This window comes from Primorskyibacter flagellatus (genome assembly GCF_048268605.1).
GTDB lineage: Bacteria > Pseudomonadota > Alphaproteobacteria > Rhodobacterales > Rhodobacteraceae > Primorskyibacter > Primorskyibacter flagellatus.
The window spans coordinates 1-54,690 of sequence record NZ_JBLWVF010000021.1; the positions used below are offsets into that span (position 1 = coordinate 1).

55 protein-coding genes, 1 tRNA gene and 1 pseudogene are annotated in these 54,690 nt (G+C 59.9%); 35 read left to right on the top strand and 22 right to left on the bottom strand.

From position 1 onward, the window contains the following. Positions 1-84 precede the first annotated feature (84 nt). Genes ACN0WV_RS16640 through ACN0WV_RS16660 form a run of 5 tightly spaced genes read left to right on the top strand, consistent with a single transcriptional unit; the run spans position 85 to position 4,337 of the window. Positions 85-1,146 carry a phage portal protein gene (locus tag ACN0WV_RS16640; protein ID WP_417607242.1) on the top strand — a complete coding sequence of 354 codons (1,062 nt, stop codon included), beginning with the start codon at positions 85-87 and terminating at the stop codon, positions 1,144-1,146. Beyond that, positions 1,143-2,909: a prohead protease/major capsid protein fusion protein gene (locus tag ACN0WV_RS16645; protein WP_417607243.1), complete on the top strand. Its 1,767-nt coding sequence runs from the start codon at positions 1,143-1,145 to the stop codon at positions 2,907-2,909. The genes ACN0WV_RS16640 and ACN0WV_RS16645 overlap by 4 nt, the downstream gene beginning before the upstream one ends. Continuing rightward, complete coding sequence (locus tag ACN0WV_RS16650) at positions 2,909-3,124, top strand: phage head-tail joining protein (protein WP_417607245.1); 216 nt, start codon at positions 2,909-2,911, stop codon at positions 3,122-3,124. Before ACN0WV_RS16645 ends, ACN0WV_RS16650 begins: the two co-directional genes overlap by 1 nt. Before the next feature lie 2 nt (positions 3,125-3,126). Continuing rightward, entirely contained in the window at positions 3,127-3,312 is a 186-nt protein-coding gene (locus ACN0WV_RS16655; RefSeq protein ID WP_417607247.1) for a hypothetical protein, read from the top strand. Beyond that, positions 3,309-4,337 (top strand): site-specific integrase, encoded by a 1,029-nt coding sequence (locus ACN0WV_RS16660; protein WP_417607249.1) that lies wholly within the window; start codon positions 3,309-3,311, stop codon positions 4,335-4,337. The genes ACN0WV_RS16655 and ACN0WV_RS16660 overlap by 4 nt, the downstream gene beginning before the upstream one ends. Positions 4,338-4,405: 68 nt before the next feature. Here ACN0WV_RS16660 and ACN0WV_RS16665 read toward each other — a convergent pair. Then, positions 4,406-4,479, bottom strand: a tRNA-Cys gene (locus tag ACN0WV_RS16665). A gap of 182 nt (positions 4,480-4,661) precedes the next feature. Further along, the gene (locus ACN0WV_RS16670) at positions 4,662-5,699 is read right to left on the bottom strand and encodes a LacI family DNA-binding transcriptional regulator (protein WP_084352922.1); all 1,038 of its coding nucleotides are present in this window, start codon (positions 5,697-5,699) and stop codon (positions 4,662-4,664) included. A 203-nt stretch (positions 5,700-5,902) separates the two neighbouring features. Between ACN0WV_RS16670 and ACN0WV_RS16675 the strand changes: the two genes are divergently transcribed. The 14 genes from ACN0WV_RS16675 (at position 5,903) to ACN0WV_RS16740 (ending at position 23,516) form a co-directional block, all read left to right on the top strand. After that, positions 5,903-7,138: an ABC transporter substrate-binding protein gene (locus ACN0WV_RS16675; protein WP_084352923.1), complete on the top strand. Its 1,236-nt coding sequence runs from the start codon at positions 5,903-5,905 to the stop codon at positions 7,136-7,138. Positions 7,139-7,220: 82 nt separating this feature from the next. Next, positions 7,221-8,111, top strand: a complete 891-nt coding sequence (locus ACN0WV_RS16680) for a carbohydrate ABC transporter permease (protein ID WP_417607251.1) — start codon at positions 7,221-7,223, stop codon at positions 8,109-8,111. Positions 8,112-8,121: 10 nt separating this feature from the next. Then, a complete protein-coding gene (locus tag ACN0WV_RS16685) occupies positions 8,122-9,045 on the top strand; it encodes a carbohydrate ABC transporter permease (RefSeq protein WP_084352925.1) in 924 nt (307 codons plus the stop codon). A gap of 9 nt (positions 9,046-9,054) precedes the next feature. Further along, entirely contained in the window at positions 9,055-10,143 is a 1,089-nt protein-coding gene (locus tag ACN0WV_RS16690) for an ABC transporter ATP-binding protein (protein WP_417607253.1), read from the top strand. Positions 10,144-10,179: 36 nt separating this feature from the next. Further along, positions 10,180-10,929, top strand: coding sequence for a sugar phosphate isomerase/epimerase family protein (locus ACN0WV_RS16695; protein ID WP_417607255.1), 750 nt, complete (start codon positions 10,180-10,182; stop codon positions 10,927-10,929). Positions 10,930-10,943: 14 nt separating this feature from the next. Beyond that, positions 10,944-12,065 carry a Gfo/Idh/MocA family protein gene (locus tag ACN0WV_RS16700; protein ID WP_417607256.1) on the top strand — a complete coding sequence of 374 codons (1,122 nt, stop codon included), beginning with the start codon at positions 10,944-10,946 and terminating at the stop codon, positions 12,063-12,065. An 11-nt stretch (positions 12,066-12,076) separates the two neighbouring features. Continuing rightward, positions 12,077-13,123 (top strand): L-glyceraldehyde 3-phosphate reductase, encoded by a 1,047-nt coding sequence (gene mgrA, locus ACN0WV_RS16705; protein ID WP_417607258.1) that lies wholly within the window; start codon positions 12,077-12,079, stop codon positions 13,121-13,123. Next, the gene (locus ACN0WV_RS16710) at positions 13,120-14,715 is read left to right on the top strand and encodes a glycoside hydrolase family 43 protein (protein WP_417607259.1); all 1,596 of its coding nucleotides are present in this window, start codon (positions 13,120-13,122) and stop codon (positions 14,713-14,715) included. The genes mgrA and ACN0WV_RS16710 overlap by 4 nt, the downstream gene beginning before the upstream one ends. After that, the gene (locus ACN0WV_RS16715) at positions 14,715-15,539 is read left to right on the top strand and encodes a TolB family protein (RefSeq protein ID WP_417607261.1); all 825 of its coding nucleotides are present in this window, start codon (positions 14,715-14,717) and stop codon (positions 15,537-15,539) included. The genes ACN0WV_RS16710 and ACN0WV_RS16715 overlap by 1 nt, the downstream gene beginning before the upstream one ends. Positions 15,540-15,559: 20 nt before the next feature. Continuing rightward, positions 15,560-16,618: a sugar phosphate isomerase/epimerase family protein gene (locus tag ACN0WV_RS16720; RefSeq protein ID WP_417607263.1), complete on the top strand. Its 1,059-nt coding sequence runs from the start codon at positions 15,560-15,562 to the stop codon at positions 16,616-16,618. Then, complete coding sequence (locus tag ACN0WV_RS16725; RefSeq protein WP_417607265.1) at positions 16,618-17,751, top strand: Gfo/Idh/MocA family protein; 1,134 nt, start codon at positions 16,618-16,620, stop codon at positions 17,749-17,751. The genes ACN0WV_RS16720 and ACN0WV_RS16725 overlap by 1 nt, the downstream gene beginning before the upstream one ends. Positions 17,752-17,830: 79 nt before the next feature. After that, positions 17,831-19,069 carry a metallophosphoesterase family protein gene (locus tag ACN0WV_RS16730; RefSeq protein ID WP_417607267.1) on the top strand — a complete coding sequence of 413 codons (1,239 nt, stop codon included), beginning with the start codon at positions 17,831-17,833 and terminating at the stop codon, positions 19,067-19,069. Beyond that, a complete protein-coding gene (locus ACN0WV_RS16735; protein WP_417607269.1) occupies positions 19,066-22,491 on the top strand; it encodes an ATP-binding protein in 3,426 nt (1,141 codons plus the stop codon). Before ACN0WV_RS16730 ends, ACN0WV_RS16735 begins: the two co-directional genes overlap by 4 nt. A 179-nt stretch (positions 22,492-22,670) precedes the next feature. Next, positions 22,671-23,516 carry a bifunctional allantoicase/(S)-ureidoglycine aminohydrolase gene (locus ACN0WV_RS16740; RefSeq protein WP_417607271.1) on the top strand — a complete coding sequence of 282 codons (846 nt, stop codon included), beginning with the start codon at positions 22,671-22,673 and terminating at the stop codon, positions 23,514-23,516. 259 nt (positions 23,517-23,775) lie between these two features. Here ACN0WV_RS16740 and rpsU read toward each other — a convergent pair whose 3' ends face one another. Beyond that, positions 23,776-23,976, bottom strand: coding sequence for a 30S ribosomal protein S21 (rpsU, locus tag ACN0WV_RS16745; RefSeq protein ID WP_040700433.1), 201 nt, complete (start codon positions 23,974-23,976; stop codon positions 23,776-23,778). Between the two features lie 692 nt (positions 23,977-24,668). Here rpsU and ACN0WV_RS16750 point away from each other — a divergent pair. Genes ACN0WV_RS16750 through ACN0WV_RS16770 form a run of 5 tightly spaced genes read left to right on the top strand, consistent with a single transcriptional unit; the run spans position 24,669 to position 26,851 of the window. Beyond that, positions 24,669-24,992: an ArsR/SmtB family transcription factor gene (locus ACN0WV_RS16750; RefSeq protein ID WP_417607273.1), complete on the top strand. Its 324-nt coding sequence runs from the start codon at positions 24,669-24,671 to the stop codon at positions 24,990-24,992. Further along, positions 24,989-25,399: an SRPBCC family protein gene (locus tag ACN0WV_RS16755; RefSeq protein ID WP_417607275.1), complete on the top strand. Its 411-nt coding sequence runs from the start codon at positions 24,989-24,991 to the stop codon at positions 25,397-25,399. The genes ACN0WV_RS16750 and ACN0WV_RS16755 overlap by 4 nt, the downstream gene beginning before the upstream one ends. A gap of 24 nt (positions 25,400-25,423) precedes the next feature. Continuing rightward, entirely contained in the window at positions 25,424-25,789 is a 366-nt protein-coding gene (locus ACN0WV_RS16760) for a hypothetical protein (protein WP_417607277.1), read from the top strand. Between the two features lie 15 nt (positions 25,790-25,804). Next, positions 25,805-26,389, top strand: a complete 585-nt coding sequence (locus ACN0WV_RS16765) for a YdeI/OmpD-associated family protein (protein ID WP_417607279.1) — start codon at positions 25,805-25,807, stop codon at positions 26,387-26,389. 45 nt (positions 26,390-26,434) lie between these two features. Then, positions 26,435-26,851 carry a DUF1801 domain-containing protein gene (locus ACN0WV_RS16770; RefSeq protein WP_084352940.1) on the top strand — a complete coding sequence of 139 codons (417 nt, stop codon included), beginning with the start codon at positions 26,435-26,437 and terminating at the stop codon, positions 26,849-26,851. 276 nt (positions 26,852-27,127) lie between these two features. On the opposite strand, the gene ACN0WV_RS16775 is transcribed toward ACN0WV_RS16770, so the two are convergent. From ACN0WV_RS16775 to ACN0WV_RS16830, 12 genes are all read right to left on the bottom strand, one after another. After that, on the bottom strand, positions 27,128-27,475 hold the full coding sequence (locus ACN0WV_RS16775) for a VOC family protein (RefSeq protein WP_417607281.1): 348 nt from the start codon (positions 27,473-27,475) through the stop codon (positions 27,128-27,130). Beyond that, a complete protein-coding gene (locus tag ACN0WV_RS16780; protein WP_417607283.1) occupies positions 27,472-27,783 on the bottom strand; it encodes a DUF6958 family protein in 312 nt (103 codons plus the stop codon). Before ACN0WV_RS16780 ends, ACN0WV_RS16775 begins: the two co-directional genes overlap by 4 nt. Next, positions 27,770-27,931, bottom strand: a complete 162-nt coding sequence (locus ACN0WV_RS16785) for a hypothetical protein (RefSeq protein WP_417607285.1) — start codon at positions 27,929-27,931, stop codon at positions 27,770-27,772. The genes ACN0WV_RS16780 and ACN0WV_RS16785 overlap by 14 nt, the downstream gene beginning before the upstream one ends. A 79-nt stretch (positions 27,932-28,010) precedes the next feature. After that, the gene (locus ACN0WV_RS16790; protein WP_417607287.1) at positions 28,011-28,313 is read right to left on the bottom strand and encodes a hypothetical protein; all 303 of its coding nucleotides are present in this window, start codon (positions 28,311-28,313) and stop codon (positions 28,011-28,013) included. Next, complete coding sequence (locus ACN0WV_RS16795; protein WP_417607289.1) at positions 28,306-28,785, bottom strand: VOC family protein; 480 nt, start codon at positions 28,783-28,785, stop codon at positions 28,306-28,308. Before ACN0WV_RS16795 ends, ACN0WV_RS16790 begins: the two co-directional genes overlap by 8 nt. 3 nt (positions 28,786-28,788) lie before the next feature. Continuing rightward, positions 28,789-29,442 (bottom strand): TetR/AcrR family transcriptional regulator, encoded by a 654-nt coding sequence (locus tag ACN0WV_RS16800; protein WP_084353035.1) that lies wholly within the window; start codon positions 29,440-29,442, stop codon positions 28,789-28,791. A gap of 149 nt (positions 29,443-29,591) precedes the next feature. Then, entirely contained in the window at positions 29,592-29,846 is a 255-nt protein-coding gene (locus tag ACN0WV_RS16805; protein ID WP_417607291.1) for a glutathione S-transferase family protein, read from the bottom strand. 324 nt (positions 29,847-30,170) lie between these two features. After that, complete coding sequence (locus ACN0WV_RS16810) at positions 30,171-31,976, bottom strand: TniQ family protein (protein WP_417607293.1); 1,806 nt, start codon at positions 31,974-31,976, stop codon at positions 30,171-30,173. Then, positions 31,976-32,923 (bottom strand): TniB family NTP-binding protein, encoded by a 948-nt coding sequence (locus tag ACN0WV_RS16815; protein ID WP_417607295.1) that lies wholly within the window; start codon positions 32,921-32,923, stop codon positions 31,976-31,978. The genes ACN0WV_RS16810 and ACN0WV_RS16815 overlap by 1 nt, the downstream gene beginning before the upstream one ends. Beyond that, positions 32,916-35,042 (bottom strand): Mu transposase C-terminal domain-containing protein, encoded by a 2,127-nt coding sequence (locus ACN0WV_RS16820; RefSeq protein WP_417607297.1) that lies wholly within the window; start codon positions 35,040-35,042, stop codon positions 32,916-32,918. Before ACN0WV_RS16820 ends, ACN0WV_RS16815 begins: the two co-directional genes overlap by 8 nt. Next, complete coding sequence (locus tag ACN0WV_RS16825) at positions 35,039-35,539, bottom strand: TnsA endonuclease N-terminal domain-containing protein (RefSeq protein ID WP_417607299.1); 501 nt, start codon at positions 35,537-35,539, stop codon at positions 35,039-35,041. Before ACN0WV_RS16825 ends, ACN0WV_RS16820 begins: the two co-directional genes overlap by 4 nt. Positions 35,540-35,759: 220 nt before the next feature. Next, on the bottom strand, positions 35,760-35,996 hold the full coding sequence (locus ACN0WV_RS16830) for a helix-turn-helix domain-containing protein (protein ID WP_417607301.1): 237 nt from the start codon (positions 35,994-35,996) through the stop codon (positions 35,760-35,762). Positions 35,997-36,126: 130 nt separating this feature from the next. Here ACN0WV_RS16830 and ACN0WV_RS16835 point away from each other — a divergent pair, with 130 nt between their 5' ends. The 3 genes and pseudogenes from ACN0WV_RS16835 to ACN0WV_RS16845 form a co-directional block, all read left to right on the top strand. Beyond that, positions 36,127-36,612 carry a hypothetical protein gene (locus tag ACN0WV_RS16835; protein ID WP_417607303.1) on the top strand — a complete coding sequence of 162 codons (486 nt, stop codon included), beginning with the start codon at positions 36,127-36,129 and terminating at the stop codon, positions 36,610-36,612. 95 nt (positions 36,613-36,707) lie between these two features. After that, on the top strand, positions 36,708-38,186 hold the full coding sequence (locus tag ACN0WV_RS16840; protein WP_417607305.1) for a DUF6880 family protein: 1,479 nt from the start codon (positions 36,708-36,710) through the stop codon (positions 38,184-38,186). Between the two features lie 159 nt (positions 38,187-38,345). Then, positions 38,346-38,564 (top strand): annotated as a pseudogene (locus ACN0WV_RS16845) (hypothetical protein); the annotation flags it as partial. Positions 38,565-38,624: 60 nt separating this feature from the next. Here ACN0WV_RS16845 and ACN0WV_RS16850 read toward each other — a convergent pair. The 3 genes from ACN0WV_RS16850 to ACN0WV_RS16860 are packed head-to-tail and all read right to left on the bottom strand — an operon-like array spanning position 38,625 to position 40,775. Further along, positions 38,625-39,635 (bottom strand): saccharopine dehydrogenase family protein, encoded by a 1,011-nt coding sequence (locus tag ACN0WV_RS16850; protein ID WP_417607307.1) that lies wholly within the window; start codon positions 39,633-39,635, stop codon positions 38,625-38,627. Next, complete coding sequence (locus ACN0WV_RS16855) at positions 39,635-40,021, bottom strand: VOC family protein (RefSeq protein ID WP_417607309.1); 387 nt, start codon at positions 40,019-40,021, stop codon at positions 39,635-39,637. The genes ACN0WV_RS16850 and ACN0WV_RS16855 overlap by 1 nt, the downstream gene beginning before the upstream one ends. Before the next feature lie 10 nt (positions 40,022-40,031). Continuing rightward, the gene (locus tag ACN0WV_RS16860; protein WP_417607311.1) at positions 40,032-40,775 is read right to left on the bottom strand and encodes an SDR family NAD(P)-dependent oxidoreductase; all 744 of its coding nucleotides are present in this window, start codon (positions 40,773-40,775) and stop codon (positions 40,032-40,034) included. A gap of 163 nt (positions 40,776-40,938) precedes the next feature. On the opposite strand from ACN0WV_RS16860, the gene ACN0WV_RS16865 reads away from it, so the two are divergent. The 4 genes from ACN0WV_RS16865 (at position 40,939) to ACN0WV_RS16880 (ending at position 44,543) form a co-directional block, all read left to right on the top strand. Next, positions 40,939-41,850: an AraC family transcriptional regulator gene (locus ACN0WV_RS16865; RefSeq protein ID WP_417607313.1), complete on the top strand. Its 912-nt coding sequence runs from the start codon at positions 40,939-40,941 to the stop codon at positions 41,848-41,850. Positions 41,851-41,860: 10 nt separating this feature from the next. Continuing rightward, positions 41,861-42,244 (top strand): VOC family protein, encoded by a 384-nt coding sequence (locus ACN0WV_RS16870; RefSeq protein ID WP_417607315.1) that lies wholly within the window; start codon positions 41,861-41,863, stop codon positions 42,242-42,244. A 620-nt stretch (positions 42,245-42,864) separates the two neighbouring features. Next, positions 42,865-43,503, top strand: coding sequence for a hypothetical protein (locus ACN0WV_RS16875; protein ID WP_417607317.1), 639 nt, complete (start codon positions 42,865-42,867; stop codon positions 43,501-43,503). Continuing rightward, positions 43,500-44,543, top strand: coding sequence for a hypothetical protein (locus ACN0WV_RS16880; protein WP_417607319.1), 1,044 nt, complete (start codon positions 43,500-43,502; stop codon positions 44,541-44,543). The genes ACN0WV_RS16875 and ACN0WV_RS16880 overlap by 4 nt, the downstream gene beginning before the upstream one ends. Positions 44,544-44,928: 385 nt before the next feature. Here ACN0WV_RS16880 and ACN0WV_RS16885 read toward each other — a convergent pair whose 3' ends face one another. Together ACN0WV_RS16885 and ACN0WV_RS16890 are read right to left on the bottom strand one after the other, a co-directional pair. Then, positions 44,929-46,173: a PAN domain-containing protein gene (locus ACN0WV_RS16885; RefSeq protein ID WP_417607321.1), complete on the bottom strand. Its 1,245-nt coding sequence runs from the start codon at positions 46,171-46,173 to the stop codon at positions 44,929-44,931. Between the two features lie 305 nt (positions 46,174-46,478). Further along, positions 46,479-48,035, bottom strand: coding sequence for a winged helix-turn-helix domain-containing protein (locus ACN0WV_RS16890; RefSeq protein WP_417607323.1), 1,557 nt, complete (start codon positions 48,033-48,035; stop codon positions 46,479-46,481). 78 nt (positions 48,036-48,113) lie between these two features. Between ACN0WV_RS16890 and ACN0WV_RS16895 the strand changes: the two genes are divergently transcribed. After that, positions 48,114-48,974: an alpha/beta fold hydrolase gene (locus tag ACN0WV_RS16895; protein WP_417607324.1), complete on the top strand. Its 861-nt coding sequence runs from the start codon at positions 48,114-48,116 to the stop codon at positions 48,972-48,974. A 242-nt stretch (positions 48,975-49,216) separates the two neighbouring features. On the opposite strand, the gene ACN0WV_RS16900 is transcribed toward ACN0WV_RS16895, so the two are convergent. Further along, positions 49,217-50,410, bottom strand: coding sequence for an alpha/beta hydrolase (locus ACN0WV_RS16900; RefSeq protein ID WP_417607326.1), 1,194 nt, complete (start codon positions 50,408-50,410; stop codon positions 49,217-49,219). A 134-nt stretch (positions 50,411-50,544) separates the two neighbouring features. On the opposite strand from ACN0WV_RS16900, the gene ACN0WV_RS16905 reads away from it, so the two are divergent. Further along, entirely contained in the window at positions 50,545-51,432 is an 888-nt protein-coding gene (locus ACN0WV_RS16905) for an alpha/beta fold hydrolase (protein ID WP_417607327.1), read from the top strand. A 286-nt stretch (positions 51,433-51,718) separates the two neighbouring features. On the opposite strand, the gene ACN0WV_RS16910 is transcribed toward ACN0WV_RS16905, so the two are convergent. After that, positions 51,719-52,651, bottom strand: a complete 933-nt coding sequence (locus tag ACN0WV_RS16910; protein WP_417607329.1) for an alpha/beta fold hydrolase — start codon at positions 52,649-52,651, stop codon at positions 51,719-51,721. Positions 52,652-52,820: 169 nt separating this feature from the next. Between ACN0WV_RS16910 and ACN0WV_RS16915 the strand changes: the two genes are divergently transcribed. Together ACN0WV_RS16915 and ACN0WV_RS16920 are read left to right on the top strand one after the other, a co-directional pair. Further along, on the top strand, positions 52,821-53,894 hold the full coding sequence (locus ACN0WV_RS16915) for an AfsR/SARP family transcriptional regulator (RefSeq protein ID WP_417607331.1): 1,074 nt from the start codon (positions 52,821-52,823) through the stop codon (positions 53,892-53,894). A 43-nt stretch (positions 53,895-53,937) separates the two neighbouring features. Beyond that, a complete protein-coding gene (locus ACN0WV_RS16920; protein WP_417607333.1) occupies positions 53,938-54,423 on the top strand; it encodes a hypothetical protein in 486 nt (161 codons plus the stop codon). Positions 54,424-54,690: the final 267 nt, after the last annotated feature.

Consider the following 54,690-nt stretch of genomic DNA (forward strand, 5'->3'; position numbering starts at 1 on the left):
CCTGGGGGCTTTGCGCCACATAGGGTGGGTCAAATTTAATCGCTGAAACCGGGTCAGTTTTGAACGCTCATTGACAACCAAGACATGGCCCGCGCCCTGAATGACGATTTCGAGGCGCTGTTTTTGCCGGTCCTGACGCTCGCTATCCGGGCGTTGGTCCGCGACGGTGAAGCCTTCCTTCGCATTCACGTCACCGCAGGCCGCGAGATCCGGCTAAAGGCGCTGCCTGCCGAACAGGTTGACCCGACAATTCACCGGGACCTGGGGGACGGTGGGCGGATCGTGGCCGGGATAGAGTTTGACGCAGAGGACGAAGTTGTTGCCTATCACATCCTGCCCGAAGCCCCCGGAACGCCTTTCGTCACCTATGGCGAAGCGGTTCGGGTTCCCGCGCATGACGTGCTGCACCTTTTTGACCCGCTCTTTCCCGGCCAAGTGCGCGGCCTGTCGTGGATGGCCCCGGTCCTGCTGAAACTTCGCGACCGCGACGAAGCGTCCGACGCGCTGCTGATGCAGCTCAAGACTGCGAGCCTTATCACCGGTTACGTCCGCGACCCGGACGGCACTTTTGCAGGTTTCGAGGGCCAAGCCTCTTCCCGCGCCTTGAACGTTGCGCTTGAACCCGGCGCGATGCGAATCCTGCCCCCTGGGGCTGATGTGACCTTTTCGAACCCCGGCCAAGGGCTTTCGCAAGCCGTCGACTTCCTGCGCGCCCAGGACCGTGAGATTGCCGCAGGAACCGGCCTGACCTTCGAAGCCCTGACCGGTGATCTGACACAGACCAATTACAGCTCTGCCCGTGTCGGGCTGCTGGAGTTCCGCCGCCGTGCGGAAATGCTGCAAAAGACGTTGATCGAGGGTCAGCTCTTACGCCCGCTCTGGCTGCGCTGGATCACCCGCCGCAGCCTTGCCGATGAGATCGACACGGGCGGCGATGCGCTTTCTGATTTCCTGTCCGTGCGCTTCGTCGCGCCCGGCTGGCAATGGGTGGATCCACGCAACGAGGTCGAGGCGGATGTTGCCGCGATCGAGGCCGGATTGAAAAGCCGCGAAGAGGTCGTTGCAGGCCGTGGCCGCGATATTGACGAGCTTAACGAAGAAATTGCCCGCGATGCAGGGCGCGATCAGAAGGACGCCGCAGCATGACGATTCATGTCCGGAACCTGCGCCCCAGCCCGTCTACGGTGGATGCTACCGCCCGCACGGTCGAGGCTATCGTTTCCACGGGGGCAGATGCCGCCCGCGCTGGTTTTATCGAACGGCTAGACTTGTCCGGCGCCGACCTGTCCAGGCTGATCGGTGCCCCGGTTCTGGATGGGCACCGATCCGAAACCACCCGCGACCAGTTGGGCGTGATCGAAGCTGCCGAGCTGCGCGCAGAGGGTATCTGGGTGCGCATGAAGTTCCGCAGCAATGCCGCCGCCGCATCCGTTCTGTCTGATGTATCAGACGGCACCCTGCGCGGCCTGTCTATCGGCTATCAAGTGGCCGAATGGAAAGAGACGCGGGACGGCAATCGCCGGGTCCGCATCGCCAAACGGTGGACACCAATCGAGGTGTCCGTTGTCCCGGTCCCGGCCGATCCGGGCGCACATTTCCGAAACGGAGAATCGAGCATGGAAAACCAAGAACTGACGGTCGAGACGACCACACCCCCGCCGGTGGAAACCCGCGCGCAGGTCAATGCAGAGATCCGCACAATCGCGGATACGGCTGGATTGACTCGTGCCTGGGCAGATGGCCAGATCGACGCAGACGCCACGGCAGAAGATGCCCGCCGTGCCGCATTCGAGGCGATGCAGCATCGCAGTGCCAGTACCGCGACCCGCAGCACTCGCGCGACGATCAACTACGACCACACAGACCCTGCCGTTATCGCCACGCGCGCCGGTGAAGCCCTTTGGGCGCGTTCACACCCCGGCCATGAGCTTTCCGAGGCTGCGCGGCCTTACGCGGCCATGTCGACCATTGACCTCGCCCGCGACTGCTTGCGCCGCTCTGGCGTGGCCACGACCGGCTTCACGGCCGATACTGTTGTGACGCGGGCTTTGCACACGACTTCCGATTTCCCGTTGATCCTGGGCGATGCAGTCGGGCGCGAGCTGCGCCGCACCTATCAGGCCCCGCCTTCTGGCGTCCGAATGCTGGCGCGTCAGACCACAGCGCGCGACTTTCGCGCCAAGCACGCCTTGCAGTTTGGTGAAGCTGACGACCTGCAAAAGGTCCCCGAAGGCGGCGAGTTCAAAAGCAGCACAATCGCGGAGACGGCTGAAAGCTACAGCGTCGAAACCTTCGGGCGTATCTTTGGCATTTCCCGGCAAGCACTTATCAATGACGACTTGGGCGCTTTCGTACAAATCCCCGCACGTTTGGGCAACGCAGCCCGCGCCTTTGAAGCCGCACAGTTGGTCGCCAAGTTGGTCGAAAACCCGGCCATGAGTGACGGCGTTGCAGTGTTCCACGCTGACCACGGCAACCTTGCCGGATCGTCTTCGGCTTTGAGCATTGCGTCACTTAGCGCGGCCAGAAACGCGATGCGCCGTCAAACAGGCTTGGGTGGCCAGCCAATCGACGCCACGCCCAAGGCGGTTGTTGTTCCGCCTGAACTGGAAACCTTGGCCGAACAATTGCTTTCGCAGATCAACGCCACGACAACCGACGATGTGAACCCATTTGCAAAACTGACATTGGCGGTTGAACCCAGACTGACTGACGCAACGACATGGTATGTCGCGGCGGATTCGGCACAGATCGACGGTTTGGAATACGCTTATCTTGAAGGTGCCCCAGGTCCGCAGATTGAAACGCGCCAAGGGTTCGAGGTTGACGGCGTTCAAATGAAAGTCCGCCTGGACTTCGGTTGCGGCTGGATCGACCACCGCGGCTGGTATCGGAATGACGGTGCATAATGGCACTGGACGCCACAGAGCTTGAGACCCTGCGCGACGCCCTTGTGAGGGCGCGCGCAAAGGGTGCGCGAGAACTCCAAATGGGCAATGAACGCGTCCGCTATGGCTCTGATGCCGAAATGGCGTCCGCAATAGCCGATCTGGACGCCCGCCTGCGCCAAACCACCAGTGCCCGCCCCAGCACGATCCGATTTAGCAGCTCCAAAGGAATGTGATGATGGCCAGCCCGCAAAGCAACGCAAAACAGACTGTTGCCGCGCTTATCCGCGAGGCGCGAGAGGCGGGATGGCTGCGAGCGAAGTTCGAAATCAAGCCGGATAGTAGCGTCACGGTGGATGTTGCTATGTCCGAAACCGAAGAAATGGAAGGCTTCTTGGACAGCGATTTGAGGATGGGAAAGTGACCAAGAAGAGCCTGCCGAAATTTGTCTATGCAGATCGTGGATATGTGCGTTTCATCCGCAGGTCGCGCGGGCTTTCGGTTATGATGAAAGAAGAGCCGGGAACACCTGAATTTTGGGAGCACTACAATCGGTTGCTCAAGGGGCGAGATCCGGCCCCGTCCAAGCGAAACTTTGAGGCCCTGATTCTAAGCTACTTTGAAAGCGATGCGTTCAAGAAGTTGAAGCCGCGTACCAAAGCCGATTATCGGAAATACATCGGCCATATTCGCACGATTTGGGGCGCGAAAGACCCTCAGCGGATCGAGACCCATCATGTCTATGAACTGCACCGCGCCAATGCGGATAGGTGGAGACAGGCGAACTATCTCGTACAGGTGATGGTGGTCTTGATGAACCACGCGCGCCTGATCGGCTTTCTCAAGAAAGAGCATGGAAACCCGGCCAAGGGCATTCCGCTGTTTAAGCAGGAAAGCGAAGGCTGGGAGCCGTGGCCGGATGATGTGCGGGCGGAGTTTGAGGCGGTCGCAACGGCGCGCGCCCGCTTGGTCTATGAGTTGTGTCTTGGCACGGGCCAGCGGATCGGTGATGTGGTGCAAATCCGCTGGGGCCATATCAAAGACGGGGCGTATGACTTTACCCAGGGCAAGACCGACAAGCCCTTGTGGATACCTCTGACCGACCGGCTCAAGGCATATCTGGCAACGGTCGAAAAGAAGGGGCTGACGGTCATTACCGACAAGGCGGGCCGTCCCGTTCGCTATCGCACGGTCGCTGAAGAGATGCGCAAGGTCAAAGCCAAGATGCAGCACCCCGACGCGGCCAGCTATGTGACCCACGGGCTGCGCAAGAACGCGACAATCGAACTCTACCAGTCAGGATGCGACGACGAGATGGTGAAGGCCGTCACGGGCCACTCTGGCGTTGAGATGCTGAAAAAATACGGCGGCATGATCCGTCAGCGGGAACTGGCAACGCGGGCGCAAGACGCGCGAAACCGCTTTGAACAGAACAGGAAGGAAACATGAATGTTTCAACACCTGTTTCAAAAATCGAGCATAAGGAGTGCTGACATGACGCAAGTCATTGAAAACATTGGAGGCGAGTACCGGAATCGAACCGGTGTACACGGATTTGCAATCCGCTGCGTAACCACTCCGCCAACTCGCCGAAGCCGTCGTTTCTTTAGACGGGTTGACGGATGGCTGCAAGGGGGATCAGGATTTCGTTTTGCAACTCGTTCGTCATCTGCATTGGCAGACAGGGCCGGTCAGGGGGGCGCACAGGCTTTGGTATCTGGAGCACCAATTATTGCTTTAGGATATCCCAACAAGCTTATCGCGCTACGCGTTTCAATCAGCGCGGCTCGATAGCGGCGCGGTGCTCTCGCGCGCGATCAGCGTCACGTCGAGAAGTTCCACCTCTGCCGCGGGAGCATTGTGCGCGTTGGTCATTTGTTCAAGCAGCAGCCGTGCGGCAGAGCGGCCAAGGCCGATCCGGTCCTGGCGGATCGTGGTAAGCGCCGGAACGTAGTGTTCGGCCTGATCAATGTCATCGAAGCCGACCACCGAGATGTCTTCGGGAACCCGCAAGCCGGCCGCGTTCAGCCCGGCGATCAAGCCAAATGCGACCTCGTCCGAGGCGCAGAATACTGCACTGGGCCGGTCCTGCATCGCGACGATTCGCTGCGCCGCCTCGCGGCCCGAACGCAAAGAGAAGTCACCGCGAATAATCCAGTCAGGGCGTTGCGGCAAGCCAAGGCGTTGCCTTTCGGCCAGCATGCCTTCGCGGCGCACATGAGTCAGGCGGTTGTCCGCAGGCCCGGTCACATGCGCTATGCGCCGGTGGCCCAACTCGTACAGGTGCTGGATCGCGATCTGCGCGCCCTTGTAATTGTCGCTGCGGACCGATGGCATCGGGGCATCCTGCACCCATTCGCAGGCAAAGACGATCCTGTCGCCGACATTCTCGCGGGCGAATTCTGTCATGTCGGTCGTGGTGAGATTCCCGTCCAGCGAGATCATCCCGTCGATGCGGCCATCCAGAAAATAATCCGTTAGCCGCCGGTCATGTTCCGGCAGATGATTGGCATCGGTGATGAGCACCGAAAAATCACTGTCAGAAAATCCCTCGCTGATCCCCTCCAGGATCTTTGAAAAGAACGGATTTCCCAAGTTGGGAACCAGCACAAGAATCGCATTGGCGCTTTTCTTGCGCAGGTTTCGCGCCGCGCGATTGACCCGGTATCCGGTGCTGCGAACTGCCTCGAAAACGGCCTCTCGGGTGGGTTTGGTCAACAGATCCGGGTTGCTGAGCGCCCGGCTGACGGTTGCCGTCGATACCCCTGCCGCGCGGGCAACATCTTGAATCCGGGGGGGCTTTTCACTCATGGATTGACGGGTCACTTTTGGACAAACACGATTTTTGACATGGACGGCTTGACACGAATCCGCCTCAGCCCGATTATAGGTGTAATCGTTTACATGGCAAGTAGAGTTGGTCTGACGTCGAATGTAAACGATTACGCGGCGACCTAAGATCGCTTCAGATAATGCCGGTCCGGATCCATCCGCGCCGGAAGGGAGGAACAAACATGACTGCATTCCGCACTTTCTTCGCGGCCACCACGGCGCTTTGCGCGGGCACGGCAGCTTTTGCTGCTGACCTTGAGGTGACCCATTGGTGGACGTCCGGTGGCGAGGCCGCCGCCGTGGCCGAATTCGCCCGTGAGTTCGAGGCCCAGACAGATCACACATGGGTGGATGGTGCCATCGCCGGCGGCGGCGGCACGGCCCGTCCGGTGATGGTCAGCCGGATCATCGGTGGTGACCCGATGGGCGCGTTTCAGTTCAACCATGGCCGCCAGGCGGAAGAGCTGATCGAAGCGGGCCTTCTGCGCGACATGACGGACGTGGCCGAGGCCGAGGGCTGGAAGGACATCGTGAACCCGCCATCGCTGCTGGATGCCTGCACGGTGGACGGTCGGATCTATTGTGCGCCGGTCAACATCCACTCCTGGCAGTGGTTGTGGCTGTCCAATGCCGCGTTTGAAAAAGCCGGTCTGGATGTGCCAAGCAATTGGGATGAATTCGTCGCCGCTGGCCCCGCGCTGCGTGAAGCGGGCATCACGCCGATGGCGCTTGGCGGGCAACCCTGGCAAAGTTCTGGCGCGTTCAACGTGTTGATGGCAACGCTTGGCGGGCCGGATGTTCTTCAGAAGATCTATGGCGACGGCGATGCCGAAATGGCCGCGGGCGATGCGATGAAACGCGTCTTCAAGGCGGCCGCCGACATGCGCGAAATGGTGCAGGGGTCCAATGTGCAGGACTGGAACCAGGCGACCAACCTTGTCATCACCGATCAGGCCGGGGGTCAGATCATGGGCGATTGGGCGCAGGGTGAATTTGCCGTGGCCGGCGAGGTTGCAGGCGAAGATTACACCTGCCTGCCGGGCCTTGGTGTCAACGAGGTCATCTCGACCGGTGGGGATGCTTTCTATTTCCCCGTTGTGGATGACGAAGAGATCTCGGCCGCGCAGGATGCACTTGCCGCGACGCTGCTGAACCCGGAGACGCAAGTGGCGTTCAACCTCAAGAAAGGCTCGCTGCCGGTGCGCGCGGATGTTGACCTTGAGGCCGCAAATGACTGCATGAAAAAGGGACTGGAGATCCTCGCCTCCGGGGCGATCATGCCCGATGTGAACATGCTGAATACCGAGGACACGAATAACCAGCTCAACGATCTGTTTGTTCAGTTCTTTCAGGATACTTCAATCAGTGCCGATGATGCGCAGGCGCGCTTTGTCGATATCGTGGCAAACAAGGACTGACCGCCACTCACGTCCGATGGGCCGGGCCGCGCCACGCGGTCCGGCCACTTTCACCTGACAATGCCACCACAGGGGGAGCGATATGGCCGCCACCCGACCGAACCGGCTGTTCCGGAATCTGACCGCCAAAATCGCCGCGATACCGATGATCCTGACCGCGCTGGTCGTGTTTGTCGGGGGAACGGTCTGGACCGTGACCTATTCCTTCACCTCGTCGAAACTGCTGCCGAAAACCAAGTTCGTTGGTCTGGACCAGTATGAACGTCTCTGGAACACGCCGCGCTGGCTTGTGTCGATCGAGAACCTGCTGATCTACGGCATCTGCATGATGGTGCTGAGCCTCGTGATCGGCTTTGTGCTGGCGGCTTTGCTGGATCAGAAGATCCGATACGAGAATACGTTTCGCACGATCCTGCTTTATCCGTTCGCGTTGTCCTTCATCGTGACGGGGCTGGTGTGGCAATGGCTGCTCAACCCCGATTTCGGCATCCAGAGCGTGATCCAGCGACTGGGCTGGCAAAGCTTTGATTTCGACCCGCTTTATAATGCCGATATCGTCATCTACGGCGTGCTGATTGCCGGGTTGTGGCAAGGATCGGGGCTGGTGATGTGTCTGATGCTGGCGGGGCTGCGCGGCATCGACCAGGAGATCTGGAAGGCCAGCCGGGTTGACGGAATAGCGGCGTGGAAAACCTATATCTTCATCGTCATTCCGATGATGCGGCCGGTGTTCATCACCACGCTTGTCATCATCGCCAGCGGCATCGTGCGGCTTTACGACCTGATCGTGGCGCAGACCGGGGGCGGCCCCGGCATCGCATCCGACGTGCCCGCGAAATACGTCTATGACTACATGTTTCAGGGCCAGAATCTGGGGCAGGGCTTTGCCGCCTCGACGATGATGCTGCTCGCGGTTCTGGTGATCGTCGTGCCCTGGGCCTATCTGGAATTCGGAGGGAAAAAGCGTGTCTGATCCTGCCACCATGTCTGCCGCCGTTGTCGGGTCGGACGCTGCATCCGGCGCGCTCTCCGGTCCGCGCGGACCCAAGCCGCGCCGCCGGTTTTCGCGCCGCAACGTGTTTATCTACGGCACGCTGATCGTCGTCGCGCTATATTACCTGTTGCCGCTTTATGTGATGATCGTGACGTCGCTGAAGGGCATGCCGGAAATCCGGCTGGGCAATATCTTTGCCCCGCCGGTCGAGGTCACGTTTCAGCCGTGGGTCAAGGCTTGGTCCGAGGCATGCACTGGCCTTAATTGCGACGGGCTGAGCCGCGGTTTCTGGAATTCCGTGCGCATCACCGTGCCGTCGGTCCTGCTGTCCATCGCGATTGCGTCGGTGAACGGCTACGCGCTGGCCAACTGGCGGTTCAAGGGTGCGGATGCGTTCTTTACCATCCTGATCTTCGGTGCCTTCATCCCCTATCAGGTCATGCTGTATCCGATCGTCATCCTGCTGCGCGAGATGGGGATTTACGGCACGCTGGGCGGGCTTGTGATGGTGCATTCGATCTTTGGCATGCCCATTCTGACGCTGCTGTTCCGCAACTATTTCACCTCGCTGCCGGAAGAACTGTTCAAGGCCGCAAGGGTGGACGGCGCCGGGTTCTGGCAGATCTATCTTCAGATCATGCTGCCCATGTCCCTGCCGATCTTCGTGGTGGCAATGATCCTGCAAGTCACTGGAATCTGGAACGATTTCCTGTTCGGCGTGGTCTACACCAAGCCCGATCTCTATCCGATGACGGTGCAGCTGAACAATATCGTCAACTCGGTGCAGGGCGTGAAGGAATACAACGTCAATATGGCGGCGACGCTGCTGACCGGCCTTGTGCCCCTCGTCATCTATTTCGTCTCCGGAAAACTCTTCGTGCGTGGCATTGCGGCCGGCGCGGTGAAAGGCTGAGCAATGCATATGGACCCAAGCATCTCGATCAAGAACCTCAAGCTGAGCTTTGGCGCGGTTGAGGTGCTGCATGATCTGAACCTCGATATCGGCAAGGGCGAATTCCTTGTCCTGTTGGGATCGTCCGGCTGTGGTAAATCCACGCTTCTGAACTGCATCGCGGGGCTGCTGGATGTCACGGACGGGCAGATCCATATCGGCGGGCAGAATGTGACGTGGGAGGAACCGTCCAAACGCGGCATCGGCATGGTGTTTCAAAGCTATGCTCTTTATCCGCAGATGACGGTCGAGGGCAATCTCGCTTTCGGGCTGAAGAACGCCAAGATCCCCAAGGCGGAGATCAAGGAGCGTATCGCCCGCGCCGCCAAGACCTTGCAGATGGAACCGCTGTTAAAGCGCAAACCGGCTGCCTTGTCAGGCGGTCAGCGTCAGCGGGTTGCCATTGGGCGGGCGCTGGTGCGCGATGTTGACGTGTTTCTATTTGACGAACCGCTGTCCAACCTTGATGCCAAGCTGCGCGCGGATCTGCGGGTGGAGATCAAGCAGTTGCACCAGACACTGGGCAACACGATGATCTACGTCACCCATGACCAGATCGAGGCGATGACGCTGGCCGACCGTATCGCCATCATGCGCGGCGGCAGCATCCTTCAGCTTGATACACCCAAGGAGATCTACAACCGACCAGCCACAAAATATGTCGCCGAGTTTATCGGCTCGCCGACGATGAACTTTCTGGACGGACGGATCGAGGGCGGCACCGCGCCGCGTTTCATCTCTGACGTCGCCAGCTTTGACCTTGCGGGCTACGAATTCACGCCGCAGGGGCCGCAGGCCGGCGACGCCTGGTTCGGGATCAGGCCGGAACATATCATCGTCGGTCCCAAGGCAGCGCAGGCGCCGTTCCAGCTTGAGGGGCAGGTCGATCTGGTCGAGCCGCTGGGATCTGACACGCTGGCGCGCGTCACGTCGGGTGGACAACGGCTTTGGGTGCGGATGGATGGGCAGGCCGACATCACCCCCGGACAGACCCTGCCGCTGGGCCTGACCCCGGCGCTTGCCAATATCTTCGACAAAACCACAGAGGCCCGCCTGTAGCGCGCCTTTCGACACCAGAAAACAGGATATTCCCAAATGGATCTTTCGTTTCAACTCTACTCCGCGCGCGATTTCACACCGTGGCAGGAGGTCATCAAGACAATCGCCGGGCTGGGTTATACTCAGGTCGAGGGGTTTGGCGGCGTCTATGAGGACCCGGCTGCCTTTCGGGCGCTGCTGGATGCCAACGGGCTGACAATGCCGTCGGGCCATTTTTTCCCGGTGGGCAATTTTGAATCCGAGATCGACAAGACACTCGCCACGGCAAAAACGCTGGGCATGCAGCGGTTGTTCTGCCCCGCGCCGGAGGATGCCTATCGCAACGGCGTCGATGCAGCGGCATGGAACCAGCTGGCAAAACGGCTGGAGGGTGCCGCCAAGCGCGTGCAGGATGCGGGCCTGCGATTTGGCTGGCACAACCACCACTGGGAATTCATGCCGCTGGCAGATGGCACCATCCCGATGCAGCTGATCCTCGACAACGCGCCGTCCATCGAATGGGAAATGGACGTGGCCTGGGTGGTGCGCGGGGGGGGCGATCCGCTGGACTGGATCACGGCCAACGCCGACAGCATCACCACCGCGCATGTCAAGGACATCGCGCCTGCCGGGACGTGCGAGGACGAGGACGGCTGGGCCGATGTCGGCCATGGCACGATGGACTGGCCCGCGCTGGTGGCCGCGCTGCGCCAAGCGGGATGCGATCTGTTCGTCGCCGAGCATGACAAACCCAACGATGCGCACCGTTTTGCGAAACGCTCCATCGCCAGCTTCAAGACATACTGAAAGAGACAGAATTTATGAGCAAGACACTTGGAATCGGCGTCATCGGCTGCGGCAACATCTCTGCCGCCTATATGCGCCTCGCCCCGCTATTCACGGGCATCGAAATGCGCGCCTGCGCCGACCTTGACACCGACGCAGCCAAGGCCCGTGCCGAAGAATTCGGCCTGCGGGCCGAGACTATCGACGGGCTTCTGGCGGCGGATGACATCGACATTGTCGTCAACCTGACCGTCCCCAACGCGCATTTCGCAGTATCCAAACAGGTGCTGGAAGCGGGCAAACACGTCTATTCGGAAAAGCCCTTCGTTCTGTCGCTGCAAGAGGGCCTGGACCTCAAGGCGATTGCCGATGCCAAGGGACTGCGCGTCGGATCCGCGCCCGACACGTTCATGGGCGGGGCGCATCAGCTTGCCCGGCATCTGGTGGATGCGGGCGCGGTGGGGCGCATCGCCTCGGGCACATGCTTTGTGCAAAGCCCCGGTATGGAGATGTGGCACCCCAACCCGGATTTCTTCTTTCAACCCGGCGGCGGCCCGATCCTCGACCTCGGACCCTATTACATCTCCAATCTCGTGCAATTGCTTGGCCCGGTGGCGCGCGTTACGGCCCTGTCGTCCAGCGCCAGTGAATACCGCACCATCACGTCAGAGCCGCGCAACGGCGAGAAGATCAAGGTCGAAACGCCCACCACGATCCATGCCGTCATGCAGTTTGTCAGCGGCGCTCAGATCACCTACTGCGCCAGTTGGGACGTGTGGGAACACGGCCATTCCAACATGGAGCTTTACGGCACGACCGGCACCCTGCACGTTCCTGACCCCAATTTCTTTGGCGGCGAGGTGCGGATGACCGAAAAAGCCGGTTTCGTGAACCCGTGCGTTGACTGGAACCACCCGTTCAGCAAGGCCAATGACAACGGTCGCGCAAACTATCGCTGTGCCGGTCTGGCGGATATGGCGCAGGCCATCTTGAACGACCGCCCGCATCGGTGCTCGGATGATTTCGCCCTGCATGTGGTGGACGTGATGACCGCAATCCTGCACTCAGGAGAGACGAAAACACTCGTTGAACTGAGCAGCACCTGCGAACGCCCCGAGGCCCTGACCCCGGACGCCGCCGCGGCGCTGCTCGCATAGGAGAAACCTATATGGTCTGGACCGCGTCCGACACAAGATACGACACGATGCAATACCGCCGCTGCGGGCGTTCGGGGCTGAAGCTTCCGGCGATCTCGCTGGGGCTGTGGCACAATTTTGGCGATGACACGCCGCATGAAACCAAGCAGGCGATCACCCGTGCAGCCTTTGATAACGGCATCACGCATTTCGATCTGGCCAACAATTACGGGCCAGAACCAGGCGCGGCAGAGTCAGCCTTTGGCGAAATCCTCAAGACCGATTTTGCCCCCTACCGCGACGAGCTGATCATTTCGTCCAAGGCTGGATACGGGATGTGGCCGGGGCCATATGGTGAATGGGGCAGCCGCAAATATCTTATCGCCTCTTGCGACCAGTCGCTGAAACGCATGGGGCTGGATTACGTCGACATCTTCTATTCGCACCGCTTTGACCCCGACACGCCGCTGGAAGAGACGATGACGGCGCTCGATCACATCGTCCGCTCGGGCCGCGCGCTATATGCGGGAATCTCAAGCTATAACGCCCAACGCACGCGCGAAGCGGCGGCGATACTGAAAGAACTGGGCACACCCTGCCTGATCCACCAGCCCAGCTATTCGATGCTCAACCGCTGGGTCGAGGATGACGGGTTGCTGGATGCGTTGGACGATTTGGGCATCGGATCCATCGTGTTCAGCCCGCTGGCCCAAGGCATGCTGACGAAGAAGTATCTGGGCGGTATCCCCGAAGGCAGCCGGGCGTCCCAAGGCAAGTCCCTGCGCGAGAATTTCCTGACCGATGAGGCGCTGGAGAATGTCCGCGCGCTGAACGCCATTGCTGAAACCCGTGGCCAGACGCTGGCTCAGATGGCGCTGGCCTGGGTGCTGCGTGGGGGCCGTGTGACCACCGCCCTGATCGGCGCGTCAAAGCCCAGTCAGGTGGTCGATTGTGTGGGCGCGGTTGGCAATCTCGACTTCACCGAGGACGAGTTGGCGCGCATCGACCAGCATGCCAAGGACGCGAATATCAACCTGTGGGCAGCCTCCTCCGAAACCGAGGGACCTTCGCGCAAATGATCCGCAATCCGATCCTGCCCGGTTTCAATCCCGACCCGTCGATTTGCCGGGTGGGAGAGGAATATTTCATCGCGACATCGACCTTCGAATGGTATCCCGGCGTGCAGATTCACAGGTCCACCGATCTGGTGAACTGGGATCTGGCATGCCGACCGCTGTCGCGCGCCTCGCAACTGGATATGCGCGGCGATCCCGACAGTGGTGGCGTCTGGGCACCGTGCCTCAGCTATGCTGACGGGCTGTTCTGGTTGCTCTATACGGATGTCAAACGGCTCGATGGCAACTTCAAGGACGCGCATAACTACATCGTCACCGCGCCCGCGATTGACGGGCCGTGGAGCGATCCGATCTATGTCAGCTCTCACGGGTTCGACCCGTCGCTGTTCCATGATGATGACGGGCGGAAATGGTTTCTCGTCCTGCAATGGAACCACATTTCCAACTCGGTCGGCGGCAGTCCGAAACATCCCGCCTTCGACGGCATCCTGTTGCAGGAATGGACCCCCGAAGGCGGGTTACAGGGCGAGATCCGCAAGATCTATTCCGGCAGCCCGCACGGCCTGACCGAAGGTCCGCATCTCTACAAGCGCGATGGCTGGTACTATCTGACCGTGGCCGAGGGCGGCACGGGCTATGGACATGCGGTGACGATGGCCCGGTCGCGGCAGATCGAAGGACCATATGAAACTCACCCTGACACGCACCTGATTACATCGAAAGATCACCCGGACTGGCCGATACAGCGCGCCGGCCACGGCCAGATCGTGGAGACGCCGGATGGACAGGTTTATCACACGCATTTGTGTTCGCGCCCCTTGCCGGGCAGGTTTTCTCCGCTTGGTCGGGAAACCGGCATTCAGAAATGCGAATGGCGCGATGATGGCTGGCTGTATCTGGCGGACGGCGGCCCGCTGCCGCAGGTCGAGGTCACGCCGCCAGCACCCGCCACGCGCCGCGCTTCAGTATCTGTGGAACGGCGCTTTGAGGGCACAGAACTGCCGCCTGAATTCCAGTGGCTTCGCACACCGGAAGCTGAACGTATCTTCGCACTCACCGGTACCGCGTTGCGCCTGATCGGGCGCGAGAGCATTGGAAGCTGGTACGAACAGGCCTTGGTCGCGCGGCGGCAGGAGCATCTGCACTACCGGGCGGAAACCACGCTGACAGAGTTCACACCGACCACCTATCAACAGGCCGCAGGGCTGACGACGTATTACAACCGGCACAAGTTTCACTTTGCCTGCGTTACGCATGTCGCAAACGAAGGCCGCTGCCTGACGCTGATGTCCTGTCCGGGGGACTGGCCTGACGGACGTCTCAGCTTTCCGACTGATCCGGTCCCGCTGAAGGATGGCCCGGTGGAACTGGCGGTCGATGTTACCGGTGCCACACAGCAATTTGCGTATCGGCAGGGCGGCGACTGGCAAGCCTTCGGGCCGGAACTGGACGCCAGTGTCATCTCTGACGAGGGCGGTCGCGGTGAGCATGGGTCTTTCACCGGCGCATTTGTCGGCATGGCGGCGTTTGACATAACCGGGCAGGGCAAGACTGCCGATTTTGCCCGCTTCAGCTATGTTCCGGGGGATACGTGATGGTGTCCTATCTGGAGATATTCGATCTGGCGACGGGCGACAGCAGCACACTGTTCAAGACCGCTCGCCACATCGAGGCACCGAACTGGACACCCAGCGGCGCGGACCTGATCGTAAACGGCGATGGGAAACTGTTTCGCGTGCCCATTCATACGCCCGACCTTCTGATGATCGACACAGGTTTGCACGCGTCGCTGAACAACGATCATGGCATTTCACCCGACGGCCAGACGCTGGTGATCTGCGACAAGACCCTGACGCCGCATTCCTGCATCTATACCATGCCCGCTGGCGGTGGTTTGCCCACGCGCATTACCGACAAGACGCCATCGTGGTGGCACGGCTGGTCGCCGGACGGAGAGCGGCTTGCCTATACGGTCGTGCGCGACGGACAGTTCGGGATCGCGACGATTCCCGTCAGTGGTGGCAGCGAAGCGTTGCTCATCCACAGTCCGCACCACTATGACGGGCCGGACTATACGCCCGACGGACAGTGGATCTGGTTCAACTCCGATCGCGGTGGCAGCATGGATTTGTGGCGGATGCGGATTGACGGGACGGAGCCGGAGCAAATGACCGTTGACGCGGCGGTCAACTGGTTCCCGCATCCCTCGCCGGACGGCGGCCATGTCCTCTACCTTGCCTATCCCGAAGGGACCGAAGGTCATCCGCCGGACCGCGAGGTCTCGTTGCGGTTGATCGATCTCGACAGCGGGAAAACCCGCATTCTTACAACGCTTTGGGGCGGCCAAGGCACGCTGAACGTGCCCTGCTGGTCGCCCGACAGCCAGCGTTTTGCCTATATGCGCTACTCGCGCCCGTGACCAAATCCGGAGGATCCGATATGCCCACGACCATGAAAGGCCCCGCGCTGTTTCTTGCCCAGTTCGCAGGGGATGCGGCCCCGAATAACAGCCTTGAAGCGATCACCAAATGGGCCGCCGGTCTGGGCTACAAAGGTGTCCAGATCCCCACTTTCGACGCGCGGCTCTTTGATCTGGACAAAGCCGCCGACAGCCAGACCTATTGCGACGAGGTCAAGGGCATCTGCACCGATGCGGGCGTCGAGATCACCGAACTTTCGACCCATTTGCAGGGCCAGCTTGTCGCGGTGAACCCGGCCTATGACACTGCCTTTGACGCCTTCGCGCCTGCGTCGGTGCATGGCAATCCGAAGGCCCGGCAGGAATGGGCGGTGGATCAGGTGACCAAGGCGGCACGGGTCAGCCGGATGCTTGGCCTTGATGTGTCGGTCAGTTTCACCGGATCGCTGGCGTTTCCGTTTCTGTATCCGTGGCCGCAGCGCCCCGAAGGCTTGATCGACGAGGCCTTTGCAGAGCTTGCCCGCCGCTGGAAGCCGATCCTCGATGTCTACGATGAAAACGGCGTTGATATCGGCTATGAAATCCATCCCGGCGAGGATGTGTTTGACGGTGCCACATACGAGATGTTTCTGGATGCCCTGAACGGTCATACCCGCGCGCGGATCAACTACGACCCCTCGCATTTCCTGCTGCAACAGATGGATTACCTTGCGTTCATCGACATCTACCACGAACGCATCTGCGCCTATCACGTCAAGGATGCGGAGTTTAATCCCGATGGCCGTCAGGGCGTCTATTCCGGTTATCAGCCCTGGCTGAACCGCGCCGGACGGTTCCGCAGCCTTGGGGACGGGCAGGTGGATTTTGCAGGGATTTTCTCAAAACTCGCGCAACACGGCTATGACAGCTGGGCGGTGCTGGAATGGGAATGTTGCCTGAAAAGCCCGGAACAGGGGGCTGCCGAAGGCGCGCCCTTTATCGCGCACCACATAATCGAGACCACGGACAAGGCGTTCGACGATTTCGCAGGCGGCGAAACCGACATGGGCGCCCTCCGCAAGATGCTGGGGATTCAATGATGGAACGGTTGCGATTGGGCATGGTCGGCGGCGGGCAGGGGGCCTTTATCGGAGGCGTGCACCGCATCGCCGCACGGATCGACGGACAGTGGGAATTGGTCGCAGGCGCGCTAAGCTCTGACGCGGAACGCGCCGCGGCCTCTGCGGCGGAACTGGGCATTGCGGCAGATCGCAGCTATGCCGATTTTGCCGAGATGGCCAAGGCCGAGGCGGCGCGCGACGAAGGCATTGACGCCGTTGCCATCGTCACCCCCAACCACATGCATGCCGCGCCCGCCGTGGCCTTCCTGCGGGCGGGCATCCATGTGATTTGCGACAAGCCACTGGCCGCGACGCCCGAACAGGCGGCAGAGATCGCCAGGGTCGTCCGCGAGACCGGTCGGCAGTTCATCCTGACGCATAACTACACCGCCTATCCGCTGATCCGGCAGGCGCAAGCCATGGTAGCGGCAGGAGATCTGGGCGAGATTCGCGTTGTTCAGGTGGAATATGCGCAGGACTGGTTGACCGAACCCGCCAGCAACAAGCAAGGCGACTGGCGCACCGATCCGGCACGCTCTGGCGCGGGGGGCTGTGTGGGCGATATCGGCACCCATGCGTTCAACCTTGCCAGTTTTGTCACCGGGCTGAAAGCCACGTCGCTGGCGGCGGATCTGGACGCTTTCGTGCCGGACCGGCAGGTTGATGACAACGTGCATGTCATGCTGCGGTTCGACGGCGGCGCCAAAGGCATGCTTTGGGCCAGTCAGGTGGCGGTAGGCAATGAAAATGCCCTGCGTCTGCGCGTGCATGGCACAAAGGGCGGGCTGGAATGGGCGCAGGAAAACCCCAACCGGATGACGTTTACCCGGTTCGGACGGCCCAAGCAGATCCTGACCCGTGGCGGCGCTGGCGCGAACGAGGCCGGGCTGCGCACTACCCGCATCCCACCGGGCCATCCAGAGGGCTATCTCGAAGGCTTTGCCACGCTGTATTCCGAGGCCGCGCACCTGATCCGCCACGCCGATTCCGGCACGCCCTTGCCCGAGGGCGTACATGCCCCCACGATCAAGGACGGGCTGGACGGCATGCGCTTTATCTCGGCCTGTATTGCCTCGTCCAAGGCCGATGCGGCGTGGACGGCGCTGGACTGAACGTACGGACTGGTCAGGCAAATCATCCGATTGCAAATCCTCGCGGCGTGGACAAGACTGCGCCGCGAAAGAGGCCAGCGTGATCAAGCTTTTACATACCGCCGACATACATCTCGACTCGCCGTTGAAATCGCTTGCGCTGCGCGATCCTGATTTGCGTGATCGGGTACAGGCCGCCACGCGTGGCGCGTTCACCCGTATCGTCGACACGGCGTTGGACGAGGATGTGGCGGGATTGCTGATCGCCGGAGACCTGTATGATGGCGCCGCCCGCAGTGCCCGAACGGCGGCGTTTCTGACGACGCAGTTTGACCGGCTGCGGGATGCGGGCATCCCTGTCTTCCTGATAAAAGGCAATCACGACGCCGAAAATCCCATCACCGGTGAAGTGGCGCTGCCCGATAACGTCCATGTCTTCAGCGGCCGCGGTGGTGCCGTGCAACTGGGCGCACATGACATCTGGATCCACGGTGTCAGCTTCAGCGGCCGTCACGCGCCTGACAGTTTGCTGCCAAAATTCGCGCCCCCCATCGCGGGCGCGGTCAATATTGCTTTGCTTCACAGCTCGCTGGCCGGTGCGGCGGGGCATGACACCTACGCGCCCTGTACCGTGGCAGAGCTTGGCGCGATGGGGTTTGATTACTGGGCGCTTGGCCATATCCACAAACGGCAGGTCCATGCACAAGCGCCGTGGATCGTCATGCCCGGCACGCCTCAGGGTCGCGATATCGGGGAACCCGGCCCCCACAGCGCCACGCTGCTGTCTGTCGAGGGCGGCCAGATCAGCGTTTCCGAATGTCATACCAGTCAGGTCGAGTTTTTGCCCGTGGAGGTGGACGTCACGGATTCCGAGGACGAGGATGCGCTGCGTGACCATCTGCGCAAGGCCATCCAGGACAGCGCGGCGTCGCTGAAGTCAGATGCCGCGATCCTGCGTCTTCGCCTTACCGGAGGATTCGCCCGGCGTTGGCAGGTAGAACGTGACCGCGACACCTGGGCAGAGACCGTCAACGGCATGGCGCGCGAAACCGGATGCCTCTGGGTCGAAAAGCTGGAAATTGCGCTTTCCGATCCGGACGGGCCGCGCGTGGATAGCAGCGCCACTGCTGAATTGTCCGCGCTTATGCAGGCCATCCGAACCGAGCCCGGTTATGCCGCACAGATAGAGACGCAACTGGCAGAGATACTGTCCGAACTGCCCGCCCATATCCGCGCGGCCCTGATCCCCGATGAGGCCGCCGCAACCGCGCTTGCGCAGCGCTTGGCCGAGACGGGCGCGCATCATGTGACAGCGCTGATGAAAGGGGCGTCGGAATGATCCGGCTACGACGGCTTGATCTGGATCTGTTCGGCCAGTTTTCCGGCAAGTCCTACGATTTTGGTCCGCGCCGCGAGGGGGCTTCGGACTTTCACCTGATCCACGGCCCCAACGAGGCCGGCAAGACCACCACGATGGAAGGCTTTCTGCGGCTGCTCTACGGCTTTCCGTTACGCGAGCCTTATGCCTTTCAGCACGACCGCAAGACACTGCGCATCTCGGGCGTGCTGGATCTGGGCGATACCGAAACCGAACTGACCCGGCTGCCGACGCGCAACGCCAATCTGGTGGACGCGCAAGGCAAGGCGCTGCCCGAACAGGTCTTGGCAGCGCATCTGGGCGGGCTGGGGTTGGACGATTATCGCAACCTGCTGTGTCTTGACGATGAAACCATCGAGCGCGGCGGTGAAGGAATTGCCAGCGCCAAGGGCGATATCGGGCGGCTGTTGTTTTCGGCGGCGGCAGGGATCAGTGATCTGACCGAGGTACTGGGTTCGGTGCGCGGCCGCGCCGATGCGCTTTACAAAAAGCGCAGCAGCAAGACCCGCATGGCAGAACTCAAGGCGGAACTGAAAGACATTGACCACCGGATTCGCGAGGAGGATGTCACCGCCGGTGCCTATCGGGCGCTGCGGCAGGCCCGCGACCGCGCCGCGCAGGAAGAGGCCGAGATCGGCGAAGTGCGCGCGGCGCATGCAAGCGACCATGCCGCCACCCTGGCCATGCGAGATGCGCTGCCGATGTTGGCCGAGATCGACGGTTTGGACGCGGTCATCAATGCGCATCCGGGATATCCTGAGCGGCTCGACATCGACCCCGAGGCGCTGGTCAGCATGCTGACCGAGCAACGGCAGGCCAAGACGGATCAAGAACGTCTGACACGCGAAATCGAGGTGTTGGAAGGCCAGCGCGACGGGGTTGAGCGGCATCCCGAACACCTTGCCCTTGGCGCGGCGCTGGACGATCTGGACGATCTGCGCAGTCGCCATGCCACCGCCGGGAAAGACCTGCCAAAGCGCCGCCGCACGCTGGAAGAGGTACGGACCGACATGACCCTCGCCGCCCGCGATCTGGGCGTTGCCGAGGACACTGACCCGGAAACGCTGGTTCTGGCGCCGGGGGCGCTGGCACAGTTGGAAGCGGCGCGCGATGCCAAGCGTGCGGCGATGCAGAAGGCAGAGGCCGCACGAGACGAGTTTGCCCAGTTGGAAGACCGGATCGCCGGGGCCGAGGCGGCGATCCCCACCCAAGATGAAGAGGGCGCACCTGACATCGGGGCCGTCCTCGACCGCTTTACAGTTGATACGTTGGCCCCGCGCCATGCGGAAGCGCAGCAGGCTGTGGCCGAAGCAAAACGGAACAGGGCCGAAACCCGCGACGCATTGCTTTTGAAGGGGCAAGGCTTTGCAGAATTGCCGGTCTGTCCACTGACCAGCGCAGAAGCCTCGGCATTGGCCGAGACGCTTGCGCGGCTATGTACCGAACTGCGTGCGACCGACGATGAGATAGCGACACTGGAAGCTGACGCCGCTGATCGTTCGGTTAAAATTGACGCGCTGGCAGCCTCCGGTGCGTTGCTTGGCGATGATGCGGCCCGCGCCCTTCTGGAACGTCGCGACGCGCTTTGGCAAAGCCACCGCAAGACGTTGACCGAAGCGACGGCGGAGTCCTTCGAGGCTGTGATGGGTCAGGTGGATGCGGCTGCGCATGCGCGACTGGGCCATGCGCGGGAACTTGGCCAGCTTCGCCAGCTTGAGGAAGACGCCCAACGCGCCCAGCACCGCATCCAGCAGGCAAAGACAAAGCGGGATGCGCTTGCCGGAAATCTGGCGAAGGTGGAGGCGCAACTGACCGATGCCGCCCGCGAGACCGGGATCGACGCCCACCTGACCCCGCCTGCCTTTGCCGCATGGGTCGCGCGCTTGACCGAGGCGCAGGCCGCGGAACAACGGTTGGGTCGCATCAGGGCCGAAAATGCCGGTGTCTTTGATCAGGCCGCGCGTCTGTCAGAGGCGCTGTCTCCGCATCTTGATCTGGACAATCCGGATTTCGAAACCTTGCTGGGGACTGCCCGGACGTGCGCAGCAGAGGCCCGTAAACTGCGCGAAACAGCGCAAACCGCGCGTGCCCGGATACACGAGCTTCACGCCGAACGGGAACGCCGGCAGGCGCAACTTCTGGCGTGCGAAGAAACGGCTGAAACAGCCATCTCGGCCTGGACCACGGTGGTAGAGGAAAATTTCAAGGACGCCGTGACAGGCGATGCACTGGACCGGTCCTTCGCCCCACTGAGAAGCTTGCGCGAGTTGGACACAAGACGCACGAGCATCGTCCGGCAGATCGACGCAATGCAAGCGGATCAGCGCGACTTCGCAGACGCTTTGGCCGCATTTACGGACGCATCCGACCTGTCCGACCCACTGGCTGCCTTTGCGGCACTTCGTGACACGGCGGATCAAGCGGACGCGGCGGAAAAGCAGCATGCCGAAACGATCGACAGGCTCCGCCGCCATCACGACGCGCGCGACAAGGCGCTGCTGGCATTGGATGCGATCAAAGCCAAGATGCAAGACATCGCCAGCGCCTTCCCGAAGGATGCGGACACGACAACACTCGACGCCCTGCGAAAGACGGTCGGGCAGGCGCAACAGGTGACCCAGGCAAAGGCCAGCCGCGCGGCGCTGTTGTCCAGGCTGTGCCTCACGCTAAACGTCGCCGATCTGACCGCTGCCCGCAGCATGTTGGACGGCGTGACCGACACAAGCCTGGCGGTGCAACTGATGCAGCTAAACAGCGACGGCAAGGCGATAGAGGACCGCTACCGCGACGCCATCGCCACGCGCAGTGCCGCCGAACGCGATTTGCGCGCGGTGACCGGCGATGCCGATATTGCTGTGCTCACCGAACGCAAGGCGACCCTCGAGCTTGAGATGCAGGAAACCGCACTGGCCTATCTGGAACTGCATCTTGGCCATGATCTGGCAGAAGAGGCGATCCGGCGCTACCGCGACACCCATCGCAGCGGTATGATGAAAGCCACCGAAACGGCGTTTTCAGAACTAACCAACGGCGCCTATACACGGCTGATGACGCAGCCGGACGGCACCGCAGAGACACTGATCGCGCTTGATCCTGCGGGGCAGTCGAAACAGGCGCAGGATATGTCCAAGGGCACGCGCTTTCAGCTTTACCTGGCGCTGCGGGCAGCGGCCTATGAACAGCTTGCCCAGCAAGGCACGATTCTGCCGTTTTTCTGCGATGACATTTTTGAGACCTTTGACGAGGACCGGACGCGTGCGGCCTGTCATGTGATGGCGCGGATCGGACGCACCGGGCAGGCGATCTACCTGACCCACCACCGCCATGTCGTCGATATCGCCCGACAGGTCTGTGGCGACGAGCTGCGCGTGCACGAGATCTGAAGTCCTGCGACACCCAAGGCGTGTCACCCGTCGGAAACGCCGCGGCATTTATTCGGCCTTTCGGCGAAGATTTTTAGCACTATCAAAAATCCCCTGAAACTCTTGTCTTGCAAATGGCAATGGTTGTCTTGGGCCTGCGCGTCCATAATGACCACAAACTAACAGGATCGAGGACGCCGATGACCGCAAAATATTTCGCTCCGACCGGGGGGCACCCCTCTCAGCAACAACTGCTGACCGACCGTGCGATGTTCACCGACGCCTATGCGGTTATTCCCAAGGGCACGATGCGGGACATCACCACCAGTTTTCTGCCGTTCTGGGACAAGACCCGGCTTTGGGTGATCGCAAGACCGCTGAGCGGCTTTGCCGAGAGCTTCTCGCAATACATCATGGAGGTCTCGCCGGGGGGCGGTTCAGATCGGGCCGAGACCGATCCCGGAGCCGAAGCCGTCTTGTTCGTGGTCGAAGGGTCCGCGACGCTGACTGTGGACGGCGCAACCCATACTCTGGCCGAGGGGGGCTATGCTTACCTGCCGCCTGCGACCGATTGGGCATTGCACAACACCGGCACGGAAATGCTGCGGTTTCACTGGGTGCGCAAAGCCTATGAGCCGGTTGAAGGGCTGGATGCCCCCGACGTCGTTATCGCCAACGAGCAGGATATCGCCCCGACCGTGATGCCGGACACAGACGGCAAATGGGCGACAACGCGATTTGTCGATCCCGCCGACCTGCGCCATGATATGCATGTCACCATCGTGACGCTCCAACCCGGCGCTGTGATTCCGTTCCTTGAGACCCATGTGATGGAACACGGTCTTTATGTCCTGGAAGGCAAAGCTGTCTATAAGCTGAATCAAGACTGGGTGGAGGTCGAAGCCGGCGATTATATGTGGCTGCGCGCCTTCTGCCCGCAGGCCTGCTATGCCGGTGGCCCCGGCCCGTTCCGCTATCTGCTCTACAAGGATGTGAACCGCCACATGCCGCTACGTCTTGGCCGCGGCGCGTCATCTTCGAAATAAAGCTGCTCGTGTGTCCGGGACCGCTCAAAGAGCGGATCCCGTGACCTCGGCACATGTCTGGCGGCCAAATGCCGTCGGTCAGCAAGGCCGCACGTCGGCATTGCTTTTCCCGCGATAGCAACCTGGGCAAGAGTGGATTATCATCCGGCTTGGCAAGACTTGTCGCGCCAAGTTGCACATAACGGTCCGTTCAAAACCAAAACTCCCGCGGCCAAAAGGCGACGGGAGCTTCATTCGTTCAGCATCAAGGGATAAAAACTTATCCCTCGCGCTCCAATTTCTTGCGCGCGAGCTTGCGGGCACGACGAATCGCTTCAGCTTTTTGACGAGCATTCTTCTCGGAAGGTTTTTCGAAATGCTGCTTAAGCTTCATTTCACGGAAAACACCCTCTTTCTGAAGCTTTTTCTTAAGAACCCGAAGGGCTTGATCGACATTGTTGTCGCGAACACTGACCTGCATGTGGTTGACACCACCTCTCTGAATATGGACCGCAAAGATGTTAATTGAGGGCGTAAATAGCAACCATGTGGCGGTTTGTACAGTATGTCTGTCATCAAGTTTCGCAAAGAATAGCGCCTTTTTACGGCCTGAGGCCCCCGGAAACGCCATGTCGTTTCTCAATGTGGCAGTTGTGAGATGCCGCAATCGCGGGTTTTGAGTTGTTCCCAACTTGTTCTCTCACCCTGTCCGATCGGACAGCACATGGCATCACAGAATGCCCGTGTTCCTGGGCGGCGGATGCAGGGGCATATCGGACCGGCCGTCACGCGCGCAGCTCCCGTTCCATCATCTGGCACAAGGCGACGGCACCTCGAACGGGCAGCTGCGATGTCATCGGCGGTAATGCAGTCCCGGCCATCGTGAGCGGTGTGACCGGGGACGCGCTGATGATGGTCCGGGTCGGAAAAGACGCCGATAGCGCCACCTTAGAAGAAGAACACGTCAGTCCGATGGAAATGTCGGGGCGGAGGCCGCAAGGGTTCGTTCTGGTCGATCCGTCCGGGCGTCAATCGGAGCGCACCCTACGCGAATGGGTCTCTCGCGGATGGGAGTTCGTGGCGACGCAGATAAGCAAGAAGCCCGTGTCACACGCATGGTTTGACAACCCATAACCGCGCGGCTATCTATCAATCATAGCCGCGGAGTTATTCATGAAGCCGGATCACGACGCCGTATTCAAATCCCTCTCCGATCCCACGCGGCGGGCGCTTTTCGAACGCCTGTGTCTCGACGGTGAACAGACTGTCGCAGCTCTGACCGAGCAGGCGGGGATTTCCCAACCGGCTGTCTCGAAGCATCTGGGCGTTCTGAAACGGGCGGGACTGGTCAGCGGTCGCCACGAAGGACGACAGACGCACTACTCCGCCCGGAAAAAGGCGCTGGACCCACTAATCGACTGGACCCGACAAATGGGCGGGTTCTGGGATACGAAGCTCGACAGCCTCGAAAATCTGCTGGGGAGGATGGATCAATGAACGGCGCTGGCAAAGACAGCCGCACTGTCGTCAAAGAGCGCGACCTGCGTCATGCTCCCGAAAAGGTCTGGCGCGCGCTGACGCAAAAGCACCTTATCGAGGAGTGGCTGATGGAAAGCGATTTCAAGGCCGAGGTCGGCCATCGTTTCGAGTTGGACGCCGAGTGGGGCACAATTGCCTGCAAGGTTCTGGCGGTCGAGCCGCAGAAGTCCCTGTCTTATTCGTGGCAGGCGCACGGGCTCGAAAGCGTCGTGACCTGGACGCTGACCGAAACCGATACCGGCACGCACCTGCGGATGGAACAGACCGGCTTCACCGCCGATCAGGAACAGGCCTATCGCGGCGCGATCTCGGGCTGGACGCGGTTTCTGGACAAGCTGGAACAGGTGACAGCAGGCCTCGACTGAGTGCGAATTTCAAGGAGTGCATAAATGAACATATTTCTATGGATACTTCAGGTCCTTCTGGCACTGCACACGGCCATCGGCGCGGGCTGGAAAATCGTCAATTCCGAAGCGTCGATCCCGACGCTGAGCGCCTTGCCGCATTCGGTCTGGCTGCTGCTGATCCCGCTGGAACTGCTCTGCGCCATCGGGCTGGTGATCCCGGCCCTTGTGCCGTCGCTCGGCTGGATCGTGCCGCTTGCCGCCATTGCCGTTGCCGTCGAGATGCTGATGTTCTCAGGTCTCCATCTCCGTGCCGGTGCGGAGGAAAATGGACCGATGTTTTACTGGCTGGGCGTCGCGGCGGTCTGCGCGGTGATCGCGCTCGGGCGGCTCTTCGTTGCTCGGCTGTGATCCAGGAGACCGACCGTGGCAGATGATCCAAGCGTCAACGACCTATTGGGCAAGAAGAACTGGAACACGGAGCGTAGGGCGCTGCGCGACCTGATTCTCGACTGCGGCTTGGAGGAAGCCGTCAAGTGGGCAAAGCTCTGCTACACCTACAAGGGCAACAACGTCGTGATCATCTACGGCAAGAAAAATCACTGCGCGCTCGGGTTCTTCAAGGGATCGCTTCTGGAGGATCCGGATGACGTGCTGGTTCGGCCCGGCAAGCATTCGCAGGCGATGCGGCAGATGCGGTTCGAGAGCCTGGAGGAGATCGCGGACAGCGAAGACCTGATCCGGGAATTCATCGAGAAGGCGGTGCAAGCAGAAAAGGATGGGCTGGAGGTCGATTTCAGCGAGAGGGACGACCTTGACTATCCCGCCGAGCTTCGGGACGCGCTGGACGACGACGCGGAGCTAGCCAAAGCCTTCGAGGACCTGACTCCGGGGCGCCAGCGCAGCTACGTTCTGCATATAGGGGATGCCAGGAAATCCGAAACACGCGCCCGTCGGGTGCGTAAGGCCAAGCCGAAGATCATGATGGGCAAGGGGCACAACGAGCGGTGATCGCATCTGCCGCAACTGAAATTCGACGGGGCAAGGAGCAAGTAGATGAGCAAAGACAATGATGTAAAACTGCTGTCGGGAGGCAATCCCCAGATCCCCAAGGGCTACGGTAACAGCCCGGTCGAGAACTACATCGCCGCCATGCCGGATTGGAAGCGGAAAATCGGTCGCCGCCTCGACGATCTGATCGAGAAAGCCGTCCCCGACGTGACCAAGGCCGTCAAATGGAATTCACCCTTCTACGGAACGCAGAAGGACGTCTGGTTCCTGAGCTATCACTGCTTCACGAAATACGTGAAGGTGACGTTCTTCGATGGTGCTTCGCTCGATCCGCCCCCGCCGGAAAGCTCCAAGCAGGAGAAGGTCCGGTATCTCAACATCCACGAGGAGGACGATTTCGACGAGGAACGGTTCGTGGACTGGGTCCGGCAAGCCAGCAAGTTGCCGGGTGAGAAACTGTAGCCGGCCCGTCAGCCGAACGCGAGGTGCTGCGGGAGGTCGTCCGTAATCTCAAACCATTCGGCCTTCGATCCCACGAATATATGCGCCGCCGGCCGGATGCCCGGCGTATCGATAAGCGTGCCGGGCGCGACAGATGATCTTCGCCAGAGACGATTCCGATTCTGTCGATGCCGATTCCGGCCATAGGCTTGAAGGCGGACCCGGTCGCCCGTCGGCAATACGAAGAATGGCAGTTCATCGCGTATTCGAAACTGTCGGCGCCCGCGCACGCTCCCCTCAACTGCCATCGAGAAGACCCACTGTGTTGCCCTCGGGATCGGCGAACTCCGCATAGCGCAGCGTGTCGAACCCCTCGACCTTCACCGGCTCTGGCACCTCGATCCCCGCGCGGCCCAGCCTTTCGGTCTCTGCGTCTAGATCGGGAACGTGCAGTGTCACGGTCGTGCCACCCTGGCCATCATCGCTGTCGAGAACCTGGAACAGCACGCGACCCGTCAGATCCCATTCGCGGCAGGAGGGCATCGGTTCGCGGTCCCAAGGCCGGCCGATGAAATTTTTCCACCACTCGGACTGAGCGGCGAAATCGGCTGCATTGATACTGAGAAAGAGGTGATTGATTTTCATTCCGGTGTCCTCGTTCTGAATAAGCGCACCGGCCCTTTGCTACCGCGCTCGATCACGCCCATGGCTTCCAGGTCGAGCTGCACGGCGGCTAACCACCAGCCAGCTTTGTCACCGCCGGGGAACAACGCGTCACAAAGATCAGGCTGCAAGGCCGCTTTGGCATCGGCGAAGGTCATTCCGGGTGCTTCGGTCGGAAGCACCGGAAGGAAGGCGTCGCGCATGGTTAGATACTTGGCGCGGTTCACGCGTTTTATCTTGCCTGGCTGCGTGATGCTCTCGACTTCGATCATTTCTTCAGTGTCGGACATTGATCTCTCCTGTTTTCGGTGTCTTCGGATTGCGGAACCGCATCGCGACCCAAGCGCCGAAGTTTCTTGCGCAGAAGGCCAGGTCCTGTTTCCTTGCGTTTGGAATGTCGTCCGGCAGGCGCGCTCCTTCGGGCAGATCCGAGGCCATGTTGCGCATCTCCGTTGTCGGCATCGCGCCGTCTGGCCAGAGCGTGCCGTAGAGGCTCAACCAATGACCGTGTTTGACATCAAGATTGACCGGCGTATTGCAGCAGGTCGCGATCACCCGCGCGGATGAGGTATTCGGTGCCAGCCGAAACGAGGCAGGGTTCTCGAGGCCCCGAAATAGACCGCAACCGATCCTTGCGCGACATCACGAAAGGCGTGGCGTCATGGCTTGTCAAAATCAACGGCGCGCCATCAAGTCCTTGCATCCGTGCGGCGGCCTCCCGGCGGGACGAGCAGCAACATTCGATGCTGGCGATATGTTTGCCCTGTACCTCAAGGCGGGTCTGTCCGCAGGAACATGCGATCTCGGTTGAATCACCCATGCGCTGGCTCGTTTGCTGCCGCATCCAATGCCGCAATATCGATCTTGCCCATCTGCATCATGGCTTTGCTTACGCGCTGAACGATGCCCGGATCTTCGCTGGCCAGAAGGTCCGGCATCCGCTTCGGCACGATCTGCCAGGATACGCCGAAACGGTCCACCACCCAGCCACAGTGTCCGGCCTCGCCCCCATTTCCGGTCAGCGCGTCCCAGAGCTGATCGGTTTCCTTCTGATCCTCAGTGAGGACGCTGATCGAGGCGGCGGGCGTCAATTTGTGATGCGGGCCCGCTGTCAGGATCATCATCGGCGCACCGGCCAGGTTGAACTCGACGATCATCGGATCGTCAGGCTGGCCATTGTCGCGCACCGCTTCAATCCGGCTGCCCGGCACCAGAGCGACATATTCCTTGGCCGCCTCAACGCCACCTTTCTCGAACCAGAGGCAGGTCCGCACCTTGGCTGCATGTTTCATTGGTCAACTCTCCCTCTCTGTTGTCGTTTCTGATTCGGCATCGAGGTCGAAAAGCGCTCGCACATAGCGGATCAGGTGATCGACGCTCTCTCGGGCGAGGGCCGGATCGCCGGTCGCCTTGGCAAGGATGAACCCACCCTGAAGCACGGCCTGCGTATGACGCGCGAGGCTTGCGGAGGTCCAGTCTGCGTCGATGCCGCGTTGCTCCCGGGCCGCTTCGATATCAGCCTCAAGCGTTGCGGCATGGCCGAGGATGCTGTCCGCGCAGGCATCGCGGATCGCGGGGGCGGAGTCGTGGACCTCCTGCGTCATGGTGCCGACGAGGCAGGTGTATTGATATGTCTCTCCCCCGATGATCCCATTGCGGAAATCAAGGTAGGCAAGAACCCGGTCCAGCGGATCGTCCGGCTGGTGATAGGGCGCGCTGGCGAATAGGGCGCTGGTGGTCTCGGCCCAGTAGTTCGCGGCCGCCACGCCAAGCGCGTTCTTGGTCTTGAAGTGATGGAAAAATGCGCCCTTCGTCACCCCCGCCGATTGGCAAAGGTCATCAACGGAGGTTGCGGCGAATCCCTTCTGGCGGATCACGTCACGGGCGGCTTCCAGAAGCCGCGTCTTCGCGTCGCCGCGCTCGGGGGAATGTTTGGTGGGTCTCGGCATATTGATATACATACCACTTGGTTTGTATCATGTGAAGGGAAAATGAGAGGGAGAAATGACAATGAGCTATGTCGACGGGTGCATCTTGGCGGTGCCGACCGCGAACAAGCAGAAATTCACTGATTAGGCGAACACCGCCAACCGTTACTTCATGGAGCGCCCCGGAACGTGACATCGAGGACCGGATGCGACAGCTCGGCCGTTCCGAAGGCGATGACCGGCTCGATCACGTTGCCATACCACGCTAACCAGCTCAGATATTGCCCCCGCTGCGGATCGCCCGCGACAGGCCCCATCCCGGCCTTCGGAAGCAGGGCGGTGAGATAGAGGATGATCGCGTTCGATTCCCATATCTCGACGCTGTCAACTGGACTGCCCGTCACGACGAAGAAATGGTCACCCATGGGCCATCCTCGGGTTCAACGAGAGGGGGAGGCTACGATGCGATCAGCGCGCCGAAATGGTGCCAATCAAAGCAGCATGGATTTTTATGGGTAAAATGGCAGCCGTCTGCGCGGCAGAGGCAAGTCCTCTGACGAGAAAGGCAGGATTATCTGGCACGTATCAAGTGCTGGAAACGGCCACATAGATCTTCCATTTTTGGCCGGAAAAACCCAACAAAATCAGTGCCGGTTGTTCCTGTTGGAGCGTCTGCCTTTCCATTTGGGACACATAGTTTTTCCACCTAAGGCCAAAGAAAGACCGGCCAAACGGCCGGTGCAGTTCATTTAGATGTGGAGGACGTCTTCCCGTCGGTAGATTGGCTCCGTCTCCGCGCTGACGTCCAACTGGTAGGCTTCGAGTTCTAGCCCACGCACGTGACGCCCTGTTGGTGAGAGGCGTTTGTCTTTGCTGTGCTCCCATAAGGAAATGTACAATTCGGCGAACAGCTCGACCGATATCGGGCACGCGTAATCGACGTCTTTTCCGGTTATTGAATTCCGAACGACGACCTTTTCGATGTAGTGGCGTCTGATCAGTGCGGACACGGTTTTGGGCTTCAGGCAGAGAAGTTGCGCAGCGCGAACCGGATGAACTGCGCCAATTGCAGGCAGTGTGAGAGCTTCACGTAGGTCCGCGAGAGCGACGTAATAATCCCGGAACCCGATCACGTCTTTGCGAGCGGGACGAAGAGGCAGTTTATGCAATAAGATGAGAGTCACGGCGCGCTCGGTGGTGATCTTCAGCCGGTGCGCGGCAGTGGCAATTTCCAGCCATCCGTCAATCGGGGCGTATCGTTCACGCAGATATTCAAGGCGCGCTAGAAACTCGTCCAGAGCTGTCTGTTGGTAGAGCGGATAGGTTTTGTCTTGGGACATGAAGAGCGGGATGAGCTGCGGCTGGCTAAGCTTTGTCAGCATGAAGCGTTTGATCCCCAGATATGCCGCAGCCTCAGTAGCGTTGAGCAAGCCGGAGAATTCCGACTTGATGCGCTCAACCACATCCGTCGGAATGAAATCGGTCAATTCGATACCGTTTGTCCCGCCACTCGGGCGTGCCCAGCCCATGGCACAGAGGCGGCGGGCTAGTTGGCGTCGGGTGATCCCAGTTGCTGTTGCGGCGGTCGATAGCGAGTGCACATGTTGCTCAGGGCATGGTTCGCCAAGCACGAGAGCTCCTTTGGCGACAGGAAAATTTCTCCACACGAAGTCACGAACCAAGTCGCGGATACAGTCAAAGTCACGGTCGTCATTCCTGAATCGCAGCCAATCGAAGAAGCACCGGTAGCGTGTGCGGTATCGGCCGGTTTCATTGACGTAACCAACCTTCAGATCGCGCAGTGCTGCATGTAGGGCGTCGGGGCCATCCTTCAGGACCTGATAGCCCGCGTCACCTGCTGCTACCCACTCCAAATTTGTAACTTCAGATCGCTTTGCGTCCGGTCCAAGGGTCAAGAGAACGCCCAGGTTATCGGCAGTCTGTGCGGCGACATGAAAGGGCAGTTTATCCAGCCAATTACTGCCAGAACCGGTGGCGATCCGGCGCGCAAGGTAGCTTTCGAGGCCCGAATGCGCGGGAGTTGGGATCGGTTTGTCGAACCTATGGTGTTCGACCAGGTGTGCAAAATCGAAGACGTCCTTGTTGCTGGTTGGGACTGGAATGGAGGCTAGCAGACAGCCGTGTAATGCGCAGGACCGTATCGAGCTTATCTGCCAGAGCCCCAGATGACCCACATTCGCTCGATTGCTCGTTTCCAGGCCTTCGCTTGCGCACACAGGGCAGGCGCGCGTCTGTGTGCGGGAAAACGCGGTGAATTTCAGCCGCTCACGCCCCAGCCGAAACCACCGAGATTCGAAGTGATGAGGCGTCGAGAAGAGAAGAGATTCCGCATCATGCCCGGCCAACGCGGCGATGTCCCGGACCTCCTGTTCACGACCGTTTGTGAGGCCAGAATGGCTGATGCCGATGTCAGAGCAGAAAGCAATCAGTCGCGGCGCACCATTCAGCAGCGCCAAGCGGGAAGCAACCGAAGTCGCCGTTTCCCCGGGAAAGTGCTCTACGGAGAGCGGCAGCTGGGTGAAATGTGAAAACATCATTGCATCTCCCTCGTGAAGACTTTGCGTGCGTCGATCTTGAAATAGTCCGGCACGATGAACGGGTTGAATGCGTCTGTGCAGGACGAACGGATTTCATAGGCCGTTGCGAAATGCGCCTGTGTCAGGGTCTCGGTTTCTTCGAGTAGAGCGACTTCGATAGCTGCGATGGTGATCTCTATGACAAGGCCGAACTGGAATGCTGCGCTGTGTATGAGGCGCTCTGCAAAGGCCAAGATTGATACGCTAGCATCTGCGCTGATCCCGGCTCTCTGGGCATAACCGTCCACCAACGCTATGACCTCGGGAGCATGGTGGACAGCTGAAAGCGGTCCAAAATGGACCGTATCCAGCCGTCGTGCGAGCTGCGGATCGTGATTGAGAATTGTTTCCAGTTCTTCCGTTCCCGAAAGCAAAATCCCGACTGGCCATTGTTCGTCGGTCATCAGCGTCTTCAGCATGGAGGCCACGGCGTTCAGTTCCTTGGCTGTCCCGCGCGAACTGAGGTCTTGCGCCTCATCCAGATGCAGGAACAGAATTTTTCTGGCACGAAGTTGATGGCGGACGAGATCCCAGATGTACCAAGCCTGCCGCTCTGTCGCGAGATTATAGCCGAGCGCCCTTAGAACCATTTGGCCCACGAATTTCAGTGTGGCAGGAGAAGGTACGCGGAGGCTAATGATAGAAGCCTGCGGGAAGCTTGATGCTGACAGATAATCTCGCGCTGAATTGAGGAGTTGCGCCATGGCGCAACTCTTACCAGTCCCCGAGGCTCCGGACAGCGCGATGCCGTGGGCGTCTGTTGTCCGCCCCGCAGCGATGTCAGCCAGCCGCTTCTCGATCAATAGCTGAAACCGCGCCCGCAAAGGTTCATACCTTTCATGACGAATGAAGCGTCCCCGCAATTCGGCAATACCCTGTGCCGTCTGGATAATCAGATCACTCATCATCAAAACTCCATTTGCGGCGCTGGGTTTGTGTCGGCGGCGTTTGTTTTTCCGGTGTCGCGCGGGGAGTCGGCAGTTCGGGAGCGGGAAGAATATCCAAGCCGTCGTTCAATGGGTCGTTGGTGAGAGTCGAGGTGGAACCGTCATTTGAAGGTGGGCTGAGCGAGAAATGTAGCGACCGTTCATTCCGTTCGACTTCCTCGTCGGTGACGTGGAAAGGGGTCAGCTGCATGCGCAGCATGGCAGAGCGATTGGTTGCAGAAATTCGGGCGATGGCCCGGTGGACTGTATCTTCGGACAAAACGGCGGCCTTGCCATGTTTCACCCGCAAGGCCCGGCAGGCTTCTTGCCAGTCGGTATATGTCACACCGTTGAACCCGCGATGATTGCAGATTGCGGCATACCAAGTATCGCCGACCCGAACAGCGATCCATCCGATGTCGAAAAGATCGGCCCGAATTTCCACTTCGCGTTCGGGCGAGTGAAGGAACGCATCACGCAGAGTCTCGCAGCTGTAGGAAAGTCCTGCGAAGCGCACCCCGTCACCACGAAGTTTGCGCACGAGCGGGCGACCAAAGGTCTTGCGAAGTGCCAGCCCGTCAGGGACTGGCAAGGTACCTTCTTCTTTGACAAGCCGCTTCCAGCAGTTCGCAGGGGTTTCTCCCTGAAGTGAACCATGCGGTTCGTTGTGATATATGTCGACAACGAAGGTCAAAAGAATGCGGATCAGATCGTCATCGCTTAGGCAAGCCAGCTGTCCCGACGGGTAATCCGCTCGTTCGACCGGGTTGAAAAAGGTGCGTCCTGACAGGAGTGGCATCAGCTTATGCCCTACCGTTCGGAAGAAACTTTCTATGCTGCCGCGCATCTGCGGCAGGCCTGCAGGTGGGAGGTGCATCGTCACGCCAAGCGAGAGCGCAGCCGCCCGGAACTCTTCGGAAATGAAGGCCGACCCTTGATCGGTGACGAGCGTACCGATGCCGCCAAACTGATCCCACGCGCACTCACAATTTGCCGCCTTTGCATATGGCGTTTTGTCATGGAAGATATCGCGCAGTGTCCGGATCGCGTCTTGTGCGTTTTGCGTATTGGCCAATCGGATCGCGACGATGCATTTGGTCGCGCTGTCCTTCGCCGTGTATAGCCAGCGCCGTCCTTTCAGCTCTTCTATCTGTTTCTCGGAAAGATGATCCAATATACCTGTTGGCGAGAGAAGGGAGATCACGTCGAGGCGGTTTTCATCCATCTCAACCCTTTCAAGTGGAGTGACTACCTCTACGCCTGTTTCGAAAAGGTTGTACTTTCTGTTCGCCGCTTCAACGCCATAGCGTTTTGCATAGAGATAATAGGGGTCCGCTCCCGCAAGGCGCCGCTGTAGACTTCGGGCTGATGGGATGACGAACTCATCCAGCCCTGCATTTCTTCGGCGCTGGTTTTCTTCCTTCATCCGGCGCTGTGTCTCAGATATCGCCTGCGTTTTTGTCGGGCGTTGTGTCGTCGCATAAACTTCGATGACTTCCGAAACCATTGCCTCGGTGGAGTGGCACCAACGAGCCGTACGATTGCCACACCGGTGGGTGCGGGGCAGGAGCGCAAGCGGATCGTGCCCGTGTCCTTCATAGGTTCGTACCAGCCTGAGCAAGGTTTTCGCACACGGGAACTTTCGCCCGAGAATCTCGGCTCCTGCGCGACGAACGTTTCTGTCCCGGAAAGCTTGCCCATTAAGGCGCTTGGTCTCGTATTCTAGGGTGGCGATATTTTCGGTGACGGACGCATAGGTGCGAACAACACGTCCATTTGCCTCCAACTCAAGAAACGCGTCGCAAATCGCGGTACTCCAGAGAAGTTTGGAGCGGACGCTTGCAGGTAGTTCCATGATGAGATCGACTGGCGCTCTTTGTCGGACAAGGCTTTGGGCAAGTTCGTAGTGGCCTGAAAAATAACGGATACCCGGAGCACACAGGAGTGCATGGACCTCTTCATGCGATAGGCTTTGTGTGATCCCTGGCTGGTCGGCCCGCTCAAGGACGATGGCATCGCCGTTAACTTGGATGGGGCGGTAGTGAACTCCATCGAGATTTAGCAAGTCGGAATTCGAAAGTCGCAAACGCATATTCATGCTGCCACCTCCGTCAACGAGGGCCGGTCGCGCATCAGTTGCCGTTCGGCTTTAGTTGCCGCATGTCGATCAAGCTGTGCATCGGTCACGAGCTTAATCCGATCTGCAAAATCTTTAGTTACCGAGGCAGCGACCAACGCCAGTTCAGAATTGAAATTTCGGCTCTCAACGCGACGCAACGGCTTGATGGCAACAGCCGTGCGGCTGCCATCGGTCCGCGTGACAAGAAAATCGAAAACATGAGTGCCTTGGCTGCCATCATGTCGGCGATAGCGGATTGCCGTAGGTTGCTCCTGAATGTCGTACACATCTGGTTGCACGAGCATCAAGCAGAGGAAACGATATTCCAACATGCTCTCAAAATGGATTACACGTGGTCGCGGAAAGGCAGGAAGCTTTGCAATCATGCTGCCGCGCAAGCTAGCCTTGGAGCGCCGCACAACTTTTCTGGTCGCGCGGCTTGGCTCCGCAGCGCGGTAAATCAAACTGTCAGTCATATGTGTTCGGACCCCGCCCCATCCGACCGAATTCGGCGCGGATGAGGGCGCATGTCCGCCTTTCATCAGGTTGAGTTTATGGAACCCGCCAGGCGAGCGGCCCGGCAGGTTGACTTTTTGTTCGACTCGGGAGATGAAAGAAGGGTCGGTAGCAAACGACGCCTAATTTCGAAGGGGCCTTCTCATGCAATGGGAAGGCCTTTTCCTTTTGTCGACCGTGTTAGTTGTTGGCTGAACCCTCCTCTGCTGGATAACGATCTGGAAAAAGTTGCTGGGGTGTGGTGCCAAGTTGATCCGCGATCGCAGATTGAATGCGGTGCGACCGACGATAACCTTGGCAAACAACCGTAACGGTTGACTGCGAAACCCCAAGTAGCCGTGCGATTGACGCCAAAGAACTGCCATTGGACCGCAGTTTGAACTTAAGGAGCTCATGCTGTTGAAGGTCGATGCTCATAATTCCTCGTCAAACTTGGTGGACCATGTTCTTCTTAAACTAGGTGAATCAGGGTTGATTCTCTTGGTCAATAAACGTGCGGGCGCGAGGTGCAGATTTTACACTTCACCCCCCCATTTTAGGTTTGTGCATGATTTTGCCAATCGGAGTTGCTTTTGTTGGAAGTAAGGGAGCGGTTCTCTGGCATGGTGTGCATTCAACCAATGGGTTGTTTGTGTGTGTTGTGGATACGAAGAAAATCGAAGAGGTTTTCACTTCCTCTCAATCGCTTCGAAATTTTGCCAACTACTATAGCCTCACCTTCACGGCCGCTCGAAATGTTCTCGAAGCCAACAATGTGCGTGTCATGGAACTATTAAAGTTTGAGTACGAGCGGGGAGACAGTCTGGAAAAATTATCTGCGCGGCACGGGCCCAAATCAAAGACCCTTTCAGGATGGCTGCAGCGGTATGGCGTTCAAATTCGTGACGGAAACGAGAAATCTGGGATCGACAATGAAGAGCTCACCGCCACGTTGCGTGAAACCTGTTCGATCAACAAAGCTGCGCAGAAGGCCGGAATACACTGGGAAACGGCTGCTCGGCGCTTAGGGAGTAGTACCCGGAAGGGAAATTAGGAGGGATACCCAGTCTTGAAATGCGCCCCAATACTTGCCACCCGAACCTGGCCGAGGCACTTATTGGGGCAACTGTTTCCAACCGAGACCTGCCCATGGCCCGCAAACCTGCCCTCTCCACTGACAAGCTGAAAGATCTCGGTGCCGACAAACTCGCGCAGCTGGTGCTGGAAGAGGCCGAGCGCAATGCTGGGTTCCGGCGGCAGGTCAAAGCAGCGCTAGCAGGGAAGTCCGGCCCCGAAGCCATTGCCAAGCTGATCGACCGGCGGCTGTCCGGGCTGGCGCGGGCAAAGAGTCTCATCGAATGGGACAAGGCCCGCGCTTTTGCCGATGATCTGCGCAGCCTGACCGACACGATCACATCCGAGCTTGGCCCTGCCGCCCCGGCACTGGCCATAGACCGGCTGCTGCGCTTCATCGCCACCCACGAACGGGTGTTCGAACGCGTCGACGATTCTTCCGGTCGCGTTCAGGACGTCTATTATCAGGCGATCCATGCAACCGGCGATTTGGCCGCCAGCCTGCCGGTGCCTGAGGCCGACGCGCTCCCCGATAAGATCATGACCGCCCTTGGCGAAAGCACGCATGGCTACCTCGCTGACGTGACCGAGGCTGTGGCGGCGCATCTGCCGCAAGACAGCCTGTCGCGCTGGGACGGCGATCTGAAAGACGCCATCGCCGAGCGGCAGACCGAAGAAGCAGCGCGCAAATCGGATGGCTGGTTTTACTCCATGACCTCGCAATGGGCCGGGATGCGCCAAATCCTCGCCTCGGTGCGGGGGGATCTTGATCTGCTAGTCGCGCTGGAGCTCAAGAAAAAGCCGCATATGCAGGATACACTGGCGATCGCGGCGCAGCTTCTGGAGGCTGGGCGCGATGCCGAGGCGCTGGAATGGGTGCGCAAGCCGGGGCGGCGTAGCTTTGGCGAAACCGATGATGGCCTGGCACCAGAACGCGTCAGCCTGGAGGCGCGCATCCTGGACGCCACCGGCGACAGGTCGGCGGCGCAGGCCCTGCGTTGGCGCTGTTTCGAGGCACGCCTGTCCGCCGACATCTTGCGGGAGTATTTGAAACTGCTGCCGGATTTTGAGGATATCGAGGCCGAAGACCGCGCCCATGCCTTTGCGCTGGAAAAGGCAAAACCCGAGGAGGCGCTGCAATTCTTCCTTGATTGGCCACGACTTGATTTGGCAGCAAAACTGATTGCCACGCACCCGCACCGCTGGGACGGGGGTGATTGGCACATCTTGCCAAAAATCGCGGGCCTACTGGAACACGATCATCCGCTGGCGGCTACGATCCTCTACCGGGCACTTCTGGACAGCATTCTCGACCGTGCACGCTCCAAGGCCTATGGGCATGGCGCAAAATACCTTGGGAAACTCGACCTGCTGGCGGGCGAAGCAGACCCAATCCGCCCAGGCGGAATGGTCGATCATGCAACCTATCTTGCCAAGCTCAAAACAGCACATCCCCGCAAATCAGGCTTCTGGGCACGTGTCGGAGACGGTGAACCAAAAGCACAACAAGCAAGTGGGGCCCGTCGCCCTGTGTGGATCAAAGATGATGAGTGAGACGGCCCAAAGCCGTCCCTTGGCTTCTGCAGTACGCCGCAGTACGCCGCAGTGCGGCTTCCCCAGATCGGCCATTCATGCTTGCTGCGGAAATTTTCGCGGGCCAATGTCTGCTATGTGATTTGAAGCGTTTCCTCTGGGCGCAAATGGATTAGAGCAATGATTATTGAATACAAGAAAGATGGATCAGGTTGGCATCGGTGGGACCTCCATCTTCACGGGCCAGGCACTAAACTGGCAAATGGCTATGGCGATGCCAGTGAGGCAAATCTCCGCGCCTATCTCGAAGTGCTAGAGGGATCGGACGTTCAGATATTTGGGATCACAGATTATTTCTCTTTTGACACCTACTTGGCTGTAGTTGCTGCATATGAGCGCTTTTAGAGGGCATCAGTCACCGCAATGATGTCGGATGTGCGATCTTGGTGCGTCATGGTCTCAGGTCTCCGCATGGGCTGGCATTGTGTCCAGCAAGGTGATCCGCGTGTCCGCGATGGTTTCGGCAAATCCCGGCCCGAACAGGCCGGCGGGTGTCTGGAAACCGGGACGAGCTTCGCCGTTCATGATGCGGCGCGCTGCTTCTGCCGCCGCGAGGGGCGTGAAGCTGTAACCATTGACCGTATCGAGGACGGCCCGGACAGCTGTCCCGTCGGCTCCGGTCACGCAAACTGACGCCTGATAGCGGCTGGCGCCGCGTTCTTGGCTGGTAGGGCCGTCGGGCATGTCGGACAGATCGCCTTCGGGGAAGGCGGTGCCCGACACATGAACAAAGGTCTCCACGTCCGGTGCCCCGGTGCTGCGCCAGAGGGTGATGAGATCGGGAAGCGTCACCGGGAAGCAGGCCACCATCCCCATGCCGAAGTTGAAATCCATCAACCCCGACGGATCGCGGTCTACAAGAGCGCCATCCACCCGCGCCATGGTTCGGGTTGTCAGGTTTTGCGACGCGCTGATCGCCGACCCGCGCGACATGGCGCCAGTGACGTGCAGCGCGACGCTGATCTTGCGCGGCTCGGCCACGTGACTGGCCGCAAACCCGGCCAGCGAGCCGAGCATTGCGACACTGCCGCCGCTGCCGGGCAAGAGCATCACGCCAGCCGCCTGTGCCGCGTCCTCCAGCGTCTCGGCCAGCCGGTAGCTGTCCAGTTCCGCCGCGATATCGAGGTAGTGAGTGCCGTTACGCAGCGCTCCCCGCATCAGGGGTTCAGCCGTGTGCAGGAAGGGGCCCGCGCAATTGAGCAGCACAGCCACATCCGTCAGGCCGGCGTCGATATCCGCCGTCTCGTCGAGTGCAAAGATGCGGGCATCGACCCCAAGCTCCTCCGCCAGTGCGCGCAGGGGCTCTTCATCGCGTCCCGCAATGAGTATCGGGAGGCCCATTGTTTTGGCGTGAGCCGCCGCCATGCGCCCGGTATATCCGGTCGCACCATAGATCATCAGATGTGTCATCAGTGTTGCCAATCCTTGTAAACGAATTCGAGGCTGTAGCCGTCGGGGTCGCGGACCTGCGCCGCGTAATACCTCGGGTCGTAGTGAAGCTGCGGGCCAGGGCCGTGCAGATCCTGCGCCCCGGCGGCAAGGGCAGCGGCATGGGCCGCCTGCACCTCTGTCTCGCTGTTTGCAACAAAGCTCACATGAACGGCGCCAGGTGCGGGGTTGCCTTGGCGCAACCAGAAAAAGATACGGCCATTGGCACCGAACCCCTTGAGGTCGGGATGGTCGTCTGCCCCGTCGTAATCGTGCCGGACAGTGATGCCGAGCGTCGGCAGCACTGTCTCGTAGAAGCCAATCGACCGGGAAAGGTCGCGGACGGTCAGGAAGATATGGTCGAGCATGGGTGTCTCCTCAGATCATGTAGCCGCCGCCGACTTCGATCGACTGCGCGTTGATCCAGCGGCTCTTGTCGGACAGGAGATTTGCTATGACGCCCCCGACTTCTGCCGCTTCGCCGACGCGGCCAAGGGCGGTCTGCCCGGCCAGCAGCGTTTCGAATTCCTCGTTCAGCCCACCGCCAAGATCAGTGCGGATCGGCCCGGGAGCGATGGAATTGGCGCGGATGCCGCGATGCCCAAGCTCCTTGGCCTGATACCGGGTCAGAACCTCCAACCCGGCCTTGAAACTCGCATAAGGCGCCACCCCCGCCGTCGCCACGCGCGAGGTCGCACTGACCATGTTCACGATATGCCCGCCATCGGCCATGAGCGACAAAAGCGTCTGCGTCAGAAAGAACGGCCCCTTCAGATGCACACGAAACAGCCCGTCGAACTCGTCCTCGGTCACCGTCTCCAGCGGATTGAAGACGCCGTAGCCCGCATTGTTGACCAGCGCATCGAAGGTCTCTCGCGACCAGACCGATGCAAGGGCATCCGCCACTGACCGCCGGAACGCACCGAAAGATGAACTGACGCCGACTTCCAGCGGCAGGGCAACGGCCGTGCCACCCTCCGCCTCAATTTGCGCAACAACCTCTTCCGCCTTCTGACGGTTGGCATTGTAGGTCAGGATGACGCCCATTCCGTCACGGGCGCATTCGAGGGCGGTGGCGGCCCCGATGCCGCGGCTTCCACCTGTGATAATTGCGATCTTCATTTCGTGTTCCTTCCATTGTCTTGCCTCAAGGTAGGCAACCCCACATCGCCGCGCCCATCCGATCGTGGCGCAAACTTGCCTGATCCTACTTTCTGGCGTGTTCGGGATTGGCGAAGGGCACGAAGTCAGTCACCTATGACAAGCCCCTAGCGAAAGCATCGCCATGACTGCGGACATTACCCAGAAAACCCTCGAAGAGCTGCGCCACCTCATGGCGCATGCCGGAAACCGGCGAACGGAAACCGGAATCCCACGGCTCGCGATGGTAAAGGGACGTGTGCCAGAGCATGAGCTTGCGGCGGTCTACCAGCCGATGATCAACCTGATCCTGCAAGGATCGAAGACGATGTCGGTCGGCGACCGGACCCTGCGCTATGATCCTGCAACTTATTTCGTGATGTCGGTCGATCTACCGGCCATCGGCACCATCCACGCGACCGAGGACGGCGCGCCCTATCTTGCTGTTGCCCTGACGCTGGAGCCAGCGCGCATCGCGTCGCTGCTGGCCGATATCCCGCCTATCCGTCCGAACGCGCGGCAGGAGGGATTTTCCGTCGCAGCCGTCACGCCGGACCTGCTGGATGCCTGGGCACGCCTCCTGCGCCTGATGGCGCGGCCAGAGGACATCCCGGCACTGGCCCCGGTTTATGAGCGCGAGATCCTCTATCGCGTGTTGTCCGGCCCCATGGGGTCAATGATGCGCGACATCGCCACGCCCGACACGATGCTCCACCGCATCCATCAGGTTATTCAATGGCTCCGGACAAATTACATGGAGACGGTCACCATAGAGGCCATGGCAAGCCGCGCTGCCATGTCAGTGTCCGCCTTTCATAGGCATTTCAAGACAGTGACCTCGCTCAGCCCGCTGCAGTTCCAGAAGCAGCTGCGCCTGCTACAGGCGAGAACGCTTCTGCTGACCGGCGCAGGGACGGCCACCTCCGTCGCCTTCTCGGTCGGGTATGAAAGCACAACCCAATTCAGCCGGGAATATTCACGCCTGTTCGGCCTGCCACCGTCGCGCGACGCCGCACGGGTGCTGGCCGAGATCCGAAACACCTCAATCCAACCTTAAGGAAATCAAGATGAATTTTACCCATGTTGCTGTCGGCACCAACGACATCGAAGCCGCGCGCAGGTTTTACGACAAAGTGCTGGCCACCCTTGGCTGGTCCCGGATTGCGGACCTGGGCGACACCGGATCATTTTGGGGCGACGGCGCACCCAGCTTCATGGTCACCCTGCCACGGAACGGTGCGCCCGCCACGGCGGGAAACGGGACGACAATCAGCTTCCAAGCGCCGGACCACGCTTCTGTCCACGCCTTTCATGAGGCAGCATTGACACTCGGGATGCCTGACGAAGGCGCGGTAGGCCCCCGCCCTTGGGCTCCTGGCGCAATGGCGGCCTACACGCGCGACCCGGATGGGAACAAGCTAGCGGTTTACGGGATGGAAGCCACCAGCTGACGCTACAAGCAACAACTGAGGTTCGGCACTGCAGCGACATACCGGGAGAGCCGTTTGATAACTCATGATGGGTCATCGGCGAATTTGCGTTTCGAGTTCATCAGGCTTAGCACGATTGACTGCGCCGCCAACTTGAAAGTTCGACGTTGCAAAGGGGTAATTCCAGTGAATAACCGCCGTTTTTTCTCAGTGCAGCATCACAGTGGACTCTTTGCGAGCCTCGGATACGGCGTGGCATTGGGTGTTGGCGGGCTCCGATTAAAGGCAATAACGGCCCTTCGCCGACATTCATCAGGAACGTCATCGCTGCGGTGCGGTTTCCCCGAAGCTGGCAATGACGACGCAGCGCAGCGCTTGTGCCTGCTTTGCGGGGAAACGCCGATCTCAGCCGAACAGAGGCCTTCTGTGCTGGGCGCAAACGGTAGTTTTGGCGTCGACGGAAATGAAGGACTCTGATACGCTAAGGCTCCAATTAGTTCGGGCGCGGCCCGAGAAGACTTGTCATGGATATACACCGCCACAGGTGGCGCACTACGCAACCCGCATGCAGGATAACGGGTCTCGCGAATATCCATAAATTGAGCTATAGATTTAGTAGTTGTAAAGCTGGAGAAATTGGCATGGGCAAGTATTTCAAGTTGGCTGCTCCGGTCTTCTTCAGCGTATCCCTCGGCTTTGTCAGCTTCTTTTTTAGCCAGCACCTCAGTGACCTTCGAGAGGGGCCAACCCTTATCTACTCTGTGGATCAAGATACGCAGCAAGTATCGCTCACCCTTTCGAATGTGGGTGGCGAGACGGTAGAAGGCGCGTTCATCTTGGACTGTGACGTTTCTGCCCCTGCTTGCTTCAGGAAAGAAGCGGAGGGATCGGAGGTTTCTCTAAACATCACCAGGATCGGCGCCGTGGCGATAAGGCAAATCTCCACAGGGCCCGGTCATGGAGAAGGTCAGATAAACCTCAAACTGATACTTCCGCCTGACGCAAGAGTGCGGATCACTGCCCAGAAGGCGCCGGATATCAAACAGCCGATCGAGTTCAGTTATGACCCCCGTACTGAGCCGGCGGCGCGCGTTCTAGAGGAAGGGGGGATCACCGAGAAGCTCCTACTACACTACATGGACATCCTCGCATGGGGACTTCTCGTAGTGCTCGTTGGCGCTATTTTTTTCGGCATCTGGATGTTCGCGCTGCTTGCCCGTCTGTTGCTTTGTAAGCCCGAAACTACCGACGATGCGGATAAACCACAGGGTGGCGAATGACGATGGTACGACTTGCTCTATTGGCTGCGGTGTTGGCAACAATGTCGCACATGGCTTTTGCCGACGATGCACAGATCGAAGTCCAAGTGAACTTCATGCCCGCGCCACCGCGCACGCCAGGCTATGCCGTCTGGGTAGAAGGAAAACGTGTTCACGCCTCTTCCGGCAATGACGCAGCCACCATCACAATCCCTGAGTGCAGCCCGAACACGCGTGTCGATATCTGGCCGGCTGACAGCCGATACACTGCCCCATCCATGTACTGCGATACACCACTGATCGCTCAGGTTCGATACATCCGCACAGCGTCCCTGCTCTGGGGGCATAGTTCATCCGCCGCGGCTGACTACGCGGACGCTGTCATTCCAGCATTTACAGCGATAGCCGAGGAAGCCGCGGAAGGCGACGAGAACGCTCTGGCGCTCTGGAATGCGCTAGATGCCGAAGACTCAAGCCAGCTGCTCGTAGAACTACTCCGAGACGCTGGTGAAGGCACTGAGGCACCGGATCTCAAGCTGGCGTACCAGGTCCTCGCAATCGACTCGACGTTCCGTTCCGCTGGCGAGGATCCCGCAGATGGTTTGCTGCACGTTGCCGACGATCTCGGCATACCGGTCCTCACGGAGGAGGGAAATGCGGTGCTTTCTGAAATCGACCCGGAATGGCTGCCGCCACTTCCAATAGAGGGATTCAGCAATCGCATCACAGAGATCGTGTCGGGCACTGGAACCTACGGCCGCATCGTCCGGGTCGGTGACCTGATGGGGCGCCCTGTATTTGATGCCGATGGGCAGCTCGTCGGTCAGATCGGCGGCGTTTCCCAAAATGGCCGGGGCTCCGTCGCGATCAAAGCGGGAGGCTTCCTCGGCATCGGTGAAAGCATGGTGGCCTTGCCATCTGATGACGTTGTGCTGGAAGAAGGTCGCACGATACGCACGCGCCTCGATGAGCGGGAACTGAAAGCGCTCCCTGAATTTGATCTGGAGCTTCTTTCAGAAGATGCCGCTATCGAGTTCCGTTTCGACGGCGCCACGCGGTAGGAAGCAACCATCCTGCGTGGGCCGCGAACGATGATTTCGCTAGCGTCTCTGCCATGTAACATGATCAGGAATTCAGTAGGTCGGTACAAGGTTTCGCTGGATCGTTACAGGCGCGGCCGGCCTGGCAGCCGCCTAGGCCATTGTCATGACACGCCCGGCCCATTCCCGACATTGGTGAAGCCTTTAAGCTCTGCAGCGTAGCGACTTGAAATCGGTCATTTGGAAGCAATGCGGCATTCTTATAGGCTAAACGGCAGCAATGCGGACGCTTCCTTCGATCGTCTCGTTGTTGCTGTCTGACGTCGCCTCGATTTCCTGCGTAGTACCTTCCTGTGGCGCCCTCGCTCGGCAAGGGATTTTTCGGGGTCAAAGCCATTCCCGTGCGCTATCTCTTGAATGCGCTGATCACCCCCGCTGTGGGCCTTTGGCGCTCGACGCCAGATTTGGGCCAGCACCATAATCTTTTCTGAACGTATGACACAGCGTTGCACTGTTCATATTCCATGCAAATGGCCTTGCACTGTGCAAAGCTGACATCGCGTATGCCGTCAGTCGTAAGATCCGCCCCTGGGTAGTCTGTGGCGTGCTGATCGATCATTGTCCGAACCGCGATCTGGTTCTGCGTCGGGCAACTACGGATCATTTCGTTCAGCAGCCCGTCCCGGATGATCTGCTGGAAGCCGAAGAAGATATCTCCGCCCGGTGAGACAATCCTCGCGCCGAATTTCTCGGCTCTCATCGCGGCCTGTGCAATGCTGAAGGGCATATCAAATACTACTTTGCCGCGCATGTCTAACCGATCGAGGACGTCCCAGCGGTCTACCGGGAACCATGCATCATTAATCCCTAGATCGAATGAGCCGTAGGCTGCGAGCTCAGGCTCATGTAGATCCGCCACTCCCGCAACCCCAGTTTCCGTACAGAAAAGCGTAAGGAAACTGTCTCCCGTGACCGCAACCTGCTTCATGCGTAGTGCAATCTTTCCGTTCAGGTTGATGTAGGAAGCTTGTTCGTCGTAGATGCCATTGGTGACGACGCGCCATTTCTCCAAATCACTCTGCGATACCCAGAGGATATCGTTGTGATCGATTAGGGACACCGCCTCGAACAGATCCGGTTCCACCCGGTGGCTCCGGATGTATTCGGAAAGAACTCCAGAAACCGCTTGTCCGATTGCAGCGCCTTCATTGCCATCGAGATCCGTGTTTGTGAAACCGAACCGATGGATTCCGATACGCGCACCGTTCGAGATGTAACGGTAATCGGCAGCGATATACGCGTATACGCAGGCGCTTGCACATATCGCATCCGGCATATCTGTAGCGCCCACCTGAGCAGAAACGATTGCAGGGATATCGGCGATATAGTCGCCCATATTGAGGCTTTCCATCAGGGAGCCGCCAGGGCTGTCGAATATAATGAGGACGTCCCTGACGTCTGAAACATCAACTCCTTCGATCGAGGCCTTCAACTTTTCCGTGTCGCCCGCTTGGATTTCTCCTGTGGCGGTGATGTGCAGAGTTGGCTGGCGGATGGGCCGCAGATCGAGTCTCTCTATCGAGAAATCCATGCCCCATGAGGAAGCTGGTGCCATCAGCGTGACGCAAAAAATTAGAAAGAGAAGGTACATCAGGTCCCTTTTTCAAGAGGAGGAGGGGCTTCGAAAGCTTGAATGTAATGTCGTGAACTATCAAGAAGGTTTGTGGAGATATGGTGGTTGGGTAATCGACTGACGTGAGTGACGAGCAGTTGATAACGGCCCATTGCTGCCATGTGACGGAGACGCAGATGCTACGGTGCGGCCCGTCATTCCTGCCATTCGCCACGCATGCAAAATACAAGTCTGGGCGAACTCACGTGGTGCGGACAAACGAAGCGTGCGTCAGACCGACCTGACGACAGCGTATGATGGCAGCGAATGTCCGGTCGTTTCTGTCACCCATCTTTTCCGGGCAAGCCGGCCCGTTCGAGCGCGCGATTCATCTTGATGATAAAGCTCTCGGGGAAACACCAGCGCCTGTAAGCGAAGATGGCGTCGTCGCGTGTGAACCCCGGTCTCAGCTCCCGTAGTCTTTCGATCGCACGACGCGCTTCCGGCAAGCGGTCGAGATAAGGAAGTGTATAGGCAAGTTGCACCTGGCTGAGCCACGAGGTCTCGTCATAGGCATGCATGAAACCATCCAGTGCTGCTTCGTAGTCGCCCGCGACCCAGGCCGCCTTGCCGATTGGCCAGTACCACCATCGCGCATAGCCCTGCGGTGCAAGATCAATGGCGCGTCGGGCAAGGGCTGCGCCTTCCTCCCACTGGCCGACATAGGCGGTCCAGTTGCCGGTTCCGCCAAGGATGTTCGGATCGTCCGGATTGATTTCCAACGCCCTGCGGGCGGCTGCAAGGGTTTGCTCGCGCAGGCAATTCGCATAATAGACCCGCGCCATCGCATAATAGGTTGCTGCGTCAGGCGAAGGATGCAGGGCCTCGGCCTTCTCGACGGACGCCAGCGCGCGCGCAGCCAGTGCAGTCCGAAGCGTCGGATCCGACCGTGCCGGTTCGTCCAGTCCCACACCCCACCAATATTGCTGCGCATAGAGCGCACCCTGCAAGGCCAGCGCGCGCGCGTCCCGTGGGTTCAGTTTCAGCAATGCGGAAAGGCAGGCCTCGGAGCGTTTGGCCACCCGGTCGTTGTTCTGGTTCCCCTGAAGCTGATAGCTGATCAGATAGCATTCGAGCGCGGTCAGCTCCGCGGTCGGCTTGTTCTCCGAGGCTTTGAACAGCACGCGGGCAATCTCGCCGTTCAGCGGCGAAGCCAGGCGGGCGGCAAGCCGCGCCGCAAGCCCATCGGTATCGTCGAAGGTGCGCGAGAAAATGATGCGGCCGGTTGAGGTGTCCATGACGCTGGCCAGCACGCGCCCCTGCTGCGTTGCCGACAGATTGAGAGCAAAGCGGGCGTTGCCTGCAACGCGCGTCAGGCTGCCATAGCGGTCAATCGCATGGCCCAGATCGCCAGCAAGCCCCACTGTTGCGTCGTCAGATGTGATCGCAAAGGTCGGAAGCATCTCTTGCGCCGGGTCGCGCAACAGCAGCAGCGCCGCAATCAGAACGGCGACACAACCGATGGCAATGGTCGTGGCCCGCCAGCGCCACAGCTTGGGAGCAGATTGGTCGGCATGCAAGCGGAAGCCCACGCGCGGAACGGTTTCCAGCACATGCTTTTCAGTGTCGCCAAGCGCCCGGCGAATTTCGCCCACGCATTGCGTCAGGCTGTCTTCGGTAACCGCCTGACCCGCCCAAATATTGTCGAACAGTTCGTCCTTTCTGACGGTCTGGTCGACATTGTCCGCCAAGCAGGCCAGCACCTCGAAGGATTTGGGCCTGAGCTGCGTGAACGAGCCGTCGGGACCAATCACGCCACGGCGATCCGCGTCGATCAAAGCGCCGTTGAAACGTCGCACGATTGCGGGGCGCGGAGCCAGGATTTCGGACAATTTCGGCATTTTTCGGACCGGGGTTCGGGACATCGATCGAAAGAAAGATGAATGCTCAAGTATCAGTGAAAGTCATGGGAGGTCATTATGCAGCCTGCAGCACTTTATGTCACCGTCACCATTCTGGTTGCGTTCGGCAGCAGCACAAGCGCGGATACGACGCTCAAGACCGTTTCGGACGGCGACGGCCCCGTCATGCTCTTCGTTCACGGGTCGATTTCTGATCATCGGGCCTGGGATCCAATTCGCGCTGCGATCCCCATGGACAGACGCGCCGTGGCCTACGACATGCGGTATTTCGGCAAGGCCGACTGGCCTGATGACGGTGAGAGTTTTTCGGTCGATACCCATGTTGCCGACCTGATTGAGGTCATCGAAGCTCTCGATGCCGGGCCCGTCGATCTTGTGACCTGGTCCTATAGCGGTGAGATCGGCGTCAAGGCAGCGCTTCAGAGGCCAGAGCTTTTCAGGACGATGATGCATTACGAGCCGGTCATCGGATCGCTTCTTTCCGGCGCGGAAGCCGAGGCTGCCACCAAAGATCTGATGTCGCGCTTCGCGCCCGCGGTCGCATTGCTGAAAGAAGGCGACAGCGAAACGGCGGCGCTGCGCTTTGTCGAGGTGGTATTCAAGTGGGACGACGGCGCGGCCGAGGCCGAACCCGCGGAATGGCAGGAAATGTGGCGGCAAAACGGCCGAACCTTGCCGATCCAGTTCGCTGCTCCTCCGGGTCATCAGGTCACCTGTGAAGAGCTTGCGGCACTTCGGACACCGACCCTGGTGATTGAGGGTAGCGAGACCCATGCGCGTTATTCGCTGATGGCCGAGGCGCTGGTCGCCTGTCTTCCAAACGCAACACTTCAGACATTCGAGGGTTATGGCCATGACGGGCCTTACAGCGCGCCGGACGAAGTGGCTGAAAGATTGGTCACATTCGCGGAACGCTGATGGCACGAACGGAGAAAACATCTGTGAACAAACCCGAATATAGGCCTTGGCGGCGGCGCAGCAATGTCCAGCGTCGCCGTCGATGCCCTACGAAGGTAAAGCCCGGCCCAATCCTGCCCTTCGCGATTTCGGGATGCCGCAATGTTGCTTTCACCGAACCGGCCGTTCGACCGCTGGTGCAGCATTTTCGTGAGGCGGGCGGCAGCAATGCGGGACAAAGCGGCCATTGGACACTGGTTCAATCAGAGCGTGCTCAAGCCAAGATCAAATAGAAAGCGATCAATAGCACTTGTGGCTTGGCCGAAGCCGGTCGTCCCTGGCAGGAAAATGTGGTTGTCATCCTCGAGAAGGACAAGGTCCGCATTCGGCATGGCGGCGGCCAGCCGGCGACCTTCGTCGGCCGCGACCGAGCGATCTCCCCGGGAATGAAGCAGCAGCGAAGGCGTTGTCACCTCTTTCGCCATGTCCTCGATGTCAATGCTGACCATCAATTCGAGATTGGCAAGAATGGCGGCCGCATCGCAGGCACGACGCTGCATCTCGTCGAATTCGCGTGCGGCCTCGGCGCTGCAATCGGGAATGAGACGCGCGGTAAAGAATCGCCGATATTCCGGATTCGGGTCGTTCCAGCCGGCAAGGATCAGTGCCTTGCTGCCCTCGTATTTGCGAACCTCGGCCTCGTCGCCGCTGACCAGCCATCCGCGGCCGAATCCGCCGCGCCCGACGATGCCGATCACCCGTTCGGGATATCTGTGTGCAAATGCGATTGCGAAGGCCACGCCCTGCGACGGGCCGAACAGAAAGAACCGCTCGACACCGGCCGCGTCGGCGACCGCGCGCATGTCCTCGACCATGTCATCGATGCTCAACACCCCTTCGACGCGATCCGACATACTGGTGCCGCGCTGATCGAAGCGGATCAGGCGCACACGTTCACCAAGCCAGCGATAGAATTGGGTGAAGATCAGGCTCTGCGCCTCCATCTCGATATTCGAGATCCAGCTTGGTGCCTTGAGCATCGGCGGACCAGTTCCCGACGCGGTCCAGGCCAGCCTCACGCCATCGGCAGACGTCGCAAAGCGGATCGGATCATCGTCAAGCGGTTCGATTGCAGTATTGACCACGGCAGCATTGCCGACGGGCGGGGCCAGCCGATAGCCGCTCTTCGGATGCGTCTGCAGGATCCGGCGCTCATGATCGCCAAGCGCGCGACGGATATCGGCCACGCATTGTGTCAAGCTGCTTTCGGTGACGGCGATATCGCCCCAGACAGCATCCATCAGATCGCGCTTCGACACGATCCTGCCTGACGATCTGGCCAGTTCGGTCAGCAGCTGGGCGGATTGCGGCCTCAGCGTATGTTCTTCGCCTGACAAGCGTTTCACCAGCCGGCTGTCGCTGTCGAATGTGGCATAGCCGATGTCGATCCGTGCCATCCGAACTCATTCCCCACGGCGGCGTGGCTTTCACAAAATTTCATGTCGGTTTCAGGACGCTACGCCGTCACGGATTGTAACCTGAAGGCCTCGATTCCGACAAGTCACGCAAAATCAAAGAACTGGAGGGAATGATGTCGAGATTTTCAGTCACATATACAGCGGCCCTAGCCATCGCGCTGGGTCAGACCGCAATTGCCGAAACCGCCGAAATGCAGGTCAATGGTGCGTCCCTGACCTATGTCAGCGAAGGTGAGGGTGTGCCGGTCGTATTCGTCCACGGTGCGATCAGCGATCTTCGGGCGTGGGAAGCCTATGGTCCGATCATATCGGATGAACGCCGCTTCGTCGCCTATTCACAGCGCTACTTTGGAACTGGCGACTGGCCCGATGACGCCACGAATTTCCAGCGCACCACCCATGTCAGCGATCTGATTGCTTTCGTAGAGGGCCTGGATGCCGGTCCGGTTCATCTGGTGACCTGGTCCTACAGCGGCGAGATCGGCGTCCATGCGATGCTTGATCGTCCGGACCTGTTCCGCTCGGCGGTGCATTACGAACCTGTTCTCGACAACCTTGTGTCGGGCGCGCCCGGCGGCGCAAACGCGACACGCGATCTCTTCTCGCATTTCGGGCCGGCGGTCATGGCCGCGCAGGAAGACAGGCCCGAGGATGCTGCCCTGCGTTTCATCGAGGCAGTGTTCGAACTGCCTGAAGGAGGTGCCGAGACCGAACCGGCGCAGGAGATGTGGCGCCAGAATGGCCGAACGGTTGCGCCCTATCTCGCGATGGACCCGCCACCGTCGCTCGATTGTGACGCGCTTGGTGCGATAACGGCGCCCACGCTTGTCGTGCAGGGTGCGCAGTCCTTCACGCGCTTCTCGATCATGGCTGACCTCGTCGCTGCATGCGTGGAAAATGGGATGACGGTGATGCTTCCCGAAGTCAATCACGGCGGGCCCTATCGTGCGCCCGACAAGTTCAGCGCGGTGATTGAGGGTTTTCTTTCAATTGTCGAATGACAGTGGAGAGAACGAACATCCGTGAGGAGGCGGCGCAGTTTGAGGGAAGACTGTGTAAGACTGAGGGAGCTCCTACCCGACCTGCGGCACTGCGGCACCATTGCGCAGTGCCGCTCGTGATTGTCAGGTAATGTCGGCCCGTTCCGGTCGTTCGCGGATGGGTGTTTGCTGCAGTGCAGCTTCCCCGAACCGGCCGCTCCATGCTCGTGCCAGGGTGAGAGCTGGCCTGCGTTGACGAAGTTGCCATTCACGCGGCGCGGAGCCCCCAATTGCATTGATCCGATTGCTATTGAGGGATTTCCTGCCCGCCCGAATTGGAGTCTTCCTTCAAAGCCCTGAAACCCAATATCAAATCCATCAAACGATCCGGGCGCCTGTAGGGGCCGTCATGCGTCACACCCTCCATACGGACCAGCATCGCATTGCCCGAACATTCTGCCAGGCGCTCGGACATCATCGCCCATTGCACCAGCGTTTCGCCACCCAAGACCACCAATGTAGGCACCTCCAGACGGCTCAGATCATCGCAGCTGAGCGGTTCACCTCGCGCCATGGCGCCGAAGACAGGCAAGGTTCGACCGTTCTCTTTCCAATAGGTCGGGAACGGCTCGGCTTCATTGTCGGCCGCGCCTTCAGCCATCCGAAAGACCGATTCGATAATGCGCAAGGCAGCGGCCTCGACGTCGCCGGCTTCAAGTGCCGCGACCATCGGACCCACCGTCGCACCGAATTGCGCGCGGGCAGCCTCGGCGCCGGGCAGGTCATCGATCAGCCGGTCGACATCCGGTTCGAAATGCACCATCGAGCGGAATAATTCGGGTCGCTGCAGCGCCGCATAGGTGGCGATTTCGCCGCTGTAGGACCATGTCACCAGATCGACCGGGCCGGCATCCAACCTCTCGATGAACGCGATCAGGTCAGCGATATGCGTTTCGCGCGTGAAGCCCGCGCCGTCGTCCGGCCAGTCTGCAGTGCCGAAATAGCGCTGCGTGTAAGCGATGAACCGGCCTTCCGCGGAAATCCGGTCAGCATAGGCCTCCCAGACCCGCGCGTCGGATATCGCACCGTGGACAAAGACGATCGGCCCACCCTCGCCCTGTTCAATATAGTTCAGTTCGGCACCCTCCACCGGCATGGCACCGGTCTCGATCGACCATGCCGGAGACAGGCCCAACGCCATCGGCAATGCGGCGGCTACAATGACTGTGAAGATCTTCATCGTCCATTCTCCCCTTTTTTTGATTCGCCAGATTCGGCTTCTGGTTTGGCCAGTATCCGGTCGAGGACGTCACGACAGCGTCACGCACCCCGTCACGCGGCAGTGCCAGAGGGGATATTTCGTGGATTTTGGGTGAATTTTTTGGGGTTGGACGGTTCTGTGCTAGGATATGGATCAGCGAACTGGTCTGACGATGACGATCCTGCGACTTTCCTTGCTGGGCGAACCATGCCTCACGATCCCCGACGGTCAGGCTTTGACGACGCCGGGGCCGAAGGCGATGGCGTTGCTCGCCTGTCTGGCAACAGCCCCCGATCTGCGGATCAGCCGGGCGGCGCTGGTTGACTTGCTTTGGAGCGACGCCAGTTCGACCTCCGCCGCCCGTCATGCCCTTCGTCAGTGCCTTGTCCGGCTGAGGGCGCAGCTTGGCGATGCGTCGGGCGCCCTGATGGCCGATGCCGAGGTGGTATGGCTGAACGCGGATTTGGTCGCACTTGACGTGACCGAGTTGCGCGCCGCCTTGCTGGACGGGACGCGCCACTCGATCCTGTCACTTGCGATCCGGGGTCGGTTCTGCGCCGGGCTCGATGTCAGAGTTGCCGGTTTTGAGGCATGGTTGTCCGACCAGCGGCGCGAATATGACCAGCTTTGCGCGGAGGTGTGCGGAAAGGCGGCCTTGATCCTAGCTGGTGCCGGGGAAGAATTGCCTGCAATCGCGGCAGCACGGCGGCGGCTTGACTTCGAGCCCTTTCAGGACGACGCTCATGCCGCGCTGATCGCGCTTTGCGTCGGTTTCGGTCGGCGGCAGGAGGCAGCGCTTGCCCATGCCGCCTGTCACGATCTTTTCCGCAGTGAGCTTGGCATCGAACCGGCTCCGCAGGTTGATGCGGCGCTGCGGGTGAAAGTGCCGGCGCGCCGCCTGCCTCTGCCGATGCAGGCGCAGACCGCGCCGATTGCACCCCGCCGCCCCGCTTTCGGCGCTTTCGCGGCCGGCCTGGCCGCGGCTGCGACGCTGTTTCACCTTCTGGGCCCTTGGCCCGATGGACAGACGACCGAGCCAAGCCGAAACCAGATGTCGATCTGGGTCAGCCCCGCGTCGGCGGGTGCCGTTCAAGGCACAGCATCCGGAACCTCATTGACCAAGGCCGCACTAACGGCCTCCGATGACGCGCGAGGGACGATCATCGGTGGCATTGCAGACGAGGAGACCGACTATGCGATGCTCTACCCCGCCGGTTGCTAGCCGTTTTCGAAAGGCCGCCGCAGTCCTTGCGGTCCCGGCCGCCTTGCTGCCGCACCACGCGGCTCTCGGTCAATCCGTCGCGGGGGAAGGCAGCTTTGCGGCCAATTTTGTCGGCTATGCCACGAATGAGATCGAACCGCTGCAGACAGGTCCGGGCCGCATCTTCGGTCTGGTGGACTCGACCCTGACCGCGATGAATGCCGAGAACGCAGCCTTCCTGCACAACCAGACGGGCAGATGCTTGGGCAACTGGACCGTCGATGAGACGACAAATACCTTCGAGGAACTGGTTAACTGCACCTATACCGACGCCGACGGTGACCAGATCTTCGAAAGCGCGACCTTCGACCGGCAGCCCCTCGACGCACCTCATGTCGGCACCGGGCGATGGCTGGGCGGGACCGGCAAATATGAAGGACTGAGCGGGGTCTTCGAGATCAGAACACGGACACTGCGATCCGCCCGCGAAAATCTGGTCCAGTATGTGGGAACAAAGCAAGGGCAGTACAATCTTGCGCCCCTGGAATAGCTGTTCGAGGCCGACATCTATCCCAAGGGGACGAACAGTTCACTGCAGAGGGTCGGAGCGGCCCGTTCCGGCCATTGACCACCGCCTTGCTCCGCTGCGGCGTGGCCCGTCATTCCAGCCATTCGCTGCGCCTGCGAAATCACGCAGCCGGCGCACCGCACTTCCGGGATATTGCGATTACCTGAGGCTCTGATGATGTGACCACCCCCCGACGGCATCAATGTGCCAAGGTGGGTCTACGATGATCCACAAAGGAGGACGGTCATG

Bases quoted from the DNA above. Each gene is read 5' to 3' on its own strand.
- ACN0WV_RS16640 (WP_417607242.1), top strand. From the start codon at position 85: ATGGCCCGCGCCCTGAATGACGATTTCGAGGCGCTGTTTTTGCCGGTC.
- ACN0WV_RS16645 (WP_417607243.1), top strand. From the start codon at position 1,143: ATGACGATTCATGTCCGGAACCTGCGCCCCAGCCCGTCTACGGTGGAT.
- ACN0WV_RS16650 (WP_417607245.1), top strand. From the start codon at position 2,909: ATGGCACTGGACGCCACAGAGCTTGAGACCCTGCGCGACGCCCTTGTG.
- ACN0WV_RS16655 (WP_417607247.1), top strand. From the start codon at position 3,127: ATGGCCAGCCCGCAAAGCAACGCAAAACAGACTGTTGCCGCGCTTATC.
- ACN0WV_RS16670 (WP_084352922.1), bottom strand. From the start codon at position 5,699: ATGAGTGAAAAGCCCCCCCGGATTCAAGATGTTGCCCGCGCGGCAGGG.
- ACN0WV_RS16675 (WP_084352923.1), top strand. From the start codon at position 5,903: ATGACTGCATTCCGCACTTTCTTCGCGGCCACCACGGCGCTTTGCGCG.
- ACN0WV_RS16680 (WP_417607251.1), top strand. From the start codon at position 7,221: ATGGCCGCCACCCGACCGAACCGGCTGTTCCGGAATCTGACCGCCAAA.
- ACN0WV_RS16685 (WP_084352925.1), top strand. From the start codon at position 8,122: ATGTCTGCCGCCGTTGTCGGGTCGGACGCTGCATCCGGCGCGCTCTCC.
- ACN0WV_RS16690 (WP_417607253.1), top strand. From the start codon at position 9,055: ATGGACCCAAGCATCTCGATCAAGAACCTCAAGCTGAGCTTTGGCGCG.
- ACN0WV_RS16695 (WP_417607255.1), top strand. From the start codon at position 10,180: ATGGATCTTTCGTTTCAACTCTACTCCGCGCGCGATTTCACACCGTGG.
- ACN0WV_RS16700 (WP_417607256.1), top strand. From the start codon at position 10,944: ATGAGCAAGACACTTGGAATCGGCGTCATCGGCTGCGGCAACATCTCT.
- mgrA (WP_417607258.1), top strand. From the start codon at position 12,077: ATGGTCTGGACCGCGTCCGACACAAGATACGACACGATGCAATACCGC.
- ACN0WV_RS16710 (WP_417607259.1), top strand. From the start codon at position 13,120: ATGATCCGCAATCCGATCCTGCCCGGTTTCAATCCCGACCCGTCGATT.
- ACN0WV_RS16715 (WP_417607261.1), top strand. From the start codon at position 14,715: ATGGTGTCCTATCTGGAGATATTCGATCTGGCGACGGGCGACAGCAGC.
- ACN0WV_RS16720 (WP_417607263.1), top strand. From the start codon at position 15,560: ATGCCCACGACCATGAAAGGCCCCGCGCTGTTTCTTGCCCAGTTCGCA.
- ACN0WV_RS16725 (WP_417607265.1), top strand. From the start codon at position 16,618: ATGGAACGGTTGCGATTGGGCATGGTCGGCGGCGGGCAGGGGGCCTTT.
- ACN0WV_RS16735 (WP_417607269.1), top strand. From the start codon at position 19,066: ATGATCCGGCTACGACGGCTTGATCTGGATCTGTTCGGCCAGTTTTCC.
- ACN0WV_RS16740 (WP_417607271.1), top strand. From the start codon at position 22,671: ATGACCGCAAAATATTTCGCTCCGACCGGGGGGCACCCCTCTCAGCAA.
- rpsU (WP_040700433.1), bottom strand. From the start codon at position 23,976: ATGCAGGTCAGTGTTCGCGACAACAATGTCGATCAAGCCCTTCGGGTT.
- ACN0WV_RS16750 (WP_417607273.1), top strand. From the start codon at position 24,669: ATGAAGCCGGATCACGACGCCGTATTCAAATCCCTCTCCGATCCCACG.
- ACN0WV_RS16755 (WP_417607275.1), top strand. From the start codon at position 24,989: ATGAACGGCGCTGGCAAAGACAGCCGCACTGTCGTCAAAGAGCGCGAC.
- ACN0WV_RS16760 (WP_417607277.1), top strand. From the start codon at position 25,424: ATGAACATATTTCTATGGATACTTCAGGTCCTTCTGGCACTGCACACG.
- ACN0WV_RS16770 (WP_084352940.1), top strand. From the start codon at position 26,435: ATGAGCAAAGACAATGATGTAAAACTGCTGTCGGGAGGCAATCCCCAG.
- ACN0WV_RS16775 (WP_417607281.1), bottom strand. From the start codon at position 27,475: ATGAAAATCAATCACCTCTTTCTCAGTATCAATGCAGCCGATTTCGCC.
- ACN0WV_RS16780 (WP_417607283.1), bottom strand. From the start codon at position 27,783: ATGTCCGACACTGAAGAAATGATCGAAGTCGAGAGCATCACGCAGCCA.
- ACN0WV_RS16785 (WP_417607285.1), bottom strand. From the start codon at position 27,931: ATGGCCTCGGATCTGCCCGAAGGAGCGCGCCTGCCGGACGACATTCCA.
- ACN0WV_RS16790 (WP_417607287.1), bottom strand. From the start codon at position 28,313: ATGGGTGATTCAACCGAGATCGCATGTTCCTGCGGACAGACCCGCCTT.
- ACN0WV_RS16795 (WP_417607289.1), bottom strand. From the start codon at position 28,785: ATGAAACATGCAGCCAAGGTGCGGACCTGCCTCTGGTTCGAGAAAGGT.
- ACN0WV_RS16800 (WP_084353035.1), bottom strand. From the start codon at position 29,442: ATGCCGAGACCCACCAAACATTCCCCCGAGCGCGGCGACGCGAAGACG.
- ACN0WV_RS16805 (WP_417607291.1), bottom strand. From the start codon at position 29,846: ATGGGTGACCATTTCTTCGTCGTGACGGGCAGTCCAGTTGACAGCGTC.
- ACN0WV_RS16810 (WP_417607293.1), bottom strand. From the start codon at position 31,976: ATGTTTTCACATTTCACCCAGCTGCCGCTCTCCGTAGAGCACTTTCCC.
- ACN0WV_RS16815 (WP_417607295.1), bottom strand. From the start codon at position 32,923: ATGAGTGATCTGATTATCCAGACGGCACAGGGTATTGCCGAATTGCGG.
- ACN0WV_RS16820 (WP_417607297.1), bottom strand. From the start codon at position 35,042: ATGAATATGCGTTTGCGACTTTCGAATTCCGACTTGCTAAATCTCGAT.
- ACN0WV_RS16825 (WP_417607299.1), bottom strand. From the start codon at position 35,539: ATGACTGACAGTTTGATTTACCGCGCTGCGGAGCCAAGCCGCGCGACC.
- ACN0WV_RS16830 (WP_417607301.1), bottom strand. From the start codon at position 35,996: ATGAGCATCGACCTTCAACAGCATGAGCTCCTTAAGTTCAAACTGCGG.
- ACN0WV_RS16835 (WP_417607303.1), top strand. From the start codon at position 36,127: ATGATTTTGCCAATCGGAGTTGCTTTTGTTGGAAGTAAGGGAGCGGTT.
- ACN0WV_RS16840 (WP_417607305.1), top strand. From the start codon at position 36,708: ATGGCCCGCAAACCTGCCCTCTCCACTGACAAGCTGAAAGATCTCGGT.
- ACN0WV_RS16850 (WP_417607307.1), bottom strand. From the start codon at position 39,635: ATGACACATCTGATGATCTATGGTGCGACCGGATATACCGGGCGCATG.
- ACN0WV_RS16855 (WP_417607309.1), bottom strand. From the start codon at position 40,021: ATGCTCGACCATATCTTCCTGACCGTCCGCGACCTTTCCCGGTCGATT.
- ACN0WV_RS16860 (WP_417607311.1), bottom strand. From the start codon at position 40,775: ATGAAGATCGCAATTATCACAGGTGGAAGCCGCGGCATCGGGGCCGCC.
- ACN0WV_RS16865 (WP_417607313.1), top strand. From the start codon at position 40,939: ATGACTGCGGACATTACCCAGAAAACCCTCGAAGAGCTGCGCCACCTC.
- ACN0WV_RS16870 (WP_417607315.1), top strand. From the start codon at position 41,861: ATGAATTTTACCCATGTTGCTGTCGGCACCAACGACATCGAAGCCGCG.
- ACN0WV_RS16875 (WP_417607317.1), top strand. From the start codon at position 42,865: ATGGGCAAGTATTTCAAGTTGGCTGCTCCGGTCTTCTTCAGCGTATCC.
- ACN0WV_RS16880 (WP_417607319.1), top strand. From the start codon at position 43,500: ATGACGATGGTACGACTTGCTCTATTGGCTGCGGTGTTGGCAACAATG.
- ACN0WV_RS16885 (WP_417607321.1), bottom strand. From the start codon at position 46,173: ATGTACCTTCTCTTTCTAATTTTTTGCGTCACGCTGATGGCACCAGCT.
- ACN0WV_RS16890 (WP_417607323.1), bottom strand. From the start codon at position 48,035: ATGCCGAAATTGTCCGAAATCCTGGCTCCGCGCCCCGCAATCGTGCGA.
- ACN0WV_RS16895 (WP_417607324.1), top strand. From the start codon at position 48,114: ATGCAGCCTGCAGCACTTTATGTCACCGTCACCATTCTGGTTGCGTTC.
- ACN0WV_RS16900 (WP_417607326.1), bottom strand. From the start codon at position 50,410: ATGGCACGGATCGACATCGGCTATGCCACATTCGACAGCGACAGCCGG.
- ACN0WV_RS16905 (WP_417607327.1), top strand. From the start codon at position 50,545: ATGTCGAGATTTTCAGTCACATATACAGCGGCCCTAGCCATCGCGCTG.
- ACN0WV_RS16910 (WP_417607329.1), bottom strand. From the start codon at position 52,651: ATGAAGATCTTCACAGTCATTGTAGCCGCCGCATTGCCGATGGCGTTG.
- ACN0WV_RS16915 (WP_417607331.1), top strand. From the start codon at position 52,821: ATGGATCAGCGAACTGGTCTGACGATGACGATCCTGCGACTTTCCTTG.